Source organism: Agrobacterium sp. FDAARGOS_525 (assembly GCF_003938925.1).
GTDB lineage: Bacteria > Pseudomonadota > Alphaproteobacteria > Rhizobiales > Rhizobiaceae > Agrobacterium > Agrobacterium pusense.
The window spans coordinates 630449-687500 of the sequence record NZ_RKIU01000004.1 but is presented as its reverse complement, the minus strand read 5'-3'; the positions used below and the strand labels follow the sequence as shown (position 1 = coordinate 687500).

Genomic DNA, 57052 nt, shown 5'->3' with positions numbered 1-57052 from the left:
CTATTTAGGTAGAGCGTCGACCGAATACCCTCGGGGGTAGAGCACTGGATGGGCTATGGGGACTCACCGTCTTACTGATCCTAACCAAACTCCGAATACCGAGGAGTACTAGTCGGCAGACACACGGCGGGTGCTAACGTCCGTCGTGAAAAGGGCAACAACCCTGACCTCCAGCTAAGGTCCCCAAGTCATGGCTAAGTGGGAAAGGATGTGAGGATCCCAAAACAACCAGGATGTTGGCTTAGAAGCAGCCATCATTTAAAGAAAGCGTAACAGCTCACTGGTCTAAATAAGGGTCTTTGCGCCGAAAATGTAACGGGGCTAAAGCCATGCACCGAAGCTGAGGATTTGCAGCAATGCAAGTGGTAGCGGAGCGTTCCGTAAGTCTGTGAAGGCGGACCCGTGAGGGCTGCTGGAGATATCGGAAGTGCGAATGTTGACATGAGTAACGATAAAGGGAGTGAGAGACTCCCTCGCCGAAAGACCAAGGGTTCCTGCTTAAAGTTAATCTGAGCAGGGTTAGCCGGCCCCTAAGACGAGGCGGACACGCGTAGTCGATGGGAACCACGTTAATATTCGTGGGCCTGGTGGTAGTGACGGATCTCGTGTGTTGTTCAACCTTATTGGATTGGTTGGGCGGCGAAGAGGTTCCAGGAAATAGCTCCACCGTATAGACCGTACCCGAAACCGACACAGGTGGTCAGGTAGAGTATACCAAGGCGCTTGAGAGAACTATGTTGAAGGAACTCGGCAAATTGCACGCGTAACTTCGGAAGAAGCGTGACCCTTTTGTACGCAAGTATGATGGGGTGGCACAGACCAGGGGGTAGCGACTGTTTATCAAAAACACAGGGCTCTGCGAAGTAGCAATACGACGTATAGGGTCTGACGCCTGCCCGGTGCTGGAAGGTTAAAGGGAGGGGTGCAAGCTCTGAACTGAAGCCCCAGTAAACGGCGGCCGTAACTATAACGGTCCTAAGGTAGCGAAATTCCTTGTCGGGTAAGTTCCGACCTGCACGAATGGCGTAACGACTTCCCCGCTGTCTCCAACATAGACTCAGTGAAATTGAATTCCCCGTGAAGATGCGGGGTTCCTGCGGTCAGACGGAAAGACCCCGTGCACCTTTACTATAGCTTTACACTGGCATTCGCCAAGGCATGTGTAGGATAGGTGGTAGGCTTTGAAGCAGGGACGCCAGTTTCTGTGGAGCCATCCTTGAAATACCACCCTTATCTTCGTGGATGTCTAACCGCGGTCCGTTATCCGGATCCGGGACAGTGTATGGTGGGTAGTTTGACTGGGGCGGTCGCCTCCGAAAGAGTAACGGAGGCGCGCGATGGTTAGCTCAGACCGGTCGGAAATCGGTCGTCGAGTGCAATGGCATAAGCTAGCCTGACTGCGAGACTGACAAGTCGAGCAGAGACGAAAGTCGGTCATAGTGATCCGGTGGTCCCGTGTGGAAGGGCCATCGCTCAACGGATAAAAGGTACGCCGGGGATAACAGGCTGATGACCCCCAAGAGTCCATATCGACGGGGTTGTTTGGCACCTCGATGTCGACTCATCGCATCCTGGGGCTGGAGCAGGTCCCAAGGGTATGGCTGTTCGCCATTTAAAGCGGTACGTGAGTTGGGTTCAGAACGTCGTGAGACAGTTCGGTCCCTATCTGCCGTGGGTGTAGGAATATTGACAGGATCTGTCCCTAGTACGAGAGGACCGGGATGGACGTATCTCTGGTGGATCTGTTGTCCTGCCAAGGGCATAGCAGAGTAGCTATATACGGAATGGATAACCGCTGAAGGCATCTAAGCGGGAAACCAACCTGAAAACGAGTGTTCCCTATCAGAGCCGTGGAAGACGACCACGTTGATAGGACGGGTGTGGAAGCACAGCAATGTGTGAAGCTTACCGTTACTAATAGCTCGATCGACTTCTTCGTTCCCATTGTTCATGCTCATCAAGCGGAGCTTGATGATCTGTTCTGTCTTCACGCTGACGTGGCCTTCGGCCACTACGCTGCAGACGGCGCGCCAAACGATTGGCGACGGACTAGCGTCCTGTATGGGCGCCACGCTCGACCTCGAGCAAGGCAACATACGGATAAGTCACAGAAACGACGTGTAAATTAAATAGAGCCTTGAGCTCTCCAGCTTCTCGAAAATAACGTTCATGTGAAAACATGAACAATGTTGCGTTTTGCCGACCTGGTGGTTATCGCGGGGCGGCTGCACCCGTTCCCATTCCGAACACGGCCGTGAAACGCCCCAGCGCCAATGGTACTTCGTCTCAAGACGCGGGAGAGTAGGTCGCTGCCAGGTCTGCAAAACGCATCAAAATCTTCTCATCACATCCCTCGGCCCAGCCGAAAAAAAAGGGCCGCCAAAAGCGGCCTTTTGCAGTTTAAGACAAAACTTAAGGAAAACGCCAAGTGCGTCCCTTACAGGAGATAAATTGCTCCGCAATTTACTCCGGCAAAGATCCGTCGTCGCTAAAGCAACGACGTAACCGCGACATTCGGCCTTGCCGAATGCGCTGGACGCGGGGTGGAGCAGCCCGGTAGCTCGTCAGGCTCATAACCTGAAGGCCGCAGGTTCAAATCCTGCCCCCGCAACCAAAACAACAATCCAAAACAAAACAGATAAACCACACCCAAAGCCACCCTTCACGCACAAGCACCCGCACTGAAACTTGCAAATTCGCCCATTCAAGTCGCTTCTCAAAAAGCTCCTCCGCGTAGCCGTCGAGGAGCTTTTTTTGTTTTTGCTGCGTGTCGATCTCCCCAGCTTCCATGACCTTTGACCTTGCCCCCCAAATTTTATCCAGTGTTGGGTTTGCTCCAACGTTTTTGGGTTGCTGTATTCTGGGAGGTAACGGCGGGTTGCGGTGCGGAGCCATTCCGGCTGCGCAGCACCGCATCACGTCACGTCGCGGGTTGATTGTCTGAGCGAAGAACTCGGCGGGTGTCAGCCACACGAGTCCAGAGTTTAGTCGATGATCGTTGTAATCGCTGCGCCAGTTTGAAGACCCAGATCGGGCCTGGATCAGTTACGAGAAGAGCGTTTCATTCAAGAACTCGTCTCGCAGCCGCCCATTGAAGCTCACGGATGAAGGCGTGCTGGATCGGTTTGCCTGGCGCGATATAGTGCCAGGCAGCCTTGGTCCGATCCGTCCATTGCAGGATCGCGTTGCCGGTGAACTCGCTGCCATTGTCGCTGACGATCATCTTCGGCTTGCCCCGTCCCTCGATTATCTGCTCCGCCTCACGAGCGACCCCCAAGCCGGAAAGAGAAGTATCGGCGACGAGTGTCAGGCACTCCCTGGTACGATCGTCGACGACGGTCAGCACCCGGGACCTGCGGCCATCGGTGAGTTGAGCCGAGACGAAGTCCAGCGACCAGCGATCATCGGCGGCAAGCGGGATCAGCATCGGTGCACCTGCACCGATCGCGCGCTCGCGGCCACCGCGCTTGCGCACGGTCAGCTTCTCCCCCCGATAAAGCCGGAAGAGCCGCTTGCGGTTGACAAGGTACCCCTCCCGCCTGAGCAGCACATGAAGGCGCCGATATCCAAAGCGGCGGCGTTCATTCGCCAGCGCCTTCGCTGCGCCTGGTTTCGAAACAGATCGTCATTCGGCAGAAGCCCACGGCTACACGTCCGCCGTTCGCTCATCTCGTGCGGGCGTCACCACTTCTTTGCTATAAGCTATTTTAAAGCCGCATTGTCGAGTATAGCATCCGCCAGAGGCCGCTTCAGCTTCGTGTTTTCGTCTTTCTGCGTCTTTAGCCTTGGCTTCGGATACATCCATGCGTTCCCTGTGTGCCCGGACAACGCTTTCGCTTTTCGCTCTTTCTGGGTCACTTCGTTGAAATCCGGGTGCTTTCCGGGTGATCGACCGACGGATGGATGGGAGAAAGTGGAACCCGATGGACCGCCTGAGCTGCATCACAGGCGTTTCATTGCGCGGCACGCCGCCATCCTGGGCCAGTCTCACCACGGTTAATTCAGTCTCAGGCCCGATCCGGGATCAAAGACGTGAATATCAGAAGAGGCGACTTCGACTCCGATTATTTCGCCAATTGCTGGTCGTATCTCGGCGGGCACGGAAATGTTGATCTCGTGGCGATCATTCTTGAGGCAGATAAGGCGTGTCTCGCCGTGGAACTCATTGCGCTCAACGGTTCCACGAAACGCCTTGGCATCGTGGTTCAAGCGGAATGATCCCGGCCTGATCCCGACGGTGACCTCACCGGAGCGTAGACCAGCAGGGGCTGCAAACTTCACGAGATCGTCGCCGACGCCCTCCGGCGTCATCTGCAATTGCAGGAAATTCATGTTCGGAGTGCCGATGAAGCCTGCGGCAAAGATGGTTCGGGGTGTCTGGTAAATCTCTTCAGGCGTGCCCATCTGCTCGATCCGTCCGTCTTTCATGAGGACGATACGATCGGCAAGCGTCATGGCTTCGAGCTGGTCATGAGTGACGTAGATGCTCGTCGTTTTCAGGTCCCTGTGGAGCCGTGCGATCTCAACACGCAGACTGCCCCGGAGCTTGGCGTCGAGGTTCGAAAGCGGCTCGTCGAAGAGAAAAACTTCCGGCGTCTTGATCATGGCGCGGGCAATCGCCACACGCTGTTGCTGTCCGCCCGACAGTTCCGTGGGTTTGCGCGCAAGGTAGACGCCAAGTCCCAGCGCATCGACCACGGGTGCAAGACGCTGATCGATTGCAGACTTTCCAATACCGGCCCTCTCGAGCCCGAAGGTGATGTTGTCCCGTACGCTCATATGAGGGTACAGCGCATAATTCTGAAACACCATGGCGATGCCCCGGTCGCCGGGGTCGCTGTCGTTCATCCGCTCGCCGCCGATGAGAAGATCTCCGCCGGAAATTTCCTCAAGCCCGGCAATCATTCGCAGCATGGTGGATTTCCCGCAGCCTGACGGTCCGAGAAAGACGACGAATTCGTGGTTATCGATCTTGAGGTCAAAATCCCGCATGACCTCCAGCGAACCATAGACTTTCCGGATTCCCCGGCATTCGACGGTGGCCATCAATGCGTCTCCCCATTCATCACGATCTGCAGCTTCACATCTTCCGGCCGGCCTTCGGCCGCCCTCTCGAAAGCGGCAATCGATTGATCGAAGGCATAGGTGCCGGAGACCAATGGTTTCAGGTCAACCTTGCCGGCGGCAATCAGCGCCAAAGCGCGATCGAATACGTTGGCGTAGCGGAAAACCGTCTCGATACGGCATTCGCGGAAGCAGGCTGCTGCAAGGTCCACGGCGACGGGTTCCGGCGGCAGGCCGACGATAACAACCGTTCCGCCTGGGCGGACGACCTTGAAGAGATCCCGGACCGCAGCCGGCGCGCCCGAGCATTCGAAGACTATGTCCGCTCCCCAACCTTCGGTTTCCTCATTGACCGTCTGAACGAGATCAACCTCCTTCAGGTTGACACCGGTTATGCCACCATAGCTTTCGGCAAGTTTGAGCTTGGTCGCGGAAATGTCCGAAATGAACACCCGAGAGCAGCCACCGGCCAGAGCGGCGAGCGCCACCATGATGCCGATCGTCCCGCAGCCGGTAACGACCGCGGTATCGCCAGGCGTGATGTTGGCCCGGGCGGCCGCCTGCATGCCCACGGCAAATGGTTCGACCATCGCCCCTTCGGCAAAGGAGACATTGTCCGGCAGCTTGTAGGTGAAACTCGCCGGATGAACCGTTTCGGGGCAAAGCACACCGTGCACCGGTGGCGTCGCCCAGAAGGTGACAGCGGGATCAACATTGTAGAGGCCGAGCCGCGACGCGCGAGATTTCGGATCGGGAATGCCGGGCTCCATGCAGACGCGGTCGCCGGGCTTCAAATGCGTTACATTGGCTCCGGTCTCGATGACAGTCCCCGCGGCCTCGTGGCCGAGCACCATTGGCTCATTGACGACGAAGTCACCGATGCGCCCGTGCGTATAATAATGCACGTCGCTGCCGCAGACACCGACGGTATGCAGACGAATGCGAACGTCATCCGGCCCCAATTGCTGCGGAATTTCGATGTCGCGCAGGGAGAGTTCGCCGACACGTTCGAGGACAAGTGCTTTCATGGGTCAGTCAACCTTGATCAGTTTTCTTGGAAAATGCGGCATTGAGGCCACCTGCAAGCACGCCGAGCAGGATCAGTGGCGGCAGCGACAAGAGGACGACGGCAGCGTTGAGGATACCCCACGGCACGTTCATGCCGAGCTGCGACATTTCGGACGCGATGATCGGCAGGGTTTTCGCCTTCGAGGTCGTGAGCATCATGGCAAGCAGGAACTCGTTCCATACAAGAACGAATGAGAAGGCGACCGCGCCAAAGACCTGGAAACGGGCAATTGGCAGGGCGATGCGGAAGAACGTCGCATAGGGACCAAGTCCATCCACCCGGGCAGCCTCTTCAACGTGAAGGCTGACGCGCTCAAAAGCCGGCACGGAAAGCCATATGGTTATTGAAGCGGTGACGATGAGATAGGTCACGATCAGCGACAGTCTCGTGTCGTAGAGATCAAGACCAAGCCAGATGACCAGCATGGGAATGGCGATTGCGACGGGCGGCAGGAAACGGAGCGACAGGACAAAAAACTGCGCCTCCGCCGTGATCCTGTTCTTGAATCGGGCAATCACATAGGCGGCGGGCACACCGAGTACTGCGCCGAGGACGACCGCACTCGAGCAGATGATCAACGAGTTGGTGAGCGCGCGCGCGACCGAACGGCGATTGAGCACATAGCTCATATTGTCGAGGACAGGCTGGAAGACGAGTTTGGGCGTCGATACCAGCAGGTCGGCATTGGTCTTGAAAGCGTTGAGCAGGGTCCAAAGCAGCGGCAGCACGACAAGTGCGGCGGCCAGAACCAGCAACACCCTGAGGAAGAAAGTGGAGACTTTCATCGGTTCAGCCTCTTCCACGTAAAGGTAAAGGTGACGATGGTCAGGACCATCATGATGACAGCCATGGAGGAGGCGTACGAAATCTTGCCGGCTTCGATGAAGCCCTGCGAATAGGCGTACATGTCCAGCGTCTCGGTAGAGATGCCGGGACCACCGCGCGTCATGACGTAGACGAGATCGAAGGAGCGCAGGCTCTCGATAGCCTTAACGAGGAGCAGGCTGATCAAGGGCGCTTTCAGCATCGGAAGCGTTACAAAACGATGGATTTCGAAGCGGCTCGCGCGATCGATACGTGCGGCTTCCAGCGGCTGCGGCGGCAGGGATTCCAGAAGCTTCAGGATGATGACTGCAAAGAACAAACCCCACTGCCAGACATCAACGAAGGCAACGGCAAGAAGGGCGCCGAGGGGTGTCGACAGAATATCGGGCGTAATGCCGGTGAGTTCCCTGACCGGCCAGGTCAAGGCGCCGTAGAGCGGATGAAAGGCGAATTTCCAGACGAAAGCGGCGCAAACCCGTGGCAAAAGAACGGGAATGATGAAAAGCACGCAGAGAACGTTTCGTACGCGAGGGCTTGCGGCCTCGAACATCGCAATCCCGAGAGCAAGCCCGGTCACCATGGTCATTGAGACGCTGATGACCTCCCACTTGAAGGACACCCAAAGCGCGTTCAGAAAACGTGCATCTGAAAACAGCGCGGCATAATTGGCAAACCAGACGTAGTCCGCGTCGGGCGCAGACAGCGTGCGGTTTTGCAGGGAGATGTTGATGGCGTAGACCGTCGGCACGAGCGCCAGAACGATCAGGATGCTGAGAGTGGGTCCAAGAAAGACGTAAGGCAGCGAGCGGCCGCGGCGCATGGCAGATCCTCGGGTGGGGAAAAGGGGGCGCGTCACTGGACGCGCCCTTCAGACGGCTTGGGAGGCGTCAGAGTTTGGCGGCGAAAGCTTCGAGTTCGTTGAGCGTCGCCTTGATATCGGTGCGGCTGCCGGTGATCAGCTCTTCGAGCATGATGCCCCACTGGTTGCCCAGTTCCTGCCAGCGCGCATCCTGCCAGAAGGTCACGGTGGTATTTTCACCGGTCGCAGCCATGGCGTCGGCAAGGTTCTGGCCGAAGGTCTTGGCATATTCCGGGCTCTGGTAGGTGCTGGTGCGCGTCAGTTCGCCCGGCTGGCCGGCGGCGAGGCGGCGTGCTTCCTGTTCCTTGGATGTCGCCCAGGCAACGAAGAGACCGGCGCAGGCCTTCTCCTCGTCAGTCTTGTTGGCCTTGGAAGCAATCGCAAAACCATGGGCGTAACCGGCGCCGGGCAGCGGCGACGGCGGAACCGAGAATGCCACCTTGTCCGCAACCTGGCTCTGGGCCTTATCGACGGACATGCCGCCAAGAGGTGCGGATTCGATGATGATCGCCACCTTGCCGGAGCGGAAAGCGCCGGTGGACTCGTCCCAGGAGCCGGTCTGCGTGCCCGGTGCGGAATATTTAAAGAGTTCGAGATAGGTCTCGGTCGCCTTTACGGCCGCATCGGAATTGAAGGCAGGCTTGCCATCCTTGAACCACTCGCCGCCATTTGCCTTGAAGAAGGGCATCCAGCGCCAGACATTGGCGCCTGAACCGCGCTGACCGCGCAGGGCAGTGCCGTAGACGCCATTGGCCGGGTCATGCAGCTTCTTCACGGCGGCAAAATATTCGTCCCATGTCTTTGGCGGGGCGATGCCCGCCTTTTCCAGAAGGTCGGTGCGATAGACCATCAGGTCGCCGCCGCCCTGTACCGGTGCAAACCACTCCTTGCCGTCGTAGGTCGCAGCGGCGCGCATGCCGGCGTCGAAGTCCTTGTAGTCGTATTCTGCCGGGTAAAAACCTTCGAGCGGAACGATCCACTTTGACGAGGCAAAAAGCGCCAGATTGGCTTCGTCAACGTAATAGACGTTGAAGCTACCGACTGTCGAGGCGTCTGCCTGCGACTTTGCGCGGCGATCATTCTCGTTGAGATAACTGATCTCGAAGCCTGCGCCGGATAGTTCTTCGAACTCATCGACATATTTTTCGAGAAGGGTCAGTCCGTCGCGCGGCTGTGCCAGAACACGCACGTCGCTCGTGCATTGTGCGGCGGCAAACGCGCTGGACGCGGCAAATAGGGCAACAACCGCGCAGCCTGCGCGGAGAGCATTGAGTGTCATGATGTCCTCCCTTGGTGGCAACTCCCGTGCCATCGACGCGTCCAGATTTGCGCAAGCGACGGGCGCAAACTAGTTGGCGTCAGTCACAGAACTGGTATTATCTTGACATTTGTGCGCCATAACATGAGCAGATGAATGCGTATTGCATCAGACTTTCCTCAATCAGTATCTGAGACCTTCACCGCTACGCGCGAGCAGATCGTCTTGCCCCGAGGCGCTTCCTATCTGATCCGCCGGGACGACTATCCCAACCCGATCTGCATCTGGAACTATCATCCCGAATGGGAAATTCACTTCATACCTGATGCTACCGGCTTCGCTTATGTGGGAGACTACATCGGTTCGTTCCGTCCGGGGCATCTGGTGCTCACGGGGACAAACCTTCCCCATAACTGGATTACACCGGGCGCGCCGGCCTTGCCCGGCCGTGACATGGTCCTGCAGTTCGACGCGGATGCCTTGATTGGCGTCCGCTCGGTCTGTCCGGAGTTTGACGTGCTCTACCGACTGAAACCCCTGGCGCAACGCGGGATCGAGGTTCTGGGGGAAGACGCGTTTACTATCGGGGCGAAGATCCTCAGGCTGCATTCGGCAGGACACCGCGGCGGACTGGGCCTTTTTCTGGAAATCCTCGAGGATATCGAAACAGCCGCCGAGAAGCGGCTGCTCGCCAGCGAACACTTCATATCCGTTTATAATCAGGTGTCTGACCGCAGACATCGCAGGATCGATCAGGCGATCCAGATACTGCAATCGAATCCTGCCGCGCAAATGCAGGAAGTGGCAGAACTGGTCGGCTTCGAGCCCTCCGCATTTTCGCGTGCCTTCCGGCGCCTGACCGGCATGAACTTCTCCGACTATAGCCGTTCGGTGCGTGTATGGCGGGCGAGAACCCTGCTTGCAGAGACCGAGACATCGATTACGGATGTCTGTTTCGAGGCGGGCTTCAACAACCTGTCGAACTTCAATCGTTACTTTCGGATGGAGATGGGGCTTACACCTCGAGCCTACAGAAAGGCCGCTCGTATCAGGGCGAAATCCGTTATCGCAGGACCATCAGAGAAATAGGGTTTGCCGATGGCCTGAACGGGCCTGCGTGTGCAACGCTTTCTGACTCGGATGCGTTCTATGCCGCCAGCGTTCGTCTTTCATCGCTGTGGGGTATGCCGCAAAGGCGGGCGGATACCTGAACCTATGGGCGCCATCAACAGGAGGAGTTCATGCACACAGGTATCAAGCAGCTGATCGGAGCGCTAACGCTTGCGGTTGCGCTATCGGCGCAATCCGCTTCCGCCGCCAGCCCGAAGCCGGTGCCGGTTGGGAGCGATCATTACCGCGGCAAGTGGCTTGAGATTGGCCGTATGCCGATGCTGCTCACGGACGGCTGCGTCGCCGGCTATTCGACATACCGGCAGGGTAGGGCTGCAAACGAGGTTCTGGTGGAAGACGGCTGCCGGATCGACACTCCGCAGGGCCGGCTGAAAACCATCAGGGGCGTCGGCAAGATAGAAGACTTCGGTTCTGCGAATGCAAAGATGCGGGTTCGCTATCCTCTCCTCATCACTTTCAACTATTGGGTCCTGTATAAATCCCCGGACAAATCGTGGTTCATCAGCGCCAATCCCTCCACGGATGACGTGTGGATCTACGCCAGAAGCGTGCCCTCCAAAAGCAAACTTCAAAGAATGATCGCAGAAACGCGCAAGCTGGGTTACGACGTCAACAAGCTTGAGTTTCCAGCTCAGCGCTAAAGGACCCTGACGATGCTGCATTCCCTCGCAAATGGTTACAGGGCGATCGTGATAGGGGCATCCGGCGGCATAGGAGGGGCTTTGCTGTCTCTCCTTCAGACAGATCCTCGCTGCGCGCTCGCCCTGCCACTCTCGCGCAGCGGAGGTGATCTTGATATCATCGACGAGGCGAGTGTCGCCGGGGCTGTCAGCCGCCTGTCAGATCAGCGCGGCTCGTTCGATCTGGTCTTTAATGCAACGGGTGCGCTGACGATCGATGGCGTCGGACCGGAAAAGACGATCAAGGCGATTGATCCTTCCCAAATGGCCAAACAGTTCGCTGTCAATTCGATCGGACCAGCCCTGCTGCTGAAGCATTTTGCGCCGCTTCTGAAACGGGAGGAACGGTGCGTTTTTGCCTCGCTGTCCGCACGCGTCGGATCGATAGGAGACAACAGACTGGGCGGCTGGATTTCCTACAGGGCATCGAAGGCCGCCCAGAACCAGATAATCCGAACCGCGGCGATCGAAATCGCGCGTACCCATCCGCAGTCCATCGTGGTGGCGCTCCATCCGGGCACGGTGGATACTGACCTCTCGCAGGCCTTTTCAAAGGGCCGGGAGCGCTTTTCACCAAAACACTCCGCAGCAAGTCTCCTGGCAACGATAGATGGACTTACGCCCGCCCAGACAGGGCAGTTCTTCGCCTATGACGGCCGCAGGATAGAGTGGTAGGGCCGTGAGAGCGGCGAAGGGAGGCGTCAAACACCTCCGTCAAGCGATTAAACTCTACCTTCCGGGGTCCGCTGCAGCCGATCATAGGAACTGGCAGGTCTCCGTTACCGCGACGCCAGGAGATCATCTGTTTCCCGGTACCTGTCCGTGTGAAAGCCCAGCTTGATCAAGCCACGGCTGATCTCCGCCGCATTCATGAATAAATCCCAGATCAGGCCGCTGCGATGGTTTTCCATCATAGCAACTACGGGCCCCTGATCGATGGCGAGATGGGTTTTTGAAACCCAGCCGGTTGACGGCTGGAAGGAATCCATCAGGCCGAAACGACCCCTTAGTGCGCCGCCACGCCATTGCAGAAAGCGCACAGCCGCCCGTATCGATCGAACCGGCAGGAACGGCATGCTGGAGAGCGCAGCCGTCGTGGCAATGATGCCATGGTCATCGGTTGGAGAATTGACGGCATACCCCTTCGGCCCGTCGCAGGCCGATAGACCCCATCCGTCTTCCGGCGCATAACGGGTGCTGCAATACCGATAGTTGATGAGGCTATGGGCATGGACCTGCTCGAGATAATCACTGCAATAGGCATCACCCAAACCGCGCGGATCGAGAGTGCAGAATGAATATTGCGACAGGAAGAGCGGACCTCCATACGGCTCGCCGAGCGGCAGCCTGACGCCAAGATATCTCGCGTCGTTTCTGATCTCGCCATCGCGCGCCCAGCCGGAGTGGTAGGAGACCGGGTTTATTGCATGCGCGGCCGATCCTGCCGCAAGAACGTAAGTGACCAGAGCCTCGTTCCATCCCGCAATCGGCAGGTTCTTCGCCCAGCCGAAGCGGGGGCTCCAATGCCAGTAGAGAGGGCCGGGCTTTCCCTGTGTAAACCAGTTCCACTCCACTGCCTCCACGATGTCGGTAACCGACCGGCGCAGATCCATTTCCGTCGATGTCGGCTCGTCAAAGAACTCGCGGGCGCAGATCAGTGCCTGAACCAGAAGTGCAGTCTCAACGAGATCGCCGCCGTCATCGAACTTCGCAAATGGAATTGTCTTTCCGCCGGAGCTGTGGACAAAATGCGGAAAAGCGCCGTGAAATCGCTTCACCGCCCCGAGAGATCGCAGCATAAGGTTCGCCCGATCGATCGCCTCCTGCCGCGTAATCCAGGACCGGTGAACGCCGACAATGAGCGCAAGAAATCCGAACCCCACCCCCGATATGGATGTGATTTCGTGAATCGGCTGACCATCTGATCCCATGCGGTCCCTGGGAAGTCCGCTCTCGCGATGGCTGCCGGACCAGAAGTAGTCGAAGGTAGTGCGATGCAAGTCATCAAGTTCAGCAGAAAATTCGTCCGTCACCTCAAACCTCGAATGATCCGCAGCAAATCGCAACCACATCCGCAAACAGGCTTATCCGACTTGGTATTGATTCCAAATACCCGTGGAAGTGGTGGACATCGTATTGGTAGACAAAATCGGGGCCGGCTTCTGTCTCGCGCCAAGGGAACATCGTCGGGTCAGCTTGGTTGAAATCTGTGACCACATCCGATCATATAAGATCAGTTAGAGACCAAAGCTCCCATGATCCTATCAATTTCCGGCCTCAGAAAGACCTATCAGACCGCCGAAGGGACGATACCGGTTCTCAATGGCGTTGATCTGAGCGTTGACGCGGGAGAGAGCCTTGCATTGACGGGAGAATCCGGCAGCGGGAAAAGCACGCTCCTGCATCTTGTTGGCGGCCTTGATCTGCCCGACAGCGGCACCATCATGGTGAACGGCCGTACGATCACCGATCTTAACGACAGAGACCGCGCAATATTTCGCCGGCATGACGTCGGTTTGATTTTTCAGCAGTTCAATCTGATTCCGAGCCTCGATGTCGGCTCCAATGTCTCTTTCCACGCAAAGCTCGCGGGCCGTTTTGATCGGACGTGGGAAAAGACACTGGTCGAAGCCCTGGGAATTGCGGCGCTCCTCGACCGTTATCCCGAGCAGCTCTCGGGAGGGCAACAGCAGCGGGTTGCGATCGCAAGGACGCTTGCGGCCCGGCCGCCGCTGATCCTTGCCGACGAACCGACCGGCAATCTCGACGAGAACACCGCAGATATCGTTATCGACATCATGCTGCGACTGACGACGTCAGCGAAAATCGCGCTTCTGCTCGTCACCCATTCCAGCCGGCTCGCCGCAAAACTCGATCGGCGCATTGCCCTCAGCGGCGGAAAGGTGTCGCAATGAACGCGACCGCCTTCAGTGCGCTGCTCTCGCACTGGCGCTACAGACCACTGCAATTCTTGATGCTCGTCATGGGCGTGGCGCTCGCGACAGCGCTATGGTCTGCCGTACAGGCCATCAATTCCGAAGCGCGTGCCAGCTATGACAGGGCGGCCTCGCTATTGTCTCAAAACCAGCTGGATCAGCTGGTCGCCAAAGACGGCGGCATGATAGCCTTGGAAACCTACGCCAGACTTCGCCGGGCCGGCTTGGATGTCTCTCCGGTCATCGAAGGTCAACACCGGTTCGGGACGACGCGTATCAGGCTGATCGGGATTGACCCGTTGACGATGCCCTCGGATGGATCGGTACTTCCCCCTTCGGACCGATCCGGCCTTATAGACTTCATGACGGCGCCCGGCGTTATGATCGTCTCACCGGCGACGGCCAGCGCCTTAAAGGATACGGCGGGTCTTGCCGTCAGACCGACGGCCAATATTCCCGACGGGGCGGCTTTCGTCGACATTTCCACTGCTGCCCGCATCCTCGAACCCAAAGGAGATCTCAGCCGGATCGTCATTTCACCCTCACAAGCAGTGGATCGTCAGGCAATCGCGGTTGCCGCACCGGACCTGACAATAAGAGAAGCGGGCGGGCGATCGGATGTTGCGCGGCTCACCGACAGTTTTCATCTCAACCTCACGGCATTAGGCTTCCTTGCTTTTGTCGTTGGTCTGTTTATCGCCTATTCCGCAACCGGTCTGTCATTCGAGCAGAGGCGAGGCACTTTCAGAACCTTGAGATCGCTCGGCATCTCGCTCAGCTCACTCACGGTGATGCTCGTTTTTGAAATTACGCTTTTTGCCCTCTTGTCCGGCGCCTTTGGCGTCGTTCTCGGCTATGTCATCGCTTCTGCACTTCTGCCAGGGGTTGCCGCGACGCTCAGTGGGCTTTACGGGGCGAGCGTTTCAGGCTCACTTTCCATCAGGCCTGAATGGTGGCTGGCTGGTCTAGGCATGGCGCTGATCGGGACGTGGCTTTCCTCGCTGCAACATCTATGGCGTGTCTGGCGGATGCCGATATTGTCCGCAGCGCATAGCCGGGCATGGACAATGGCATCGGTCAGGGGGCTGGTGCTACAGGCAACAATCGGCACATTTCTGATCGTGCTGTCCGGCCTGCTTGTCTGGACTGGCAGTGGGCTCCTATCCGGATTTGCGGTTCTGGCCGCGCTCCTGCTCGGCGCGGCGTTTATTCTTCCTCCATTTCTCTCCTTTGCCATGAAGACAGGCGAACACGTTTCCCGACACATACTGGTGCGATGGTTCTTTGCAGATACGCGTCAGCAATTGCCCGGGCTCTCCCTTGCTTTGATGGCATTGCTGCTTGCGCTATCGGCCAATATCGGCGTCGGCACGATGGTCTCGAGCTTTCGAGAGACATTTCTGGGTTGGCTCGATCAGCGACTTGCAGCAGAGGTTTACGTGACAGCGCGAGACGAGACGGAAGCCGAGAAGCTACGCCAGTGGTTTCCTCAACATACACGCGCGGTTCTGCCCATCTGGAGCAGCCGTGGTGACGTCTCAGGCGAACAGGTCCAGATTTTTGGTGTCGCCGATGATCCTACCTACAGGGATCATTGGCCGTTGATCCTTCGCTCGCCCACGACCTGGGATGAAATTGCGAGCGGCCGGGGCGCAATCGTCAATGAGCAGTTGTGGCGGACCGGCAAGGCTTCACCTGGCCAGAAAATCCAATTGCCAGGTGGCTGGAGCGCTACCGTCGTCGGCGTATTTTCGGATTACGGCAATCCGTCCGGACAGGTGATTGTCGGCATTGATGCTCTTGTTGAGCACTATCCGGATGTCGAAAAACTGCGATATGGCCTTCGCCTTGCGCCGGAGGAGGTGGCGGATTTCCGACGCAGCCTGATGGACGAATTCGGCCTGCCGGAAGCCAATATCGTTGACCAGGCATCTCTTAAGCGGCAATCCGCAGCCATTTTCGAGCAGACCTTTGCGGTGACGGGCGCCCTGAACGTCCTGACGCTCGGCGTTGCCGGTTTTGCGATGTTTTCAAGCCTCTTGACGCTCGCCTCACTCCGGTTGCCGCAACTGGCCCCCGTCTGGGCGCTCGGACTTCGCCGTCGTGATCTGGCGTGGCTGGAGTTTATCCGCACACTCGCTTTGTGGTTCATAACTTTCGTGGCCGCCATTCCCGTCGGGCTTGCTTTGGCCTGGGTTCTCCTCGTGATCATCAATGTGGAAGCGTTCGGATGGCGGCTGCCGATGATCCTCTTCCCGATGGAATGGCTGAAACTGGGCCTTGTCGCCCTCGTGGCCGCCATCATGTCGGTTTTGATCCCGGTTCGGCGATTGGCGAAAACGACACCCACGGACCTTCTCAGGATATTTGCCAATGAACGCTAGGCCCATCATTCGTCTTTTTTTCGTTTGTTGTCTTCTCGCGCCGGCGGCATCGGTAGCGCAGGGTTTCGCCGGACTGGGGTCGAATGCGGAAGGCTTCAGCGTTCCACGACGAGGGGTGCCGCTGGTTTTTCCACGGGAGCATGGGCCGCATCCGGACTTCAGGATCGAATGGTGGTACGTCACCGCAAATCTCCAGACCGCCGATGGCGAGCAGCTAGGGGCTCAATGGACGCTTTTTCGTTCGGCGCTCCAGCCCGGCGAGAGCGCAGGATGGGCGGATCCGCAGATCTGGCTGGGTCACGCCGCCGTGACAACCGCCAGCCGCCATTATGTTGCCGAAAGACTGGCGCGCGGCGGCATTGGACAGGGGGGTGTCGGGGTCGCTCCTTTTAAGGCGTGGATAGATAATTGGGAGATGAAGACGGCAGTGACCGGACATGCCGACCCTCTCGATAAAATTGATTTGAACGCCAGCGGCAAAGGCTTTCATTATCAGCTCAAACTTCAGGCGAACGGCCCGTTGGTTCTTCAGGGGGACAGGGGCTTTTCGGTCAAATCAGCCGCCGGGCAGGCCAGCTATTATTATTCCCAGCCCTTCTACGAGGTCAGCGGCAACGTCGTTCTTGAGGGCCGGGTCCTGCAGGTGACAGGCAAAGCCTGGCTCGATCGTGAGTGGTCATCCCAGCCCCTCGCTTCCAATCAGACGGGATGGGACTGGTTTTCCCTCCACCTCGCATCCGGCGAAAAGATGATGGCGTTCAGGCTGAGAGATGACGAAGGAGGTTATACGTCTGCCAACTGGATTTCGGCCGATGGCACGACCTCGCCGGTCGATCCCCGGGAGATACAGATTTCGCCCTTGCGGACCGCAACGGTGAACGGCAAGGCGGTTCCGGTGGAATGGAACCTGAAGATTCCAAGCCGGGGTCTCGACATCAAAACGACGGCGCTGAACGAGCAGGCATGGATGGCGACCTCGACCCCTTACTGGGAGGGACCAGTCGAATTTACGGGAACGGCCTCGGGACGAGGCTACCTGGAAATGACCGGTTATTGAACTCGGCTCTAAAGCGTCCGGGGTCTCACCCGGGGGGAAAGGGCACTTATCTCTCTTCAGACTATTAATCAGGCGGTCCTTGCAAGCCGCCTGATGGTTTGCGGCGGTTGTCCATACTGCCGCATGAAGGCATCGCGCATGCGCCGAAGATCGACGAAACCACTTTCGCGCGCGATCTGATCCATCGGGTGCCGGGTCTCCTCGATCATCAGGCGAGCTGCCTCAAGGCGGATTTGCTCCACGGCCTTGGCGGGTGTCTGGCCGGTTGCGGCATGAAACGCACGGCTGAACTGGCGGGGCGAGAGTGCCGCGACCTCAGCCAGTTCCTCGACGGTCAAAGGGTTGGCAAGATGTGTCTTTGCATGGATCAGCGTCTTCTGGATGCGGTCACTGCTGGGTGCAAGTTGGAGCAATTCAGAATGTTGCGACTGACCGCCGGCCCGGCGATGATGCATTACAAGTCTTCGGGCTATCGCGCCTGCCACATCGCGTCCCAGATCTTTTTCAATCAGTGCCACTGCGAGATCCAGGCCGGCGGTCAGGCCGGCCGATGTCCAGACCGGTCCCTCGTTGATGAAGATGCGATCGTCTTCAACGCGCACCTTTGGGAAGGACCTGCGCATCTCCTGCGCATAGGACCAGTGGGTGGTTGCGCGCCGTCCGTCGAGAAATCCCATTTGCCCAAGCAGAAACGATCCGGTGCAGAGCCCTGCGACCCGCCGCGATGCCCTGGCCATTGCGCGCAAGGTGGCAAGTGTTGCTTCATCCTGCTGCGGAGGCGGAATGAGGCCTGCCAGAAGAAGCAGTGTATCCACCTGTCCCACCTCATCGAGTTTTGTGGTCGGTACGGAAAAACCGCTAGACGACATGACAGGGCCACCTTCGACCGAGGTGATCGAGAGCGTATAATAGGTTTCATCCTTCAACACATTGGCCAACTCGAAAGCAGCCTGGACGCCCAGCGCGAGAAACTGGAAACCCGGCGTTAGCACCATGGAAATATGAGGCACCCGTTCCTCCTATTCTGTGTCTTAAAAACGTAGTTTATACGTCATATCGGACAAATGTCATTTGGTCCATAACGTCCGTGTCGAAAGCGATGGCGCTTTCCCCCGAACAAGGAACAGATCAATGACCACAAAGGGAACTGCACTCATCACCGGCGCCTCAACCGGCATCGGCGCAATCTACGCTGACCGTCTAGCCGCGCGCGGTTATGACCTGATCCTTGTAGCCCGAAACGGGGACAAGCTGCAGTCGCTCGCCTCTGAGATATCGAACAAGACGGGTCGTGTGGTTGAAGTGCTTGCCGCCGATCTGGGCGATACGGCCGATCTTGCCCGCGTTGAAAAAGTGCTGCGTGAAGACGCCAACATCACGGCGCTGGTCAACAACGCCGGTATCGGCACCCACACGACGCTGCTGGAAAGCGATGTCGATCGCATGGAAGCCATGATCCGGCTCAACGTGACCGCTTTGATGCGCCTGACATACGCGGCAGTGCCAGGCCTGGTGGCGCGCGGCGGCGGCACGGTGATCAATATCGCTTCGATCGTTGCGGTTGCGCCAGAACTGCTCAACGGCGTTTACGGTGGTACCAAGGCTTTTGTGCAGGCGTTTACCACATCGCTCAATCACGAACTCGCGGACCGTGGCATCCGGGCGCAGGCCGTCCTGCCCGGTGCCACCCGCACCGACTTCTGGGCAATCGGAGGCCTGCCGGTCGAACATCTTCCCAACGAGATCGTCATGCAGGCCGAGGATATGGTCGATGCCGCGTTGGCCGGGCTCGATCAGGGGGAAACCAGCACCATTCCCGCGCTCAGGGATATCGAGCTATGGCACGCCTATGAGGCGGCACGTCTCGCGCTCGGCCCTCAGCTTTCCGCCACCCGGCCGGCAACGCGTCTGATCGCGGCAGCCTGAAACGTCCGCGCCCTTTGTGGTTTGAGACAATCGGAAATCTTCGTCGCAGCGTATCAATCGGTGAACGGCACGGTGGCCTCGCTTGCCCAAGGACCACCGAGATATCTCCACAGGTCAAGCTGTGATTAGGCATGGAATAAGGACCCCGCACATGGGGTGATCGGCGTCCAAACGGGACCCCCATTTGCAATGGGGTTACAACAGCCTCCGGTTTCATCGGAGGCTTTTTGTTCGGATGCTTATTGTGGAAACAATTCTGAAGATACGGCGGCTAGCCCATGTTCAGGGCAAGTCGATCAAGGCGATCTGCCGGGAGTTGGGCATATCGCGGAAAGTGGTGCGGAAGGTTTTGCGCACCGATGAGACGGAGTTCAAATACGAACGGACCCGTCAACCTCAGCCGAAGCTCGGCCCCTGGCGCGGTCAGCTCGATGGAATGCTCCTCGCCAATGAGGCCAAATCTTCTCGCGAACGGCTGACACTGATCCGGATATTCGAGGACTTGCGCGACCTCGGCTACGAGGGCGGTTACGACACAGTCCGGCGTTACGCCCGAACATGGGCGAAGGAGCGCGGGTCCGTGACGGCGCAAGCCTATGTGCCGCTCTATTACGCGCCGGGCGAGGCCTACCAGTTCGACTGGAGCCACGAGATTGTCGTGCTGAACGGCGTGACGACGACGGTGAAGGTTGCGCATATCCGGCTCTGCCACAGCCGGATGATGTATGTGAGAGCCTATCCGCGCGAGACGCAAGAGATGGTCTTCGACGCCCATGACAGGGCGTTCGCTTTCTTCGGCGGGGCCTGCACGCGCGGCATCTATGATAATATGAAGACCGCGGTGGAGACGGTCTTCGTCGGCAAGGAACGGCAATACAATCGCCGCTTCCTACAGATGTGCAGCCATTACCTGATCGAACCGGTGGCCTGCACGCCGGCGTCGGGGTGGGAGAAAGGCCAGGTCGAGAACCAGGTCAATCTGGTGCGCGAACGCTTCTTCACGCCGCGACTGCGCTTCAAATCCTACGATGAACTGAATGGCTGGTTGCTGGACAAGTGCATCAGTTACGCCCGCGCTCATAAGCACGTCGATCAGACGGAGCGCACGATCTGGGAGGTGTTCGATGCGGAGCGGCCGCACCTGGTCGGCTATCCCGGCAAATTCGACGGCTTCCACGCTGTGCAGGCCTCGATCGGCAAGACCTGCCTCGTGCGTTTCGACAACAACAAATACTCGGTACTGTCTACGGCAGTCGGCCGCCCTGCCGAGATACATGCCTATGCAGATCGCATCGTCATCCGGCAGGATGGCGTGGAAATCGGCCAACACGATCGCTGCTTCGGCCGTGGCGAGACGATCTATAATCCCTGGCATTACGTGCCGGTCCTGACCCGCAAACCGGGAGCACTGCGCAACGGTGCGCCGTTCCACGACTGGGTTTTGCCCGCCGCCATGGAGAAGGTGCGCCGCCGGCTGAAGGCAATGCATGACGGCGACCGGCAGATGGTGTCGATCCTCGAATGCGTGGGCCTGGACGGGCTCCCCGCCGTCGAAGCGGCCTGCCAGGAGGCGATCGATCAGGGCGTGTTCTCGGCCGCCGTCATCATCAACATTCTGGCCCGCAAGCGTGATCCGCAGCCGGCCGCCATCCTTTCCATCCCCGATGCGCTTCGCCTGACCCATGAGCCTCTGGCCGACTGCGCCCGTTACGACAGCCTGAGGAGGGCAAGCTGATATGGAACGATCCCAAATCCTCGACATGATGGGCACGCTGAAGCTGTTCGGCATGCGTAGCGCCTATGACGAGATCATGGCCTCCGGCATCAAGCGACAGCACGAACCGCCGCGCATCGTCGGTGACCTGCTTCAGTCGGAGATCGCCGAGAAGCAAGCGCGCTCCATCAAATACCAGATCACCGTCGCCAAGCTGCCGCTGGCCAAGGACATCGACGACTTCGACTTCACCGACACGCCGGTCAACGAAGGCCTGGTGCGCCAACTCGCAACCGGGGCCTTCCTCGCCGAGCAGCACAATATCGTTCTGGTCGGCGGAACCGGCACGGGAAAGTCTCACCTGTCCATCGCCCTTGCTCGTGCTCTGATCCGCAATGGCGCACGCGGCCGCTTCTTCAACGTCGTCGACCTCGTCAATCGGCTCGAGACGGAGGCACGTAGCGGCAAACAGGGACGGCTGGCCGACTTCATCACCAGGCTCGACTTCGTCATCATGGACGAACTGGGCTATCTCCCATTTGCCCAGGCGGGCGGCCAGCTCCTCTTCCACCTCATCAGCAGGCTCTACGAGCGGACGTCCATCATCGTCACGACGAACCTGGCCTTCGGCGAGTGGCCGGCCGTATTCGGCGACGCCAAGATGACCGCCGCTCTGCTCGACAGGCTCACCCACCATTGCGAGATCGTGGAAACCGGGAACGAATCCTGGCGCTTTAAAAACCGCTCTCAAAGCTAAAGCCGAAAAGACAAACAACCCGCGCCCGCAGGCCCTTGCGCTAAATGGAGAGCCCCGGGCCTACGCGCGCTGACCCGATGCAACTAGAGGCAGGGGTCCCTTTTGGGAGCCGATAAGGGGTCCCGTTACGACGCCGATTGACAATATAGGCGTCACCAATGGCCGCATTGCCGCTATTGGTCAGATCGCGACGGGAGCAGGCCGGAAGGATGAGGCAGTCGGTGGGAGGCTGGTGCTGCCGGGTTTCGTCGATACCCATGTTCATCTCGACAAGTCGTGCCTCTTGTGCCGTTGCAGCGATGCAGGAGGCGGGCTGAAGGGCGCGATTGCCGCGGTTGCCCGTCTGAAGCGGGACTATACGGTCGAGGACGTCTATGCCCGCGGAGCCCGGACGATAGAGATGGCAATTGGCAAGGGTACGATGCACATGCGCACCCATGTGGAGGTTGATCCGCGGGCGGGCTTGCGCAGTTTCGAGGCGATGAAGCGGTTGAGACAGGATTATGCTTTTGCACTCGATCTTTCCATCTGCGTGTTTCCGCAGGAAGGGCTGACCAATGATCCGGGCACGGAGGAATTGCTCGAACAGGCGCTTGTCGAAGGTGCGGACCTTCTCGGCGGCTGCCCCTATACCGACAGCGATCCGTCCGGCCAGATGGAACGGCTTTTCGCCTTGGCCGCGCGACATGACGTGGACCTGGATTTCCATCTGGACTTTGACCTCGATCCAAGCTGGGGGCATCTTGAGGAGATTTGCGATCGGACGGAAAAGGCCGGTTGGGGCGGGCGGGTGGCTGTCGGCCACGTGACCAAGCTTGCAACCATGAACGAAGCAATATTTGAACGTCGGGTCGCGCGGTTGTCCCAAGCGGGCGTCGCGGTAACGGCGCTGCCTTCGACCGATCTCTATCTGAACGGTCGGGAAGCCGGTTTTCGCGCCGTGCGAGGCATAGCACCCGTGCATATCCTCAAGGATCGGGGTGTCACGGCATCGATCGCCAGCAACAACATACTCAACCCGTTCACGCCCTTTGGCGACTGTTCACTTCTGCGCATGGCCAATCTCTACGCCAATGTGATGCATCTCGGGCCGGAGGATTTCGCGGCCTGCCTGGATCTCGTCTCGGAGGATGCAGCCCGGCTGATGCGGATCGACGGTTACGGGCTGGTTGTCGGCGCGATGGCCGACATCCTCGTAATGGAAGGCGAAGACGAGACCGAGGTCTTCGGCGGGTTGGGCGAGCCGGTCATGGGTTTCAAGCGGGGGCGCAAGAGTTTTGTCAGGCCAGCCGCTACGGTGCTCCGGCCTTGACATTTTTGGAGCACCGCTGCGTCGTTCTGGTTCTCCTCCGACCTGCGGTCCCGGTGGGCCGGCGCGGCCCCGAACAGGATACTATCCTGCGAAGCGCTCTTATTCCGCTTTAAGGTTGTTTTCCCGCACGCAATAGCACGAGGCTACGGTCGATCAGGACATATTCGGCGGCTTCGATTTTTCGGTCAGTCGCTTCGGGATCGACTGTCGTGAGGACTTCCACCCATCCTCCGCTCACCTCCGGAAGAGCGAATGGAACGGACCCGTCATGGGGATTGAACAGGATGAGGATATCATCCCAACCTTCTTCCTCATCGTGATCGCGGCCAACACGCAGCCCGATGGTGGTGGCGCCGGGATCATCCCATTGCTCCCGGGTCTGCTCGCTGGCCGCCGGGTTGTACCACGTTATGACCATTCCGTCGCGCCAGTCGTCGCGCCTCAAAATCGAATGTTCGTGACGCAGCGAAATCAATCTGCAGGCGAAATCGCGCAGTTGTGCGGCGCTTGCGGGTAGATCCTCCCAATGCACCCAGCTCAGTTCGTTATCCTGGCAGTAGGCATTGTTGTTGCCCATCTGGCTGCGGCCAAACTCGTCGCCAGCCAGAAGCATCGGTGTTCCATGAGAAAGAAAAAGCGTCGCAAGAAAATTTCGCTTCTGACGGTCGCGGAGAGTAATCACTCCCTCGTCATCGGATGGCCCTTCCACGCCAAAATTAAAGCTTCGGTTGTCGCCATGACCGTCCTTGTTATCCTCGCCGTTCGCCTCATTGTGCTTGTCGTTGTATGAAACGAGGTCGTTGAGCGTGAAGCCGTCATGCGCTGTCAGGAAATTTACGCCGGACCAGGGACGACGGCCGCGCAAGTCATAAACATCGCCGGAGCCGAGGATACGGGCCGCGAAATCCCTGGTCGTGCCATCCCTGTTTCTCCAGTAATCCCGCACGGTATCGCGGTACTTGTCGTTCCACTCTGCCCAGCCTGGCGGAAACCCACCGACTTGATAGCCGCCCGGCCCAATGTCCCATGGTTCTCCAACAAGCTTCAGACGTGACAGCACGGGATCCTGCCCGACGGCATCGAAGAACCCGCCGCGCTGGTCGAACCCTTCCGGCTCGCGTCCCAGGATCGTGCCGAGATCAAATCGGAACCCGTCGATCTCCATCTCCTGCGCCCAGTAGCGCAACGAGTCCGTAACCATCTGCAAAACGCGCGGGTGGGAAGTGTTTACCGTGTTTCCGGTGCCGGTGTCGTTGATGTAGTAGCGCGGCTCGTCCGGCATTGTGCGATAATAGGAGAAGTTGTCGATGCCTCTGAAAGAGAGGGTTGGTCCCATCTCATTGCCTTCGGCGGTGTGATTGTAGACGACGTCCAGGATGACCTCGATCCCGGCACCATGAAAAGCGCGAACCATGTCCCGAAAGCCCTGGATGCCCCGCGGACCCATGTAGCGGTTCGCCGGAGCAAAGAAGGCAAGCGTATTATATCCCCAATAGTTTTTCAGACCTTTTTCCAGCAAATGGGCGTCGTCCGGAAACCAGTGTACCGGAAGCAGTTCAATGGAGGTCACCCCCAGACTCTTGACGTAGTCGACAATCTCTTTCTCCCCAAGGCCCTCAAATGTGCCTCGGAGAGCTTCCGGAACAGCGGGGTGAAGCTGCGTGAAACCCTTGACGTGGGTCTCATAAAATATTGTCTTCGACCAGGGAACGTCGGGGCGCTGTTGACCCCTTGGCGCGTCGGACCTGGCGACCACGCGAGCCTTTGGCACAAACGGCGCGCTGTCAGTGTCGTCGAAGGACAAGTCCTTGTCCGGACTGTCTGTCACGTAAGCAAATTGCGGCTGCCCCCACTCTATGTCGCCCACGACTTCGCGCGCATAGGGATCGAGCAGAAGCTTGTTAGGGTTGAACCGGTGCCCGCTTTCGGGTTCGAACGGGCCGTAAACGCGGTAACCGTAAAGTGCGCCTTCTTTCAGGCCCGGTACATAGCCGTGCCAGACCTCGTTGGTGTATTCCGGAAGCTCGAGGCGTTCGATCTCCGCGGTCCCATCGCTTGAAAACAGGCAGAGTTCCACCCGCTCCGCATGGGCGCTGAACAGCGCGAAATTCACGCCATCTCGGTCCACAGTCGCGCCGAGTTGACGGTGGTCACCGGCGAGAATACGGGAGTTTCTGCTGATCATGGATGCCTCTGGAAAACGGGTGGGATCTTGCGGGTGAGTGGAGACGCGGTGTTTTCGTCGCATGAGAAACACAAATGCGTCAGGAACGTTCCCTCCCGTATGGCGACAATCTTGCAGCCAGAGGCATGGGCCATTCGGTTTCGCGAGTGAGTTATCCGATGTCGGCCGGAACAGACAAAGACCGGCGGGCGCTGGTATTATCGCCCCGGAGATTAGCGACTGTTCAGGACGTTGCGCCGCTCCTAAACAGTCTGGCAGTTTTGTGGTGAAATCGAGCTTCTGTTACGTTTGCGGTGACAGGTTTTCCTCCGCTGCGCCGTCCGGAACCGGGGCGTCGACCGGACCGAATTCACTTTCCCACTCGGCACTTGCGGTATGCCACTGCTCTTCGTCCTGTCCTTCCGGACGACCGGCCTGCTCCCACAGTTCGTAAGCGCGCTTCGAAATCCATTCCTCGCGATCGGTGCCCATTTCATTCTCCCTTTGAGGTGTGAAGCAATATTGTCCTGCCCCAACCTTCGCCACCAACGAAAGTTCCGGTCGCGCCGCGTGGGCATCAGGCAACCGTCACCATTGTTGTCCGCGAACATGGCGATCTCACTGAGGCGGATGACGCGCCCGGTATTGTGGGAACAGGAAGAGCCCCGGAACGGCGGAAGCAGCCGGAGTGTGTGAGGATGACCCCAAAGGCGGGCATAGCGTGAACGACGCGGCGGCTCAGTCCGGATTTAGATGGCGTTGCAGGCCTTGTGTCGGATGATTTCTGGACGGCGGATGCCGAGGGCTCGCTTCACGAAACTTCGAGCGTTCTGACGAAGTCGGCAGTCTGGTGCGCGTGAACACGCGTGAAGCGGATCAACTCATCGAAGTGCCGCTGCATCTTTCGGATGGATTCAGCATTGTTCAGCACGAGATACATGCCGCCGACGAAAATCGCGGCGCGTTGCGATCCGAAAATCGTATAGGGCACGGAAAACCGTTCTTTCTCATTGAACAGGAACAATCTGAACGACGGATAGAGTTCAATGATCAGGTTTGACATGTACTGAAGCTGCTCGGCACGTATCTCCCTTTTCAGTCCCCGCCACATGCCGCTCCCCTGGGCAAAGGCCTCAAGTGTCTCGCGTGGCATACACACTTCCATGTCCGTGCCCGGTTGACGATTGTAATCGAGCCTGAATGCCGTTTCGCTTGCTTGCGCCTTGACGCTTTGATGCGCGGATCTCGCCTCGAATGCGATGATCTGTGGCGTGCGGAGCAGGTCGGGAATACGGGCCGGCACGTAGCGTATCTTGGAGCCCGCGGCCTCTGCATGCCACTTCATCAGGAGGGTGTCGGTGTAGTCTTCGCCACCTTCCTCTATCTCGAAGCTCGGGCGCAGTTCGCCCATCAGCCCCGGATCGTGCGAAATGCCAAGCAGCCAGTCCAGTGAAACGGAATGACGTTCGGCAATATTCAGAAGCGTTTCAACGCGCGGCAGCCGCGCCGAATCGCTTGATAGAAGTTGCGAGAGAGCCGATCGGTCGATCCCGATCTCGGCTGCAAAGGCCGAATGACTTAATCCGGAGCGGGAAACCAGCTCCGTCAGCCTGATGCGAAACAGGTTGGAAAGCGCGCGCTTGTCCACTTTTCACCTCGTTGTTTACAATTATCACCATATTCTACTTTTTGTGATCAAAATCAACGGTTGGTAACCATAATCCCGTTGTGTACCGCGCCCTGGGGTGAAAATCTCTCATTACATTCTAATCGAGGGATATTATGAGTGACATTGCCAGTGAATCCAACGCAGTAAGCCGGCCTCGCCCGAAGTCGCTCAGGATCGAGTGGCCGACGATAGGATTGCTGATCGTCTGTTATGGTCTCTGGGCCGGCGCTGGTTACGCCCTCTATCCGCTTTATCCGTTTGCAGCGCTTGTCTTGATGGGCATCGCTGTCGCGTTGCATTCATCACTTCAGCACGAGGTGCTGCATGGGCATCCGACCCGCAACGCAAGGCTCAATGAAGCGCTGGTGTTTGCCCCGCTCGGGATTTTCTATCCCTACCGCAGCTACAAGCGGACACATCTGCAGCACCATGCGGATGAGCGGCTGACGGACCCGTTCGATGACCCGGAAAGCTATTACCGCGCCATGGGCGACTGGGAGACTTTGCCTGGATTTTTAAAGACATTGCTCGGATGGAACAACACGCTGATTGGACGCCTTCTGATCGGTCCGCCGCTGATGGTCGTCGGATTCACGATATCGGAGTGGCGAAAGATCGCCAAAGGTGACCGGCGGGTCATCTATGCCTGGCTTCTGCATATGGCTGGTCTCATTCCCACGTTGCTGGCCATATCCCTGCTGTTCGGTATTCCGCTCTGGCAATATATCGGTGTCGCTGCCTATCTCGGCATTTCCATCATCGCCATCCGCTCCTATTGTGAGCACCAGTGGGCCGAGCGGCCGGACGGGCGGACGATCATCGTCGAGAACTCCGTTCTGGCCCCCCTGTTTCTCTACAACAACCTGCATTTCGTGCATCACAAGCTGCCGACTGCGGCGTGGTATAAGCTGCCATCGCTTTATAAAGCCAGACGCGCCGAATGGCAGACGATGAACGAGGGCTATGTTTTTGCCAATTACTTCGAGGTTTTCCGCGCTTTTGCATTCCGTGCGAAAGAGCCGGTAGTGCATCCCGTATTGGGACGGCCCGAATTAGTTCCCGCAACAACGGCCGTGACCTATGTGCCAACTGATTTCGTAGCCTACGTGATGCCCGATAATTCCTTGAGATCGGACGCCTCGACGTGACCTTGATAGCGGCGCTGCCGATGTATGACTGGCCGGAATTGCGTGCTGAGACCGATGCCGTGTGGGCGGGAATGCGCGTAAGATTTCTTGCGCAAGGCATCGATGCTCCCGAGCGCCTTGTCCGGCGCAACTCAGATATGCCGCCCGTTCCCGGTGGCATTCGTGATGAGGCAGGATCCGTCATCGCTCCGGATCCTGCCACGCTTGATCCTTTCTCCCTCGATCTCGCAGTCTTGTGGCGCCATCCAAACCTTCTCGTTTCCCAGACATGCTGGGGTCCTATGGAGCTTGGCCTCGAAGAACACGTCGAGGTCATCGGTCAGGGCAATTATGACGGGATCACAGGCGGCGCGGGTGCATTTTACTCAAGTGCCCTCATCGCCCGCATTGGTGACGGCGGCGACGATGTCGCCCCGTCCGAGGAAGGCGAGGCATTTCTGCCGCTCGGATTTTTCAGTGAGAAAAGGCTGGCGTTTAATGAGCACCGGTCCCTGTCCGGTTATCTCAGCCTCAAACGCGATTTACAGGCGGCCGGTCAAGGCCTCGATCTGTTCCAAGAACTGGTTGAGACTGGCTCGCACCGCGCTTCGGTGATTGCCGTTGCCCACGGTGATGCCGATATTGCCGCGATTGATTGCAAATCCTGGATGATTGCCCAACGATATGAGCCGGCAGCAGCAGGCCTTCACGTTGTCGGCTGGACCGCGCGGCGCAGAGGCCTGCCCTTCATCCGCGCTAAGGGTATGGATATTAAACTCGCGATGTGACGGAGTAGCTGGAAACAGTGTGGCCGTCAATCGGTTTTGCATGTGTCTGTAGCGCCGCCTGATATCAGTTTGGCGGCGTGTTTTGCGACATAAGGGATCGGATAGCCTCGATGTCCGCCGAGGGCGGCCGGTCATCTGAGTAAGGGGCGACATGGGTGCGGAGCAGGCCGTAGAGCGCGTCGGTACCGGGCGCCCTTGCCGCAACGGATTGAATGAAATCATGCGCCTGTGTCGCCGCCATCCATTCTATCGACAGGATATATTCGGCATTTTCGATAATTGCGAGGAGCTTGTTGGCGGCGGCGGTTGGATGGGCCAGGAAGTCTTCTTGCAGAGCGGAGGTCAGCCCGCCATCGGTGGAAGCGGGCGCCGCAAGGCGCCGGTTTTCGTTGGACAGCGCAGCTGCGGTATATTGCGCGATCATGAAACCGGAATGGCTGCCGGGATCGGAAGCGAGAAATGGAGGAAGCCCGCTCACCAGAGGGTTGACGAGCCTGTCAATCCGCCGTTCGCTCATCGCCGCGATCTGGGAGAGTGCGATGGCAAGACTATCGGCTGCCTGTCCAAGGGCCGGGGCCACCGCGTGAGCCTGCGACCATACGATGGGCTCTTCCGGTGACCCGGCGAGCGCCGGATTGTCTGTCACGGAGGCCAGTTCTCGGTCGATGATGGTCGCGCAGCTATCGAACACATCGCGTGCCGCGCCATGCGCGTGGGGAATGGCGCGCAGGCTGAGGGCATCCTGTGTACGCTTGCCAAGCGACGCTTCGATGAGACCGCTGCCTTCAAGACGCGTCCTGAGGGCTTTTCCCACCGTTGCCATGCCCGGTGAGGAGCGTAGCGAGAGCACGGCTTCTTCGAAGGCCGACATCTGGCAACCGACCGCTTCCAGCGTCAGCGCGGCAATAGCATCCGCCCAATCAAGCAGCCGTGCTGCGCGTGCCAGAGCGACACTGGAGAGGCCCGTCGCACATGACGTGCCATTGACAAGGCTCAAACCTTCCTTGGCGCCAAGAACGAGCGGTTGAAGGCCCATTTCCGCCAAAGCGTCCCGACCGCTGAATGATTTGCCACCGAGCTTTGCCCTGCCTTCGCCAATCAACACGAGCGCAATATGGGCATTATGTATCAAATATCCGGCTGACCCTTTTGAGGGCACATCAGGGATACAGTCGCATTCCAGGAACCTCGTCAGATGGGCAACGATCTCCCTGCGGACACCGGAGTAACCATGGGCGAAGTTGGCTATTTGTGAGGCAATGATTGCGCGTACCTCGTGACGGCCAAGCAATGGGCCGACGCCGCAGGCGTGACTGAGAACGATACTGCGGGAAAGCTTTCCCTGGGCAGCGCGATCGACCACCGTGTCAGCCAGAGCGCCAACACCTGTGTTGACGCCATAGGCACGGATACCGTTTTCAACGATGCCGTCGACAATTCGGCTTGCCCTTTCGATCCGCCGGTAGGCTTCGTCCGAAAGGACGAGATGATCGCCTTGGCTCACAAGGGCGACATCGTGCCAGCTCAGGGCCTTGTCCAGCATGACCGTCATGAGGTTCTCCTCGAGGAACGCCGTCTAGACGGAAGACGACGACATTGTGTTGCCATTGACTGATCCGGTTTGTACGCCTGCCTGTGTATCAGGTGCTGTACAGGCGGTAGCGGCTTCCGGGATAGAGCAGGCGCACCGACGAGATGACGCCAACGTCAGACCATGTCCGGCGTCGCACCAGAAGGCAGGGCTCTGCTTTGGAGATCGCCAAAAGCTTGCATTCCCAAGGCTGCGCCGTCACGGCCTCGATATGTTGTTCAGCCCTGATGATCGGTGCCACGGCGGTGAGATAGCCGTTCGGCGTTCTGGTGCTGAAGTCCTGATTGACGTAATCCGGGACGATCCCGTGGTTTACGAAACGATCTTCGATCTGCATCGGGACGGAATCTTCCGCGTGGACGATAATCGAATGAGCAACCGTCGCGCCCACATCGACAGAGAGCGCTTCGGCGAGTTCGGCATCGCATGTCTCCATGCGAAGCAGAACGATCTTTGCCGTATGAATGCCGCCATTCTGGTTGATCTCGTCGGCAATATTGGGAACACTTTGGAATTGGGACGTTCGCTTTTTACTTGCAACGAACGAGCCTTTGCCTCGGACACGAACCAGAAATCCTTCGTCCGCGAGTTCGCGCAGCGCCCGGTTGGCGGTCATGCGGCTGACACCGAGCATGTCCACCAGTTCATTCTCCGATGGTACACGCTGGCCGATCGACCATTCGCCCGTTTCGACGCGGCTGCGAACGTAGTCCTTGAGTTTGACGTAAAGCGGCGGGGAAATTGCCGCTTCATCCTGCCGATTTTCGACCTGTTTCTTTACCGTGTGCATGGGTTCCAAGTCGCTTGGTCGTCACAGCCCGAAATCTCGGCGTCTGACATAGGGAAATGCATGTATGCGGGTATGGGTGTGCCATACCCGCAAATGATGGTCAGTTCAACTTGTGGGCCGTGAGCCACTCTTCGGCGACGACGTCGAAGCTGTCATGATTGGCCAGTCGACCGTTCATGACGATGAGATCCTTGGTGGTCAAGGCTGCGGATACGGCGTTGAGCGTCGTTGTTACGACATCGCTGACTTTTGGCGTCGCGATAACCGGGACGATGTTCTGTGCCGGGAAGAGGTTCTTCACATCTTCAAGAATGATGAGATCATTGGCGGCAATGGCGGGATCCGTCGAGAAAAGGTTTGCCGCCTGTACCTGATCGTTCACCAGCGCAGACAGCGTCAAGGGACCGCCGACATCGAGCGACTTGAAGGACTTGAACTCCAGGCCGTAAATGTCCTTGAGGCCGATGATGCCTTCTTTACGGGTTTTCCATTCCGGCGGACCGCCGAGCACCAATTCTGAGGCGACCGGTGCCAGATCGGCAATTGTCTTCAGCTTGTATTTCTCGGCGGTTGCGCGTGTCACGGCGACGCCGTCCGAGTCCTGTGCTTCAGATGGCGTCAGCATCGACACGCCCTTTGGCAGAGCGGCCTTGAGCGCAGCCGCCACGTCCGCCGGTGCATGCGCCGTGGCGTTTTTGTCGAGATAGCTCAGCGTCGCACCCGCATATTCGGGCAGGAGATCGATCGAGCCGTCGAGCAGGGCGGGGATGTAGACCTCACGGCTGCCGATGCTGAGTTTCGTCTCCACCTTGATGCCCTTTGCAGCAAGCGCCTTGGCGTAGATGGTCGCCAGAAGCTGGCTTTCGGGGAAGTCGGCAGAGCCGACGATGATGGTCGAGGTGTCCGTTCGCGCCGCCGGGGCCGCGCCCAGCGGGTCGGTCTGGCCGAACGATGTGGTCGCCGAAAGCGCCATGAAGGCCAATGCGCCAGCGGCTTTTAAAATCCTGAATGCCATGCAGCTGCTCCTCTTGTTTTTTACCTGGGTGAAAATGCGTCGGTCTTTCAGGCATGTCGCGCCTAATGGCGGCGCGACAGTCCGGGTGAGATCGTCAGCTTCGAGATGATGCCTATCGTCAGGTCGACGGCCAGCGCCAGAGCGCCAACAAGCACGGCGCCCGCTGCCATCTGATAATAGTCGTTTTGCGCCCGCCCATCGATGATCAAGCGGCCCAGTCCGCCGAGTGACACGTAAGCGGCGATCGTTGCGGTTGAAATGATTTGCAATGTCGCGCTACGCAGACCGGAAAAGATCAGCGGCAGTGCGCATGGCAGTTCCACGTCGAAGAGAATGTCGAGCGGGCGTTTGCCCATGCCGCGCGCCGCATCAACCGCGGCCGGCTCAACCGCCGCCACGCCGGCATATGTGCCGTTCATGATGGGCGGCACCGCCAGAAGCACCAGAACGACGATGCTGGGGAGAATAAAGGCCATGTCTGACGCAAAGACGGGTCCGAACAGGATTACCAGCAGAACGATCAGGCCAAGGCTCGGAAGTGCACGTAAGGCATTGGCGAGACCGGCAATCAGGAAAACGCCACGGCCGGTGTGGCCGACATAGAGGCCGACCGGCAGGCCGATCAGGCACGCAAAAAAGAGGGCGATGGAACTATACACCAGGTGCTGCACAATAAGCGCGAAGACACCGTCATTGCCGGTCCAGTGTGCCGGGTTTGAAAACCAGTCGATCATCTTTCAGCACCTCCAGCCTGCCACGGTGTGAGACGACGCGCGATGAAAAGCACAATGCCATCCAGAAGGACCGCCAGAACAATACACAGGATAATGCCTGCAATGATCGGTGTCAGAAAGCGCAGTTGCAGTCCCTGTGTGAAAAGCAGGCCGAGCTGGGGTGTCCCCACGAGCGCCGCGACCGAGACGATGCTGACATTCGAAACCACGGCTACGCGCAGGCCCGCTGCAATCACGGGAACGGCGAGGGGAAGCTCGACGAGGAGCAGACGATGCATGGGGCGATACCCCATGGCATTTGCGGCCTGGACAACATCCGGCGACACCGACTCCAGTCCGTCGCTGACGGTTCGCACCAGAAGAGCCAGCGCATAGATCGTCAGTGCGACGACGACGTTCAGAGGATCGAGGATGCGTGTACCCAACACGAGCGGCAGAAGGACGAACAGCGCCAGCGAAGGAATGGTGTAAAGCAGCCCGGCTGCGCCGAGCATTGCGGAGCGAAAAAGACCTGCCCGCTGCGCGAGCCATCCGAGGGGCAGCGCCAGGATAAGTCCGATCACAACGGGGATGACGGAAAGCCATACGTGCCAGGCGAACAGTTCGGCGATGCGGCCGGATTCGCGGTATAACCAGTCGAACCTCATGACCTCGTCCCCTGACGGCCGTTGCGCGCGGCCTCAATCGCGGCCACAACATCAGGCAAGGTCACAGTGCCAACGAGTTCGCCGGACGGCCTCACAATAACGCCCCGGCCTGAAGGTGAGCTGAGCGCCGCGTCGAGGACGTGGCGCAGGCTGCTTCCCTCGACAGCAAGGGTCCCGCTGAGATTAAGGTCGCCTTCGCGCACGGTATTTCCGGTGCTTTCAACGTCCACCCAGCCGAGCGGACGATTTGCGGCGTCGGTTATCAGGACCCAACGGTCTGTGGCAATCTGACGGAGTGACTCGGGACTGGTGCCGAGGGGCGCCGTCGGCTCCTTGCCGAGAGAAATGCCTTCCTTGAACTCGGCGAAACCGAGGATCCGGTAGCCGCGATCGCGGCCGATGAAGTCTGCGACGAATTCATCCGCCGGCCGCGCAAGCAACTCCTGTGGCGTGGCAATTTGCGCCAGCGTACCGCCGGTGCGCAGCACCGCCACCTGGTCCCCAAGTTTCAGTGCCTCGTCGATATCATGTGTCACCATGATGATGGTTTTGCCGATTTCGCGCTGAAGACGCAGGAATTCATCCTGTAACTGCGCGCGAACGACCGGATCGACCGCACTGAAGGGCTCGTCCATCAACATGAATTTCGGATCCGACGCCAAAGCCCGGGCAACGCCAACACGCTGTTGCTGTCCACCGGATAGCTGCCACGGATACCGATCGGCAAAGGCAGCCGACAGTCCTACGCGCTCCAGCAAATCGTGCGCGGTGCGAAGCGCCTGCTGCTTGGGGGTGCCGTTCAGGCGCGCTGTCGTCGCTATGTTCTGCACCACCGTTCGATGGGGAAAGAGACCAGCGTTCTGGATGACGTAGCCTATCCGACGCCGCAGCAGCGCTACGTCCATCTTGTCCGTGGGTTCGCCGTCAAGAAGGATCGACCCGGACGAAGGCGTGATCAGCTGGTTGATCATGCGCAGCGATGTGGTCTTGCCGCAGCCTGAGGGGCCAACGAAAATGGTCAATTTTCCTGTCGGCGCGGTGAGCGACAACCTGTCTACAGCCGTTGTCGCGCCACGATAATGCTTGCTGACCTGATCGAACGTTATCACGCACACAATCCTCTGTAGCCGGGGTTTTTGACCACCCTCTATTGCTGCCCTCAAGTTGTCTATACAATCACGAAGTTTTCGATTTCGCAAGCGGGTGTGCCTAAAGATTTCGCGTGTCGCGATTTTGATAATTCTTTGGGCGATTTACGTGGGGTGTGAGGAACGTGACCGTTTGAAATTGAAAGAGAAATCGCCCCGCACTGTCTTTCGCCCAAGTCGGCGGAAAGGGGGGCTGCCCCAGTTAGCAATCACGATGTCAAGAAAAAATTCTGCGCGGCCTGAGCGCGGGGCGACGGTTAACGCTGGCTTCGTTTCGGAAACTCAGCGGCAGACATGTGTGTTGCCGGTGAATCATGCCGCTCGCATCGTTCCCGTAGATAAGCCGCTGGAAGCTCGCGCCCGGGTCGTGGCCCGTTGGCTGGAACGGCGAGGCTTTGAAATTGCTCTTCATCTGCATGGTTCCGAAGCCGCTGCCGCATAAGCTCTTCTCTTGCACTCGGGTCTGCGTCCGGCGAGCTCTCTGGCTAGCCTGTACGGCGCTCCCGCCCGGGGGGGCGAGTGGCGCGAAGTGAACGGTGAAAACTTGGCGTTGCAAGGCACCCCCCACCATCCGTTAGTGTGAAAATGATCCGTGGAAGCGAGGGGTGATGGTCGAATACAATCCGGGCGCGTCTTCGATATCGTTTCAGGTTTGCGTTATTGGGGCGGGGCCGGTCGGGCTCGCGCTTGCCTTTGCCCTCGAAAGGCAGGGCGTAAGTGTTCTGCTGGTGGAGGCGGGCCGAAATGGCCATGATGGACGGCTTGCCAGCATTACAAACCACCACCATGCGCCTCTGGCTTCTTCGACGGCAGGAGGGCTCGGAGGAACCACGTCACTGTGGGGCGGGCGTTGTGTGCCGTTCGATGACATTGATTTTCTCGAGCGTGCGCATGTTCCCAATTCCGGGTGGCCGATCGGTCATGGGAGTATAAGCCGCTATTATGCCGATGCCCTGCACTTTCTGAATGTCAGGGCTTCGGCTCTGTCGCCGGGCGTCGGTGCTTCACCGGCAGGAGATGTCCATCTTGACTCTATCGAGTGGTGGAGCAGCCAGCCGGACCTTGGCGTGACATGCCGGGAGCGAATTGAAAAATCCCGTTTGATACATTTTCTTTCGGATACATCCGCAACGACAATCGATGTCGACGCCACGGGGGCGGTTACGGATGTCCGGCTCAGCAACGGGCATGGCGACATGCGTGTTCCGGTAACGACGCTTGTGCTGGCCTGCGGCGGCGTGGGCAATGTCCGCTTGCTTCACGAACTACGCACGAAACAGCCCGAGCGTATTTCTCCGACGCTCGGGCATTATTATCAAGGCCATCTTACCGGTTATATTGCCGTGATCGAGCTTGAGAATGACGCCACGGTGGAACAGCTGTCTTTTCAAAGAGCGCCTTCCGGCGGAATTTTCCGTCGAAGGTTCCAGCTTTCCGGGGATGTCCAGCAGCGTCTGGGTCTGCTCAATTCCGTCTTCTGGCTCGATACCATCTCCATATCGAACGCGATTCACCATTCTGCCGGTCTTTCCGCCCTCTTTCTCGCCCTGCAATTAACCGGACTTTATGGTCTGCTGGCCAAGGGTAAGGCCGCAGGGTCCCGCCTGAGCACAGGCGTTCGTTATCGCGAGCATTTCCGGAATCTGGTCCCTACGTTGACGGCTTTTCGCGATCTGCAGGCCACAGTCGGCCAGCTCCTCCGCCGCCGCGATCGCAATAAACCGCTCGTGAATCCGGCACGGCGCTATCTCCTGCGTTATCACGCAGAGCAGATACCTGATCACGCCAGCACGGTTCTGCCGGCTCCCGCCGGCGTGGAGGATCGGCCCGCCGCTGTTGCGATAGACTACCGGGTCAGCGAGGAAGATCTGGAGTCGATCGAAAAATCCCATGCTTTTCTGGATCAGTGGCTGCGGGAAAATGGGGTAGGGAAGCTCGACTTTCTACACCCCTCTTCAGAGCGGAGGCAGGCTCTTCGTGTTCAGGCCTATGACGGGTTCCATCAGATCGGCTTGACCCGGATGGCCGCAACAGCCGATGCGGGCGTGGTCGACAGTGACTGCAAGGTCCACGGTGTCACCAATCTCTATGTCGCAGGGAGCTGCGTGTTCCCGACGGGCGGGCACGCCAATCCCACCTTGCCGGCCGTGGCGCTTGCCATGCGGCTTGCCGACCATCTGGGCCAAAAGCTCAAGGGCCGCGAGCCAGCGTTCCACGCCGGTCCCTGAAATACGTCCTCACGAAATGTTAAATCTCGGAACTCCTTTCGGGCCGCGCAGTTCGACTGGTGCGGGCCATGAGGCGCGCGAGTGATAAATCACCAACATGAGGAGACATACCATGGCAAATCAGGGTGGTACGCACGAACAGCACGTGAAAGCAGGCCAGCAGAGCCATAAAGGCAGCGATAAGCGTTCGCAGTCTGCATCGGCCTCCGGCGGCGGTGACAACGGCAAAACCCGCGGCGGCACGCATGAGCAGCATGTAAAGGCCGGCCAGCAGAGCCATAAAAACTCCTAGTGACTACCGATAGCCGAAAGATCCCCGCGCGCGCCGCGGGGATTTCTTTGTTTATTTTGTGAAAGACAGGAAAGCTCCATGACCGGTTACCCGCAGCCCCCTTTTCCAGAACAGCAACAGAAAATCCCAGGCCGTACCAATGAGATGTCACCTGTTCCTGATCACGGTGAAAAGACATATGTAGGGTCTGGCCGACTGGAGGGAAAAAAGGCGATCATTACCGGTGGCGATAGCGGTATCGGGCGGGCAGTCGCCATCGCTTATGCGCGCGAGGGCGCCGATATATTGATAGCGTATCTCGACGAACACGATGACGCTGAAGAAACGAGGCGTCTGGTAGAGGAAGCCGGACGCAGGGCGGTTCTGGTGGCGGGCGACATCCAGTCATCCTCCCATTGCCGCCAGATTGTCGAAAAGGCCCGTACGGAACTGGGCGGCATCGACATCCTCGTCAACAACGCGGCCCATCAGAACACCTTCACCGAAATAGAAGACATCAGTGACGACGAGTGGGAGATGACTTTTGCCGTCAATATCCACGCAATGTTCTATCTGACGAAGGCAGCCGTTCCACACATGAAGGCCGGGGCGGCAATCATCAACACCGCCTCCGTCAATTCCGACAGTCCCAATCCGACTCTCCTTGCTTATGCGACCACGAAGGGCGCGATCCAGAATTTTACGGCTGGCCTGGCGCAGCTGCTGGCGGAAAAAGGCATCCGGGCGAATGCGGTCGCGCCCGGTCCGATCTGGACACCCCTTATACCTTCCACCATGCCCGCGGAAAAAGTAGCCGAGTTTGGCAAGCAGGTGCCGATGAAGCGCCCAGGACAGCCAGCCGAATTGGCGACAACCTATGTCATGCTGGCTGATCCTCTTTCGAGCTATGTGTCCGGCGCAACCATAGCCGTGACCGGCGGCAAGCCGATCATCTGAACCCGGTGGGCAAGCCGTGTGGAGGGGCGCGTGCCTGGGTGACGGGTTTGCTGCCTTGGGGCTCGCTTCGGCCGCGGCGATGACCCCGACAGCGTCGTATCGTGGAGCCGAATACGACTCTCTTGAAAAATGAGCATCCCGGCGGCAATCGGAGGGGTGCGACAGGAGCGAGGAACGGACAATGACCACAGCAGCCGATATTCTGGTGGAGACATTGATCGAATGGAACGTCGATACCGTCTTCGGTCTTCCGGGCGATGGTATCAATGGCGTGATGGAAGCACTGCGCAAGCGTCAGGACGCCGTAAGGTTTATCCAGACCCGGCATGAGCAGTCTGCGGCCTTCATGGCGACGGCCTACGCCAAATGGACGGGAAAGCTGGGGGTCTGTCTCGCGACCTCGGGACCCGGCGGCACCAATCTGCTGACAGGCCTCTATGATGCCAAACTCGATCAGGTTCCTGTCCTTGCGATCACCGGGATGCAATATCATGACCTAGTCGAAACCTTTACGCAGCAGGATGTTGACCTGACACGGGTCTTTGAAGATGTCAGCGTCTACAATACTGTTGTCAGCGACGCGGCACATATGGAAAATGTCGCCAGCCTTGCCTGCCGGACCGCTCTCGCCCGCCGCGGTGTGGCGCATCTTTCGGTCGCCAACGACACGCAGGAAAAGCCGGCAGAAGAGGAAGGCCGATCCCGGCGAAACCTGCCGAGGCACGTTCCGAATGAATGGTTCTCTTACCGCCACGAACCCGCTGACAATCTTGTCCGAGAGGCCGCCGGCTTGCTCAACGACGGAAAAAGGGTGGCTATCCTGGCCGGGCGCGGTGCTATCGAAGCGCGCGACCAGCTGAAGCAAAGCGCGGAACTGCTGGGCGCACCGGTGGCGAAGGCGCTTCTCGGCAAGGCGGCCTTGGATGATGACGACCCATACACCACCGGCGGTATCGGTATCCTGGGCACTGCACCATCCCAGGAAATCATGAAAAAATTGCGACACGTTGCTGATTGTCGGATCGACTTTTCCCTATATCGAATTTTACCCTGATCCCCGGGCAGTCAAGGCAGTCCAGATCGATCTCGACCCGCAACGCATTGGGCTTCGTCATCCCGTGCAGTGTGGCCTTGTGGGCGATGCGTGCGACATATTGCGCCGCCTGAACGCCATGCTGGACAAAAAGGGCGACCGGTCTTTTCTTGAAGCCGCACAGGACCAGATGCGCGGGTGGCGTGAGCAGATGGCGCTTCTCACCTCGGACCGCTCGCACCCATTGAAGCCACAGCCGGTGGCTCACGCCTTCGGGCGACGCATGGGTTCGGACGCAATGCTCGTGACCGACTCAGGCCAGAATACCGAGTTGGCGGCGCGCCACATCGATCTTAGGACCACAAACGCCTTTTCCGTTTCGGGTGCACTCGCCTCGATGGCCTCCGGTTTGCCCTATGCCATTGCCGCAGGACTGGCGTGTCCCGGCCGGCATGTGCATGCGGTTGTGGGCGACGGCGGCCTTGCAATGCAACTGGGCGAATTTTCCACCGCCGTGCGGCATCGCCTGCCGCTCAGGATTCTGGTCATATGCAATGGAATGTTGAACCAGATCGCCTGGGAGCAGATGATGTTCCTCGGCCACCCGCAATTCGCCTGCGAACTCGCGCCGATCAACTTTGCCGCGGCGGCAGATGCAATGGGGGGAAGAGGTTTCACGATCTCCACATTTGATGAGATCGAGCGGGTTCTTGACGAGGCGTTCGCGGTGGAAGGACCGGTCATTATCCAGGCCAATGTTGATAGATACGAACCGATGATGCCACCGAAAATGCCGAAGGATTACGCAGCAAACTTCAAGAAGGCTCTACCGGAAACCTCTGGCCATCAGCGGATCGAAGAAAACATCGCGCGCGAACCGCTGCTGACGATGATGCGGGACGGAGAGAACGCTGAAACCGACGGGGACTGATCGGTGCCGGTTGGGAAGGCAGGTGACCGCCCTTGGCTGATTGTTCAGCTACGCAGGCCTCCAACGGTTCCCCCGGCATTCATGTTGCACGCATCGGATGTCATGACGTCATGGACGTCATCAGCGCCTCTGGTTGGCGAACACACGATCGGTTTACGGTTCAATGCTGTGCATGCTGTTCATTGCGCTTGCGGGTGGCCGCAGCCTTCTTGGCGGAGGCGGACCGTTCGGCCTTGGGTCTCGCAGCCGCGGCCTCGCCGCCCTTGCGGCCACCCTTTTTCGATGGCGCGTGGTTTTCCGCGTGTCCGCGGCCGGCGCCGGATTTCTTGCCACCGCCGCTCTCCTTGTTCACCGTGGCCCAGGCCCTGCGTTCGGCCTCTTTTTCGGGTACGCCACGATCCTCATATCCTTCTTCGATATGTTCGGCCTTGCGCTTCTGCTTGTCCGTGTAGGACGATTTGTCGCCGCGGGGCATCGCGTTTCTCCTGTTGTTGAACCGCCCCTAACTCGCCTCGCCAGATGATGTTCCCGCCGGCTGAGGTTCGCGCTTTTCTCTCAGGGGTATCAATTGCTGCCCCTGGGATGCGCATGAAGTCAAAAAACGCCTGTCAGGGAACAATTGCCGCAGTGCCCGGTTCGAGAGCGGCCCGTCCGATGGGCTGTGTGGCCAAGCGCTCCGAAACTGCCCCTGGCTTGGTCACCGTGGACGACCTCCCCAACTGGCCTCCTCCAAGATGCTTTTGGGGAGGTCTCTTTTTGAGATATTGCAGTTTCAACCTGTGTTGCCTGCCAGCCCGGGATTCGACCTCGCACACGACCATGTCCTATTTGCCCGCCGCCTTGATGATTTCGGGAGAGACGCCGTATTTCTGCTTCGTGTGACGGTGGTAGGCAAGGAATTCGCTGGCGGGAAGCGCTTTCGCAAACAGCCATCCTTGACCGAAATCCACACCCTGACCTTCCAGATAGTCCCGCTGGTCTTCCGCCTCGATACCTTCTGCCACGGTGAACAGGCCAAGCGCTTTCGCCATGCCGATGATGTGTGATGTGACCGAACTCGTTGCGGTATCTTTGCCCACCGTGTCGACAAAGGATTTGTCTATCTTCAACGCGTCCAGGGGAAGGCCCTGCAAATATTGAAGGCTGGAGTAGCCGGTTCCGAAATCGTCGATCGCCACCGAATGGCCGCGCTGGCGCGCCTCGGCAAGGGTGACCTTTGCCGCGTTGATGTCGATGAAGCCACGCTCGGTGGCCTCAAGCCAGATCTGCTCGGGCCGGATGTCCGTATGCTGAAGCTTGCTGGCGATGACCGCGAGAACACGCCCAGACTTGATGTCGTCGGCGCAGAGATTAATGGCGATGTGCAGGGTTCGGTCCTCGACAAGCACCTTGCGAAGATCGGCAATGACGGCGTCGATGACCTGATCGGTGATCGGCATGATCAGGCCGCTTTCTTCCGCCAGGGGGATAAACAGGTCGGGGCGGACAAGCGTACCGTCCGGCCGCCTCCATCGCACCAGCGCTTCCGCCCCCACGCAGATGCCCGTCTTCAATTCTACGATCGGCTGGTAATGAACGATGAATTCCCGTTTGCGAACGGCTATCTCGAGCTCCGCGAGTGGCGACAGGCGCCTCTTCGACAACCATGCCACGATGCCGACCACAAAGGCCGCGACAATTGCCCCGGCGGGAAGAAACAAGATCCGTTCACGCCGCACCTGCTCTGCGACGTTGGAACGTGGCTCCATCGCAATCGCCACCAGATCGTCATGGCGGCTGACAGCATAGATGGTGTCTTCCGTCATGCCCTTTTCGGGCTTGCCGAGCGGTGCCGGCACCAGGGCGCGGTCAGGTGCATTCAGTTCATTTATCAAAATGCCCCGGTCGTTCGTAAGAGCGAGGGACATGCTGTCGTCCATGAGGATGTCGACAAAACGCGAGGGTTTGACAAGTGCGCCGTGCGCGCCGTGGTGAAGGGCGATCATCCGTGTGCCGCGACTGGCGCTTGGCTCCACGCGAATAGCCACCTCTAATCCCTGACCGGTCGTAAAATCGATCGGCGATTGGCGTATCGTTTCCTGGGTGGCTCCCCAGGAGGTGCATTTCAGGACGCCGTTTTCGAAATATCCGATTTCTTCCACTGAGGGTGCATTTATCGTCAGTCTGCGCATCAGTTCTATGTGGTCGTTGGAACAGGAAGGCAAGCGGGCAGCTTCCACCTCATCGAGCGCATTCTCTGCGTCCCGGAACGTGTCCGACGCCCGTTGAATAGCCTGATCGGCAAGCGTCTTCAAAATGTTCTGGTCCTTCCTGACCGCGATGATCCATGATGCGTAGGCCATGGTGGCGATCGGTATCATCGCGCCGAGAAGCCCCAGAATTATTCCAGTCGTGATGACGCGGTTTCGTCTTGTTTCCATCACCGGTCCCTCGGCATGTCCAATGCTGGCCCCATAGCCATCAACCCCATGAGATATTTCTGCCGCAGATGGTCGCCTGCCCATGTGCACCCGGAAGGGGCGTCCGAAGGTTTGACCAAATGGCTGCCCTGATCGCTGGATACACGTTTTCGTTGAGCGGGTCTTGATCCGATCTGATCCCTCGACGCAATTTCCAAGCTCTGTCGGAATTATCTCAACGATCCGGCCTGCCGTTACGCCGGATTCTTACGGGTGGTTTCTCGGGCTTTGTTAAGGGTCGCTGTTCATCTGAGGTTCATGTGCAGGAGGCGAATTTGTCTCCGGTCGCTCCGCCCAGCGGCACGATAGAGGCTCGTTGTTTGAAAAGAACAACGGGCCTCTTTTGGTTCTGGGGCAAAACTGCATTGCGTTCATCCAAAAGCCGCGCGAATGCGGTGGCCTTGGGTGGAATGTTTCAAGGGGTCAACCTTGGAAGAACAGCACGGATGTGGTCACCCAAAGCCCTGGCCGCCGGGGAGCTCTGCGGGCCGGAGCATTCGATTGCTATGCCGATTGTCGGCAGCGGAGGCAGCCAGCTTTTAACGACGTGCAGATCGGGTGGGACAGCGGTTCTCGTGAGCACGCTGATGGCATGGCCGGATCGCGCAATTGCGATGAGACCCGCTAGGCTGTTGCTGGCAAAGGCGATCCTGTAGCGGCGATTGGCGGTTTCCATGGCGTTGCACGCCGCGCGATGATCCAGCGTCGCTGGCGCCGAAAGAGCGAGCGGCAGCACATCCTTGGCAAGAAGTTGCGTGTCCGGCCTGTCGGTCACCCAGACGAAGCTTTCCCTTCGAAGAACCTCGGAGTGATCCGGTTCCGAGCGCGAAACCAGCGCCATGTCGATCTGACGGCGCTGAAGGAGAGGGCGCAGCTCTATCGTCGGCGCGCAGACCATACGCAAATCGACTTCCGGATAGGTGGCGCAGAAGCCCCTGAGCAATTCGGGAAGAAAGGCGATGGAATAATCTTCGGGACATCCGAGGCTAACCGTGCCCTGAACCGTGGCGCCGTTCATGTCGGCGAGGATTTCGTCATGACGGGCCAGCAGGGTGCTGGCATGGGCCAGCAGTTTTTCGCCCGCCGCCGTCACCCGTACCCCCGCACCGGTTCGTTGCAGCAACGGTTGCCCCACCTGTTCTTCCAGCCGCTGCATCTGTGTGCTGAGCGCCGATTGCGTGCGCCCCACCTGCGTCGCTGCGGTGCTGATGGAGCCTGCGCGCGCAACGGTGACAAAGTTCTTCAGAAGTGTGAGATCAAGCATGGCGATATCAAAATTATCTATATCCGCTTGAAATACTATCAATTGGACTGCCGCTGCAAGAGCCTGTTATCGTCCGGCAAAATCAAACACAGGGAACCTCGGCATGGACGATCTTTCGAAGAACTTCACATCGTTGAATGAGGAGCCGGCCTTCTGGGCGGCGGCCAACAGACATCTCACCCGTTATGGGCCTGCCTTTGAGGAGATCATTGTTGAGCGGGCCGAGGGGAGTTTCGTTTATGATGCGGATGGCCGTGCCATCCTCGATTTCACCTCCGGCCAGATGAGCGCCCTGCTCGGGCATACCCATCCCGACATCGTCGCCACCGTCAACCGGCAGATGGCGTCGGTTGCGCATCTGTTTTCCGGGATGTTGTCCCGTCCCGTGGTCGAGCTCGCGGCGAGGCTGGCAGCTCTTGCGCCGGGTCTCGACCGGGTACAATTGCTGACCACGGGCGCCGAATCCAACGAGGCGGCCATCCGTATGGCGAAGCTCGTCACCGGTGGTCACGAGATCGTCGCTTTCGCGCAGAGCTGGCACGGAATGACCGGCGCAGCGGCTTCCGCGACCTATAGCGCCGGCCGCAGGGGCTATGGCCCTGCAACGGCTGGCTCGCTCGTCATCCCCGCACCGAACGCCTATCGTCCGCGATTCACGAATTCTGATGGATCGAATGACTGGAAGGCGGAGCTTGATGACGCCTTCGAACTGATAGACCGCCAGTCCACCGGCAACCTTGCCGCCTTCATTGCCGAACCAATTCTGTCGAGCGGTGGCATCCTCGAATTGCCCGTCGGCTATCTTGCTGCGCTCAAGAAGAAGTGTGTCGAGCGCGGCATGCTGCTCATCCTCGATGAAGCCCAGACCGGGGTCGGAAGGACCGGGCACATGTTCGCCTTTCAGCGGGATGGCGTTACACCCGACATCATGACGCTGTCAAAAACGCTGGGGGCCGGCCTCCCGCTCGCCGCGGTAATGACCAGCGAGGAGGTGGAGCAGAAAGCCTTTGAGAGAGGTTTTCTCTTCTATACGACCCACGTGTCGGATCCGTTGCCTGCGGCTGTCGGCGTTACGGTTCTCGACGTGGTGGCCCGCGATGGCCTTGTCGAGCAGGCAATCGCCCGTGGCAACCGCCTGAAGGAAGGCCTTCTGTCACTTCAACAGCGGTTCGAGTGTGTCGGCGACGTGCGCGGCCGCGGGCTTCTGCTGGGGCTAGAGGTCGTGGCCGACAGGCATACGAAAGCGCCCGGTTTCGAGCTCGGCGCCCGCATCATGCAGGAGGCGATGCTGCGAGGGCTCAGCATGAACATCGTCAAACTGCCCGGCATGGGCGGTGTTTTCCGCATTGCGCCGGCGCTCACCGTATCCGATGCCGAGATCGACCTCGGGCTGGAAATACTGGCGGACTCAATCGAATCCGCCCAGGCGATGCGGTAGCATGTCGATGCCGGGCTTCTTTCCTGAAAATCAGGCGAGAAGCGCCGGCGTCTTCCGAAGTGCTTCCGCCCAGACCGCGTAACCTGCGGTATTAAGGTGAACCAGGTCGGGAAGATAATAGCGGAACATCGGCAGGCCGTTTTCCCCCATAAGGCCGGCATTCGGGTCCAGCCAGACGGCGTCGTTGGAGTTTTCGCACCAGTCCTGCGCCATGCGGTTGAAAAGGTCGAATTCGCCACGATAAATCCAGCGCGCGGGGCTGTGCTTGATGGCCAGAACAAAAACCTGCGTCTGCGGCAGCGCCTGCAGGATGCGATGCCTGAGCCCCTGCAGATGTTGCAGCGCCGTGGCCGCCTTTAAGCCATCGCTGGCTATGTCGTTCTCGCCGAAATAGAGCGCCACTCTCCGGGGTCCCAGCGGCAGCAGGAGTTTTTCCATGTAGTGAACGGCCGAGAGGCAGGTGCCGCCGCCAAAGCCGAGATTGACGATGTCGAGCGTGCCCAGATCCTCGGCGATGGAGTTCCATATCCGGAAAGATGAGGAGCCATAAAAGGCAATCGGGTCCTCCGGCAGCCCGAGTCGCTGAAGGCGCGTCAGGATGGTGAGGATATCGTTTTCGTGACGGCTGGTGCCGATGCTGGCCGGGTAATCGTACATGTTGGTCCCTGGTATTGTGAAGGCCGGACACCAGGTGTCCAGCCGGCGTTTCCATTCAGGAAAGCGTCTTCTGCAGAACCGCCAGGGCTCCCTTCGTCAACGCGTCGTCATCGCCCATTGATATTCTGAGGCCGAATTCGCCAGCGGCAATCAGATAGAGATCGTTGAGCCCATCATTGCCCACAATCGCCGCATCGTCTCCTTCTGCGTACCATCCCGCATCGCGGGCCTGCCGAAATTCCTGTCCGATGACCAGCCCACGGACATAAGACCGCAGCTGCTGTGCCGACAGTTTGCCGGCGAGCCCGCCTGTGCGTGCGGAAAACAACAGCGACAGCATGGCTGCGGATTTTTTGGCCTCTTTCAAACCCCACAGGTATGCCTCCGGATCGTCGACCGGCGGCTGTGCGGAACCGCGCGCGATGAAGGAGTGATTGATGAGTAGGTTGAAGATTTCACCGGTCACGAATGTCTGGAAACCATCGATCCGCCCTGTCTTCACCCGTGCCCATTTGCTGTGTGTTCCGGGGATGATGAGGGTGACGTCTTCCGTAAGGCCGTGGCCGACGATCTGGGTTTCCTCGCCGCGCATGACATCCGGAAACGGCTGGCGGCCGGGGTCGTTCAGGCCTGGCAGGAATACAAGGTCGGACCCATTGGGCAACGTCCTGCGCACCGTGCCGGCGGCAAGTTCCGCCGGTCCCGCCGGGCAGGGCACATAGGCCACCTCGACCCAGCCGTTGCGGCTGGTGATCATGCCGAGCGCGGCCACGGGCAGAGCGCCGTGTTTTGAAAACCAGGGGGCGAGTGCGTTCATGAGGGCAGGCTCATGTTGCCCTTCGGCAAGGCTCGAAATGCCGTCGGCGGTTTCCAGATGTTCAAGTTCCGACCCGTCGTTACCGACAAGCGCCGCTCGCAATGATGTCGTTCCCCAATCGACGATGATCGATGTCGCCCGTGCTGCCATTTCCCTGAACCTCCTCGTTCATTTCATCTGGGGGCTTGTCATAGGGCTCAAGTCTATGTAGTGTCAATTAGTGAATTCAAGGTATCAATATATGATACTTAATTGGGAGGAGTAAGATGGTGGCTGGCCTGAAGGGGATTTTGCCCGTTTTGCCAACGCCTTTTCTGGCGGATGGCGGCATTGACCAAGCGGGTATGGAGCGACTGGTGATCTTCGCGCTCGAAAAAGGCGTGGATGGTGTGGTGTTCCCGGGTTTTGCCAGTGAGGTTGAGACTTTGGATGCTGCAGAGCGTGCGTCGCTGCTGAAGATCGTTGTTGATGCTGTTGCTGGCCGGGTGCCGGTCGTGGCGGGCGCGAGCGCGGCAGACTGGAGAGACGTGGTTGAACATGGCCGCGCCGCATCTGATCTCGGTATTCGCCACCTGATGGTTCAGCCGCCAAAATCGGTCGGGACTGATGCGCCGGCGCTGATCGAGTTTCTGGGTAAGGTTGTCGAGGCGCTGCCCGGGGTTGAAATCATCCTGCAGAACGCGCCTGCGCCGCGCGGGTCTGATCTGTCGCCGGAGGCGATTGTCGAGATCGTCCGGTCTCTGCCGCAGGTCACCTACGTCAAGGAAGAAACGCTGCCGGCCGGTCCCGCCATCAGCCATATCATCGCCCATGCGCCCTCAACATTGAAGGGTATCATCGGCGGCGGCGGCGCCCGTTACATTCTGGATGAATATGCGCGTGGCGCCACCGCTGCCATGCCGGCGCTGGAGATCGTCGAGGAACACGTGGCAATAGATCGCGCTCTCCGCGCGGGCCGTCAGGATGAGGCCCGGAAAATCTATGTCCGCACTCTTCCGCTTCTGGTTCTGCAGGCGGTTTATCGCATGCGGCTGACCAAGTACGTGCTGGCCCGCCGTGGGGTGATCGAGGGTCTCGGTGTCCGCGCGCCCACCCCGGAACTCGACAAGGCGGCGATTGCCGATATCGACGCCAACCTCGTCGAGCTCGGCCTTGTCGCCCCGGAGGCCGCATGAACAGCCCCGTTGCAACCATCGAAGTCTTCACGCTGACCCAGCCACGCAAAGTTCCCTATCTCGGAGCGCTGCGGGAAGGTGAAGTGGTCAACCCCAATGGATACATCGTCAGAAAGGGCAACCGCACGGTCTATCCAACCTTCGACCGCAGCGTGCTTCTGCGAATGACGACGGAAGCCGGCACCGTCGGCTGGGGTGAGACCTATGGCATCGTAGCACCCGGTGCGGTGGCGGCTCTCATCAACGACCTGCTGGCCGGTTTCGTGATCGGCCGCGATGCATCCGATCCATCGGCGATCTACGACGATCTTTACGATATGATGCGCGTGCGCGGTTATACCGGTGGCTTTTACGTGGATGCGCTTGCTGCAATCGATATCGCCCTCTGGGATATTGCCGGACAGGAAGCCGGAAAATCCATTCGAGACCTGCTGGGTGGCGGCGTGGACAATTTTTCGGCCTATGTTTCCGGCCTGCCGGAGAAGACGCTGAAGGCGCGCGGAGAGCTGGCGAAATACTGGCAGGATCGTGGCTTCGACGCCTTTAAATTCGCCACGCCCGTTGCCGATGATGGGCCGGCGGCGGAACTTGCCAATCTTCGGCAGGTGCTCGGCCCGCAGGCGAAGATCGCCGCCGATATGCACTGGAACCAGACACCGGAGCGAGCGCTGGAGCTCATCGCAGAAATGCAGCCATTCGATCCATGGTTCGCCGAGGCGCCCGTCTGGACGGAGGACATTGCCGGGCTGGAAAAGGTTTCGAAAAATACCGACGTGCCGGTCGCGGTGGGCGAGGAATGGCGCACCCATTGGGATATGCGCGCCCGCATCGAACGCTGCCGTATTGCGATCGTGCAGCCGGAAATGGGCCATAAGGGTATCACCAATTTCATCCGTATCGGCGCTCTCGCAGCCGAACACGGCATCGACGTCATACCGCACGCTACCATTGGCGCCGGCATATTCCTTGCCGCCAGCCTGCAGGCATCGTCGACGTTGCCGACGCTGAAGGGGCACGAATTCCAGCATTCGATCTTCGAGCCGAACCGCCGCCTGCTGGAGGGCGACATGGATTGCCGCGAAGGCAGGTATCACCTGCCGTCGGGTCCGGGACTGGGCGTAAGACCGTCGGAGGCGGCGCTCGCCCTTATTGAACGTATCTGATTTGGTTCTTTGGAGGAGGAAACCATGACCAAAAGAATGAAGAAGCTGGCGCTGGGTACGGCGACCGCCGTTTTGATGACGATGAGCGCCGTTGCCCCTGCCATGGCCGATACCGTCCTGAAATTCATTTCCTGGCAAACGGATGACGCGGGAACGGGTGAATGGTGGCGTTCGGCAATCGCCGCCTTCGAGAAGCAGCATCCCGGCGTGAAGATCGAGTTCACCAAGGCGGAACGCAGCTCCTACGCGGATACGATGACCACGCTTTTCGCTGCCAACCAGCCGCCGCAGATCGTGCATCTCGCATCCTTCGAGTTCCAGATGTTCGCCGACAGCGGCTGGCTGGAGCCGCTCGACCCGTGGCTTAAGAAGGACGGCATCGACATGACCGGCTGGGCCGGTCAGCAGAAATGCGAATGGAACGGTGAGACCGTGTGTATTATGACGAACTACTTCGGCTTCGTCATGGCTTATAACAAGAAGATCCTGGATGAGGCGGGCGTCGCGGTTCCGAAGACCTATGACGAGTTTCTGGCGGCCGCAAAAGCCACCACCAAGGATTTGAACGGTGACGGTATCATCGACCAGTTCGGGACCGGCCACGAGACCAAGGGCGGTCCCGGGCAATATCTGACGGAGATGCTGAACTATGTCCTCGATGCCGGCGCATACTGGACCGACAAGGATGGCAACATAACCATCGACACGCCACAGATGGTGGAGGGGTTGACCCGGTGGAAAACCGTGATGAAGAGCGGTATCAGCCCGGTCGACATGAGCGCCAGCGACGTGCGCAAGCTTTTTGCCGATGGCAAGATGGCGATGCGTCTCGACGGGCCTTGGCTTTACGGCACCACCGAGAAGGGTTCAGCCAAGGCTGACATCGTTTACGCGGCACCCCCGCTTCATCCGCCGCTGGGAGGATCGTCCAACGTGCTCGCCATGCCGGCCGATATTCCCGATGACCAGAAGGCGCTCGTCTCGGATTTCATCAAGCTGACGATGTCGCCGGAGTTCCAGCGCAGCTATGCCACCCTTGGCGGCAACACCCCGCCAAGCCCCAAGGCCGACGTGTCGGGTGTCGAAAAGACCATCCCGCATTTTCCGGTACTGATCGAGACGATGAAGGCCGCATCCGAGGCGGGTATCGACCGCATTCCGACCGGACTTGAGCTCTTCTACAATGAATTCAGCAAGATGGTGATGGAAGAAAGCCAGCGGATGATCATTCAGGACCTCGATCCCGCGGAGGTGGCAAAGACCATGCAGGCGAAGGCCGAGGCCATCAAGGGCTGATCCCGTTTTGCCATGGCCCGCCTGGCGGGCCGTGGTTACCATCCGCATCCGGCAGGAGGACCATCCATGACCGCACCCGCTCGGGCCGGGCGCCGCAAGTTCTTTGATCTTGCGCGTCCCAGCCGGCAACATCTCCTCGGCTATATTCTGATCGCACCCGCGGTCCTGATGGTTGCCGCCATCATCGTCTGGCCGCTTGTGCTGGCCATCGACCTGTCTTTCCAGCAGGTCAAGATACCGCGGCTCGGTGGCGCAAGCCGGCCGTTTTCACTGAGCAATTACACCTGGCTTTTCTCATCGCCGGAATTCTGGCTCGCCTGCTGGGTGACGCTGAAGCTGGTTGTCGTCGTCACCGCGGGCAGCGTGGCCGTTGGCCTCAGCACGGCGCTTCTGGCCAATAACCGCTTCAAGGGCCGAACCGTTGCGCGGCTGGGAATGGCGCTGCCCTGGGCAGTGCCGGAAATCATCGCGGTCGTCATCTTCGCATGGATGTTCGATACGTCCTTCGGGCTGTTCGGATGGCTGGCGATAAAGCTCGGTTTCACCGACCAGATGATCCCGTGGGTGAGCAGTTCGACAGCCGCCTTCTGGGCTGTCGCTATCACCATGGTCTGGAAGGGTTTTCCTTTCGTGTCGATCATGTGCCTCGCCGGCCTTCAGTCCATTCCCGCCGATTATTACGCGGCGGCAAAGGTGGATGGCGCGAGCGTCTGGCAGCGTTTCCGCTGGATCACCATGCCGCTTTTGATGCCGGTGCTGGGCGTGACGCTGGTGCTGACGCTTCTGTGGGTGTTCCGCGACTTTTCCATCATCAAGGTTCTGACCGGTGGCGGACCGCTGAGGTCGACCCAGACCCTGTCGATCATGACCTATGACCAGGCCTTCCAGTATCACAATTTCGGCCGCGCCGCCGCCGTCGGCGTGCTGACACTGGTGATCTGTATCGTCGCGAGCCTTCTGATGCTCGGCCGGCGTTCGAAATCGATCTATTGAGGAGGCTTTGATGAAACGGACATTTTTACAGAGCCTTGCCCTTTACGCGACTGTCATCTTCACGCTGGTGATGATCCTGTTCCCGGTCTACTGGCTTCTGGTCACGGCGCTCTCCACCACCGATGAACTGTACCGCCTTCCGCCGACCTTCTGGCCGGATGATGCGCAATGGGACATTTTCGCCAGGGTCTGGGCCGCGAAGCCGATCCTGCTATGGCTGTGGAACTCGATGCTTGCGGCCGTCGGCTCGGTGGCGCTGTCGATGCTCGTCTCCGTCAGCGCCGGTTATGCCCTTTCGCGTTATTCCATGCGGGGCGGCGCGACCATGGGTCTCTTCGTCCTGACAGCGAAGATGCTTCCTGCAACGCTGCTCGTCATTCCGCTGTTTTCGATCTTTTCCAGCTTCGGTCTGATCGGCAGCCTCTGGACACTGGTGCTGGCGCATTCGACCATGATCATTCCTTTCGCCACATGGATGCTGAAAGGCTATTTCGACACCATTCCGAAGGAACTGGAGCAGGCCGCGATGGTCGACGGTTGCTCGCCGATCGGTGCAATGGTCCGGGTCGTGCTTCCGATCGCCACACCCGGTCTTGCTGCCACGGCACTTTATGCCTTCGTGCTCAGCTGGGCGGATTACGCCTATGCCCGCACCTTCCTCGTCAACTCGCCGGACAACTGGACGGCCAATCTCGGCATCACCACGATGCAGGGCGAATACGTCACCTACTGGAACGACATTTCCGCTGCATCCGTGTTCATCGCGCTGCCGATCATCGCAATCTATCTGTTTCTGGAACGTTATTTGGTCGGCGGACTCACCGCTGGCGCGGAGAAGTAAGCATGGCCAATATTTCCATTCGCAATGTCAGCAAGTCATATGGCGCCCTCAACGTGCTCAGGCCCTTTTCGCTCGAGATCGAAAACGGCGAGTTCGTGGTGCTGGTCGGGCCTTCCGGCTGCGGCAAGTCGACGATGCTGAAGATCCTTGCGGGCCTTGAACCGGCAAGCGAAGGGCAGATCTTCATCGGCGAAAACGAAGTCACGGATCTGGCGCCGGGTGACCGCGACATCGCCATGGTGTTTCAGAATTACGCGCTTTATCCGCACCTGACGGTCCGGCAGAACATCGGCTTCGGCCTGAAGATGCGCGGCACGGACAAGACGGAGATTGATCGCCGGGTGGATGACGCGGCGCGCATTCTTGAGGTAACGCCCTATCTCGATCGCAAGCCAAAGGATCTTTCGGGCGGACAGCGGCAGCGCGTGGCGCTCGGCCGAGCCATCGTGCGTCAGCCGCAGGCCTTTCTGATGGACGAACCGCTGTCCAACCTCGATGCCAAGCTGCGCGTCCACATGCGTGCCGAAATCGGCGCCCTGCACAAGCGTATCGGTGTCACCACCGTTTATGTGACGCATGACCAGGTGGAAGCCATGACCATGGCGGACCGGGTGGTTATCATGCAGGGCGGCATTATCCAGCAGATCGCGGCGCCCGATGAGCTTTTCAACAATCCGGCCAACCTCTTTGTCGCCGGTTTTATCGGATCGCCCGGCATGAATTTCCTCAACGCGGAACTGCGTGACGGCGCGCTGACTGTTTTCGGCCAGAGGGTAAACCTGCCGGCGGCATCTGCCAGGCAGGGTAGCGTGATCGTGGGCTTGCGGCCAGAGCATCTCGTTCTGGCCGATGGGCCGGTGACCTTCAGCGTTCGTCCGACGCTGGTGGAAAGTCTGGGATCGGAAAAATACGTCTATTTCGATGCGGAAGGCGCAAGGGTCGCAGATGGCGAGGAGGGCAGATCCAAGGGGCTGATCGCCCGCGTCTCGCATAGCGGCAACCTTCGGGCTGACGAAGCGCTTCAGCTCGGCTTTGATCCGGCACAGCTTTATCTCTTCGACGCAAAGACCGGAGCACGGCTATGATCCTCGTCACCGGATCGGCAGGCCGTGTGGGTCGTGCTGTCGCCGCTGCCTTGCGTATGGACGCTCGGGCGGTCCGCGGCTTTGACCTTCGTCCGTCGGGTACGGGCGGTGAGGAGGTCGTCGGATCGCTGGAGGACGGGCAGGCGCTGTCCAAAGCCATGGAAGGTGTGAGCGCCGTTCTGCATCTCGGGGCCTTTATGTCATGGGCGCCGGAGGACCGGGACCGCATGTTTGCGGTCAATGTCGAAGGCACGCGCCGTCTTCTGGATGCGGCCGCAGCCGCAGGCGTGCAGCGGTTCGTCTTCGCCTCGTCAGGAGAAGTCTATCCGGAAAACCGCCCCGAATTCCTGCCGGTCACCGAGGATCATCCGCTTCGCCCCAATTCGCCCTATGGCCTGACCAAGCTTCTGGGCGAGGAACTGGTTCGCTTTCACCAGCGGACTGGCAGCATGGAAACCGTGATCCTGCGCTTTTCTCATACGCAGGATGCGGCTGAGCTGCTGGATGAAGACAGCTTCTTCTCCGGCCCGCGTTTTTTCCTGCGGCCGCGCATTCGACAGCAGCGGAATTTCGGGAACGTTGCGATTGCCGAACTGCTACAGTCCCGGGATATCGGCGAAGCGTCGCATATACTGGCGCGCAATGAAAACGGCCGGCCATACCGCATGCACATAACCGCTACACGCGATATGGTGGCGGGGATCCTGCTCGCCCTCGATCACCCTGATGCGGCGGGCTGCATCTTCAATCTCGGCGCGGATGAGCCGTCCGATTTCGCCGAGCTTCTGCCGAAAATGGCCGCGGTGACCAGCCTCCCCATCGTGACTGTCGATTTTCCCGGCGACGGCGTTTATTACCATACGTCCAACGAGCGGATCAAAAACACCCTGGGGTTTGAGGCACAATGGACGATGGACCGGATGCTGGAAGAGGCGGCCGCCGCAAGGCGGCAGCGTCTCGCGAAGGAGACGCGATGAAACCCGAGACACCGGGCGGCACCGCTGCGCTGGCGAAGGGGTTGACCCTGCTGGACATGGTGGCCGATGCGCCGGAGCCGCCGCGTTTTGCTGAACTGTTGCGCGCCTCCGGCCTGCCCAAGCCGACTTTCGCCCGCATCCTGCGCACCCTCATAGCCTATGGGCTCGTCCGTCAGGATGAGGCGCGTGGAACCTATGTTCTGGGCCAGCGCTTTCTCGAAATGTCCCACAAAGTCTGGGAGAGCTTCGATCTGGTATCGGCCGCGACACCCGAACTCGAGAGGTTGGCTGCCGAACTGGGCGAGACCGTAGCGCTCTGCCGGCTGGACGGTATCATGACGCAATATCTCGCGGAACGTTCTCCAAACGGTCTCTCCGTGCGGGTAGAGGTGGGACGCCGGGTTCCTTTGCATTGTACCGCGCCGGGCAAGGCGCTGCTTGCCTTTCAAGACCCTGCTGTCGGCCGTTCCCTGCTCGATCGGCTGACGCTCGATGCGCAGACGCCGCGGACGATTACCACGCTCGATGCACTTCAGGCCGATCTGACGCTGACGCGGGCGAGGGGTTACTCGATCTCCTATGAGGAGCACCTGCCAGGGGTGAATTCCGTTGCCGCACCCGTCATGGGCCGTGACAATACGCCGATGGGTGTGCTTGTCGCGCTCGGGCCGTCGTCGCGGCTCGATGCGTCCAACATTCATCCTGCCGGGCGTGAACTGATTGCCGCTGCACGCCGGATTACCGGCGCCGCCGGGGCTGTCGCCATCAGCTCGCGGCCACGACCGCGTTCGGCAACAGGACGCCCCAGCGCCGAACTCAGCTGCATTCTTCCCTGGGGGGCGCAGCTTGGGGAAAGCCCGGTCTGGCATGAAGGCGAAAACGCGCTCTACTGGGTGGATATTCTGCACCCCGCCGTCCATCGTTTCGATCCCGCCACCGGCCGTAACGAAACCTGCGAGACAGGTAAGCTGGTCAGTGCCGTCATTCCAGTCTCCGGAGGGCGATTGCTGGTGGCGTCGCAGGATGGCGTCGAATGGCTGGACTTCACTTCGGGCCGGCTGACACCCTTCGTCAGCCCGGAGGCTGGCATTGGCGATAACCGCTTGAACGATGCCAAATGCGGGCCGGACGGCGCCATCTGGGTCGGGTCGATGCGCATCGATGCCTCCAAGCCCACCGGCGCGCTTTATCGGATCAATGCCGATGGGGCATTCGAACGCAAGGAAGGCGGCATCGTCGTCTCCAACGGTCTCGGCTGGAGCCCCGATGGCAGGACCTTCTATTTCGTCGATACGGTGCCCGGCCTTATCCATGCCTATGATTGTGACCCGACGACCGGCGCCCTGTCGCAGCGCCGTGAATTTGCCCGTATTCCCGTGGCCGACGGCCGTCCGGACGGCCTCGCCGTGGATGCGGAAGGCGGGGTGTGGTGTGCGATCTGGGACGGCTGGTGCGTGCGCCGCTATCTTCCGAACGGCAAGCTGGATCAGGTGATCGAGATGCCGGTGCCGCGCCCGTCGAGTGTGGCCTTCGGCGGGCCGGACCTGTCGACGCTCTTCATCACCAGTGCCCGCACGCGCCTGCCGGCATCCACGCTCGCCGACGCCCCGCTGTCTGGTGGCCTGTTCTCCTGCCGCCCCGGAATTGCCGGCGCGCGCATTTCACTGTTCGAAGGATAAATTATGCGTCTTGAAAGCGTCTTTGGTTTGAAAGGCCGCACGGCGCTCGTCACCGGTTCCAGCCGCGGCATAGGGGCAGCCATAGCGGAAGGGCTGGCGGGGGCCGGCGCGCATGTCATCCTGCATGGCGTGAAGCCGGGTGCGACAACCGCCGTGCGGCAACGCATCGCGGACGGCGGCGGCTTGGTCCAAGAGCTGGCGGGTGATCTCTCCGAACCGGGCGCCGGGCGCGATCTTGTAGAGCGCGCCGAGACGGTCGCACCGGTTGATATTCTCGTCATCAATGCGAGCGCCCAGATCAATGCGGTACTGTCGGAGCTGAAGCCCGATGATCTGGCGTTTCAGCTGGCTGTCAATCTCGGGTCGACAGTGGACATGCTGCAGACGATCCTGCCGCGCATGGCGTCGCGAAAATGGGGAAGGGTGGTTTCCATCGGCTCGGTCAACCAGTTGCGGCCGAAGGGCATCGTCACCGCCTATGCCGCCACCAAGGCTGCGCAGCATAATCTGATCCAGAGTCAGGCGCGCGACTACGCGAAGGACAATGTTCTCCTCAACACTCTAGCGCCCGGTCTGGTCGATACGGATCGCAATGCCCATCGCCGGGACGAAGACCCCGAAGGCTGGGCTGAATATGTCCGGACCCTGAACTGGATGGGACGAGCCGGTCAGCCGGAGGAAATGGTGGGCGCCGCCATCTTCCTGTCTTCGCAGGCCTGCAGCTTTATGACCGGCGAGAGTATTTTCCTGACGGGCGGTTATTGACTTCTCCGCATATCCTGCGCGGAGAAGCGTTTTTGAAGCGTCTACTCATGAGAAGCGGTGCGGTCCGTCCGTTTCAGTGTCCGCCAGCCCGGATCATTCGGCGGGCTGCGCTGCCGGAGACCCACCCGGATGCCTTCGCTCCGCCGAGAGGCTGCGCTGACCAAGCCCAATGATCGTCACCGTTGAAAGGCTTGCGGCGACCGACACCCAGAAGCCATTGTCCGGGCCGAAATTGTCGATCACCCATCCCGAGACGAAAGCGCCCAGCGCCATGCCGATACCGATACCGGTCATGACCCAGGTCACGCCTTCCGTCAGCATCGATTCCGGCACCCGGCGTTCAATCAGGCCGAAAGCGGTGATGAAAATGGGAGAGAT

Annotated in this window: 48 protein-coding genes, 1 tRNA gene, 2 rRNA genes and 2 pseudogenes (2 of these 53 cut by a window edge); 29 read left to right on the top strand and 24 right to left on the bottom strand. The window is 59.3% G+C overall.

The features are described 5' to 3' along the window. From EGT36_RS19525 to EGT36_RS19515, 3 genes are all read left to right on the top strand, one after another. Positions 1 to 1939: ribosomal RNA gene (locus tag EGT36_RS19525) — 23S ribosomal RNA — on the top strand (it extends 860 nt beyond the left edge of the window). Between the two features lie 264 nt (positions 1940 to 2203). Beyond that, positions 2204 to 2318: ribosomal RNA gene (gene rrf / locus EGT36_RS19520) — 5S ribosomal RNA — on the top strand. A 219-nt stretch (positions 2319 to 2537) separates the two neighbouring features. Further along, positions 2538 to 2614: transfer RNA gene (locus EGT36_RS19515), tRNA-Met, on the top strand. Here EGT36_RS19515 and EGT36_RS30570 read toward each other — a convergent pair. From EGT36_RS30570 to EGT36_RS19480, 7 genes and pseudogenes are all read right to left on the bottom strand, one after another. Continuing rightward, positions 2593 to 2790: a hypothetical protein gene (locus EGT36_RS30570; RefSeq protein WP_169692080.1), complete on the bottom strand. Its 198-nt coding sequence runs from the start codon at positions 2788 to 2790 to the stop codon at positions 2593 to 2595. The genes EGT36_RS19515 and EGT36_RS30570 overlap by 22 nt on opposite strands. Positions 2791 to 2916: 126 nt before the next feature. Further along, positions 2917 to 3805 (bottom strand): annotated as a pseudogene (locus EGT36_RS19505) (IS3 family transposase); the annotation flags it as partial. Between the two features lie 191 nt (positions 3806 to 3996). Continuing rightward, positions 3997 to 5046 (bottom strand): ABC transporter ATP-binding protein, encoded by a 1050-nt coding sequence (locus tag EGT36_RS19500; protein ID WP_125270878.1) that lies wholly within the window; start codon positions 5044 to 5046, stop codon positions 3997 to 3999. After that, complete coding sequence (locus EGT36_RS19495; RefSeq protein ID WP_004438046.1) at positions 5046 to 6092, bottom strand: NAD(P)-dependent alcohol dehydrogenase; 1047 nt, start codon at positions 6090 to 6092, stop codon at positions 5046 to 5048. Before EGT36_RS19495 ends, EGT36_RS19500 begins: the two co-directional genes overlap by 1 nt. Positions 6093 to 6099: 7 nt before the next feature. Beyond that, on the bottom strand, positions 6100 to 6918 hold the full coding sequence (locus EGT36_RS19490) for a carbohydrate ABC transporter permease (RefSeq protein WP_006698723.1): 819 nt from the start codon (positions 6916 to 6918) through the stop codon (positions 6100 to 6102). Next, a complete protein-coding gene (locus tag EGT36_RS19485; protein ID WP_004438055.1) occupies positions 6915 to 7778 on the bottom strand; it encodes a carbohydrate ABC transporter permease in 864 nt (287 codons plus the stop codon). The genes EGT36_RS19490 and EGT36_RS19485 overlap by 4 nt, the downstream gene beginning before the upstream one ends. 67 nt (positions 7779 to 7845) lie before the next feature. Continuing rightward, on the bottom strand, positions 7846 to 9096 hold the full coding sequence (locus EGT36_RS19480; RefSeq protein WP_112636630.1) for an ABC transporter substrate-binding protein: 1251 nt from the start codon (positions 9094 to 9096) through the stop codon (positions 7846 to 7848). Positions 9097 to 9231: 135 nt separating this feature from the next. Here EGT36_RS19480 and EGT36_RS19475 point away from each other — a divergent pair, with 135 nt between their 5' ends. From EGT36_RS19475 to EGT36_RS19465, 3 genes are all read left to right on the top strand, one after another. Next, entirely contained in the window at positions 9232 to 10164 is a 933-nt protein-coding gene (locus EGT36_RS19475) for an AraC family transcriptional regulator (RefSeq protein WP_112636632.1), read from the top strand. A 152-nt stretch (positions 10165 to 10316) separates the two neighbouring features. Continuing rightward, on the top strand, positions 10317 to 10847 hold the full coding sequence (locus EGT36_RS19470) for a lipocalin family protein (RefSeq protein ID WP_112636634.1): 531 nt from the start codon (positions 10317 to 10319) through the stop codon (positions 10845 to 10847). 12 nt (positions 10848 to 10859) lie between these two features. Then, complete coding sequence (locus EGT36_RS19465; protein WP_172965677.1) at positions 10860 to 11561, top strand: SDR family NAD(P)-dependent oxidoreductase; 702 nt, start codon at positions 10860 to 10862, stop codon at positions 11559 to 11561. A gap of 104 nt (positions 11562 to 11665) precedes the next feature. On the opposite strand, the gene EGT36_RS19460 is transcribed toward EGT36_RS19465, so the two are convergent. Continuing rightward, positions 11666 to 12817 carry a glucoamylase family protein gene (locus EGT36_RS19460; RefSeq protein ID WP_052114219.1) on the bottom strand — a complete coding sequence of 384 codons (1152 nt, stop codon included), beginning with the start codon at positions 12815 to 12817 and terminating at the stop codon, positions 11666 to 11668. 324 nt (positions 12818 to 13141) lie between these two features. Here EGT36_RS19460 and EGT36_RS19455 point away from each other — a divergent pair, with 324 nt between their 5' ends. From EGT36_RS19455 to EGT36_RS19445, 3 genes are read left to right on the top strand one after another with little or no spacing between them, the layout of a single operon-like run. After that, positions 13142 to 13801 carry an ABC transporter ATP-binding protein gene (locus EGT36_RS19455; protein WP_037090959.1) on the top strand — a complete coding sequence of 220 codons (660 nt, stop codon included), beginning with the start codon at positions 13142 to 13144 and terminating at the stop codon, positions 13799 to 13801. Beyond that, positions 13798 to 16206: an ABC transporter permease gene (locus EGT36_RS19450; protein WP_125270877.1), complete on the top strand. Its 2409-nt coding sequence runs from the start codon at positions 13798 to 13800 to the stop codon at positions 16204 to 16206. The genes EGT36_RS19455 and EGT36_RS19450 overlap by 4 nt, the downstream gene beginning before the upstream one ends. Beyond that, positions 16196 to 17263 (top strand): lipocalin-like domain-containing protein, encoded by a 1068-nt coding sequence (locus EGT36_RS19445; protein ID WP_112636636.1) that lies wholly within the window; start codon positions 16196 to 16198, stop codon positions 17261 to 17263. The genes EGT36_RS19450 and EGT36_RS19445 overlap by 11 nt, the downstream gene beginning before the upstream one ends. Positions 17264 to 17331: 68 nt before the next feature. Here the strand turns inward: EGT36_RS19445 and EGT36_RS19440 are convergent, their stop codons facing one another. Beyond that, on the bottom strand, positions 17332 to 18273 hold the full coding sequence (locus EGT36_RS19440; protein WP_234882088.1) for a GlxA family transcriptional regulator: 942 nt from the start codon (positions 18271 to 18273) through the stop codon (positions 17332 to 17334). 121 nt (positions 18274 to 18394) lie between these two features. Here EGT36_RS19440 and EGT36_RS19435 point away from each other — a divergent pair, with 121 nt between their 5' ends. The 4 genes from EGT36_RS19435 to EGT36_RS19420 all read left to right on the top strand — a co-directional run bounded on the left by EGT36_RS19435 (position 18395) and on the right by EGT36_RS19420 (position 22972). After that, positions 18395 to 19189, top strand: coding sequence for an SDR family NAD(P)-dependent oxidoreductase (locus tag EGT36_RS19435; RefSeq protein ID WP_112636638.1), 795 nt, complete (start codon positions 18395 to 18397; stop codon positions 19187 to 19189). Positions 19190 to 19424: 235 nt separating this feature from the next. Next, positions 19425 to 20924: an IS21 family transposase gene (gene istA, locus EGT36_RS19430; protein ID WP_052821263.1), complete on the top strand. Its 1500-nt coding sequence runs from the start codon at positions 19425 to 19427 to the stop codon at positions 20922 to 20924. Position 20925: 1 nt separating this feature from the next. Continuing rightward, the gene (istB, locus tag EGT36_RS19425) at positions 20926 to 21660 is read left to right on the top strand and encodes an IS21-like element helper ATPase IstB (RefSeq protein ID WP_003501246.1); all 735 of its coding nucleotides are present in this window, start codon (positions 20926 to 20928) and stop codon (positions 21658 to 21660) included. Positions 21661 to 21892: 232 nt separating this feature from the next. Beyond that, a complete protein-coding gene (locus EGT36_RS19420) occupies positions 21893 to 22972 on the top strand; it encodes an amidohydrolase family protein (RefSeq protein WP_286084187.1) in 1080 nt (359 codons plus the stop codon). Positions 22973 to 23081: 109 nt separating this feature from the next. On the opposite strand, the gene glgX is transcribed toward EGT36_RS19420, so the two are convergent. The 3 genes from glgX to EGT36_RS19405 all read right to left on the bottom strand — a co-directional run bounded on the left by glgX (position 23082) and on the right by EGT36_RS19405 (position 26784). Beyond that, the gene (glgX, locus tag EGT36_RS19415; protein ID WP_125270875.1) at positions 23082 to 25157 is read right to left on the bottom strand and encodes a glycogen debranching protein GlgX; all 2076 of its coding nucleotides are present in this window, start codon (positions 25155 to 25157) and stop codon (positions 23082 to 23084) included. A gap of 282 nt (positions 25158 to 25439) precedes the next feature. Further along, positions 25440 to 25628: a DUF2934 domain-containing protein gene (locus tag EGT36_RS19410; protein ID WP_125270874.1), complete on the bottom strand. Its 189-nt coding sequence runs from the start codon at positions 25626 to 25628 to the stop codon at positions 25440 to 25442. A gap of 319 nt (positions 25629 to 25947) precedes the next feature. Continuing rightward, complete coding sequence (locus EGT36_RS19405; protein WP_125270873.1) at positions 25948 to 26784, bottom strand: helix-turn-helix domain-containing protein; 837 nt, start codon at positions 26782 to 26784, stop codon at positions 25948 to 25950. 134 nt (positions 26785 to 26918) lie between these two features. On the opposite strand from EGT36_RS19405, the gene EGT36_RS19400 reads away from it, so the two are divergent. Together EGT36_RS19400 and EGT36_RS19395 are read left to right on the top strand one after the other, a co-directional pair. Continuing rightward, positions 26919 to 27953, top strand: coding sequence for a fatty acid desaturase (locus tag EGT36_RS19400; RefSeq protein ID WP_111813489.1), 1035 nt, complete (start codon positions 26919 to 26921; stop codon positions 27951 to 27953). A gap of 20 nt (positions 27954 to 27973) precedes the next feature. Then, a complete protein-coding gene (locus tag EGT36_RS19395; RefSeq protein WP_125271424.1) occupies positions 27974 to 28720 on the top strand; it encodes a phosphate/phosphite/phosphonate ABC transporter substrate-binding protein in 747 nt (248 codons plus the stop codon). A 64-nt stretch (positions 28721 to 28784) separates the two neighbouring features. Here the strand turns inward: EGT36_RS19395 and EGT36_RS19390 are convergent, their stop codons facing one another. From EGT36_RS19390 to EGT36_RS19365, 6 genes are all read right to left on the bottom strand, one after another. Then, positions 28785 to 30272: an HAL/PAL/TAL family ammonia-lyase gene (locus tag EGT36_RS19390; RefSeq protein ID WP_004438133.1), complete on the bottom strand. Its 1488-nt coding sequence runs from the start codon at positions 30270 to 30272 to the stop codon at positions 28785 to 28787. Positions 30273 to 30360: 88 nt separating this feature from the next. Beyond that, positions 30361 to 31101 carry a histidine utilization transcriptional repressor HutC gene (gene hutC / locus EGT36_RS19385; RefSeq protein WP_034498429.1) on the bottom strand — a complete coding sequence of 247 codons (741 nt, stop codon included), beginning with the start codon at positions 31099 to 31101 and terminating at the stop codon, positions 30361 to 30363. A gap of 100 nt (positions 31102 to 31201) precedes the next feature. Further along, the gene (locus tag EGT36_RS19380) at positions 31202 to 32116 is read right to left on the bottom strand and encodes an ABC transporter substrate-binding protein (RefSeq protein ID WP_022563532.1); all 915 of its coding nucleotides are present in this window, start codon (positions 32114 to 32116) and stop codon (positions 31202 to 31204) included. A 62-nt stretch (positions 32117 to 32178) separates the two neighbouring features. Beyond that, entirely contained in the window at positions 32179 to 32850 is a 672-nt protein-coding gene (locus EGT36_RS19375) for an ABC transporter permease (protein WP_125270872.1), read from the bottom strand. After that, on the bottom strand, positions 32847 to 33497 hold the full coding sequence (locus EGT36_RS19370; protein ID WP_004438137.1) for an ABC transporter permease: 651 nt from the start codon (positions 33495 to 33497) through the stop codon (positions 32847 to 32849). The genes EGT36_RS19375 and EGT36_RS19370 overlap by 4 nt, the downstream gene beginning before the upstream one ends. Further along, positions 33494 to 34546, bottom strand: coding sequence for an ABC transporter ATP-binding protein (locus EGT36_RS19365; protein WP_223215425.1), 1053 nt, complete (start codon positions 34544 to 34546; stop codon positions 33494 to 33496). The genes EGT36_RS19370 and EGT36_RS19365 overlap by 4 nt, the downstream gene beginning before the upstream one ends. A gap of 707 nt (positions 34547 to 35253) precedes the next feature. Between EGT36_RS19365 and EGT36_RS19355 the strand changes: the two genes are divergently transcribed. The 4 genes and pseudogenes from EGT36_RS19355 to EGT36_RS19340 all read left to right on the top strand — a co-directional run bounded on the left by EGT36_RS19355 (position 35254) and on the right by EGT36_RS19340 (position 40065). Continuing rightward, positions 35254 to 36873, top strand: coding sequence for a GMC oxidoreductase (locus tag EGT36_RS19355; RefSeq protein WP_125270871.1), 1620 nt, complete (start codon positions 35254 to 35256; stop codon positions 36871 to 36873). Between the two features lie 112 nt (positions 36874 to 36985). Beyond that, positions 36986 to 37165 carry a hypothetical protein gene (locus EGT36_RS19350; protein WP_004438143.1) on the top strand — a complete coding sequence of 60 codons (180 nt, stop codon included), beginning with the start codon at positions 36986 to 36988 and terminating at the stop codon, positions 37163 to 37165. Positions 37166 to 37243: 78 nt separating this feature from the next. Next, positions 37244 to 38101: an SDR family oxidoreductase gene (locus EGT36_RS19345; protein WP_034498416.1), complete on the top strand. Its 858-nt coding sequence runs from the start codon at positions 37244 to 37246 to the stop codon at positions 38099 to 38101. 181 nt (positions 38102 to 38282) lie between these two features. Then, a pseudogene (locus EGT36_RS19340) lies at positions 38283 to 40065 on the top strand (thiamine pyrophosphate-binding protein). Between the two features lie 160 nt (positions 40066 to 40225). Here EGT36_RS19340 and EGT36_RS19335 read toward each other — a convergent pair. The 3 genes from EGT36_RS19335 to EGT36_RS19325 all read right to left on the bottom strand — a co-directional run bounded on the left by EGT36_RS19335 (position 40226) and on the right by EGT36_RS19325 (position 43788). After that, positions 40226 to 40540, bottom strand: a complete 315-nt coding sequence (locus EGT36_RS19335; protein ID WP_006698691.1) for a hypothetical protein — start codon at positions 40538 to 40540, stop codon at positions 40226 to 40228. A 349-nt stretch (positions 40541 to 40889) separates the two neighbouring features. Next, positions 40890 to 42485 (bottom strand): EAL domain-containing protein, encoded by a 1596-nt coding sequence (locus EGT36_RS19330; RefSeq protein ID WP_125270870.1) that lies wholly within the window; start codon positions 42483 to 42485, stop codon positions 40890 to 40892. A 454-nt stretch (positions 42486 to 42939) separates the two neighbouring features. Beyond that, positions 42940 to 43788, bottom strand: coding sequence for a LysR family transcriptional regulator (locus EGT36_RS19325; protein ID WP_172965676.1), 849 nt, complete (start codon positions 43786 to 43788; stop codon positions 42940 to 42942). Positions 43789 to 43891: 103 nt separating this feature from the next. On the opposite strand from EGT36_RS19325, the gene EGT36_RS19320 reads away from it, so the two are divergent. Then, positions 43892 to 45226 (top strand): aspartate aminotransferase family protein, encoded by a 1335-nt coding sequence (locus EGT36_RS19320; protein WP_125270868.1) that lies wholly within the window; start codon positions 43892 to 43894, stop codon positions 45224 to 45226. Between the two features lie 30 nt (positions 45227 to 45256). On the opposite strand, the gene EGT36_RS19315 is transcribed toward EGT36_RS19320, so the two are convergent. Continuing rightward, the gene (locus EGT36_RS19315) at positions 45257 to 45883 is read right to left on the bottom strand and encodes a GDSL-type esterase/lipase family protein (RefSeq protein WP_125270867.1); all 627 of its coding nucleotides are present in this window, start codon (positions 45881 to 45883) and stop codon (positions 45257 to 45259) included. A 55-nt stretch (positions 45884 to 45938) separates the two neighbouring features. Further along, positions 45939 to 46850 carry a 2-dehydro-3-deoxygalactonokinase gene (locus EGT36_RS19310; RefSeq protein ID WP_125270866.1) on the bottom strand — a complete coding sequence of 304 codons (912 nt, stop codon included), beginning with the start codon at positions 46848 to 46850 and terminating at the stop codon, positions 45939 to 45941. Positions 46851 to 46966: 116 nt separating this feature from the next. On the opposite strand from EGT36_RS19310, the gene EGT36_RS19305 reads away from it, so the two are divergent. The 9 genes from EGT36_RS19305 to EGT36_RS19265 all read left to right on the top strand — a co-directional run bounded on the left by EGT36_RS19305 (position 46967) and on the right by EGT36_RS19265 (position 56674). After that, positions 46967 to 47875, top strand: a complete 909-nt coding sequence (locus EGT36_RS19305) for a dihydrodipicolinate synthase family protein (RefSeq protein WP_004438166.1) — start codon at positions 46967 to 46969, stop codon at positions 47873 to 47875. Beyond that, positions 47872 to 49038, top strand: a complete 1167-nt coding sequence (locus EGT36_RS19300; protein WP_044459757.1) for a mandelate racemase/muconate lactonizing enzyme family protein — start codon at positions 47872 to 47874, stop codon at positions 49036 to 49038. The genes EGT36_RS19305 and EGT36_RS19300 overlap by 4 nt, the downstream gene beginning before the upstream one ends. A 24-nt stretch (positions 49039 to 49062) precedes the next feature. Beyond that, positions 49063 to 50334, top strand: a complete 1272-nt coding sequence (locus tag EGT36_RS19295; RefSeq protein ID WP_125270865.1) for an ABC transporter substrate-binding protein — start codon at positions 49063 to 49065, stop codon at positions 50332 to 50334. A 66-nt stretch (positions 50335 to 50400) separates the two neighbouring features. Then, positions 50401 to 51327: a carbohydrate ABC transporter permease gene (locus tag EGT36_RS19290; protein ID WP_006698684.1), complete on the top strand. Its 927-nt coding sequence runs from the start codon at positions 50401 to 50403 to the stop codon at positions 51325 to 51327. A gap of 10 nt (positions 51328 to 51337) precedes the next feature. Further along, the gene (locus tag EGT36_RS19285) at positions 51338 to 52168 is read left to right on the top strand and encodes a carbohydrate ABC transporter permease (protein ID WP_004438176.1); all 831 of its coding nucleotides are present in this window, start codon (positions 51338 to 51340) and stop codon (positions 52166 to 52168) included. A 2-nt stretch (positions 52169 to 52170) separates the two neighbouring features. Continuing rightward, complete coding sequence (locus EGT36_RS19280) at positions 52171 to 53253, top strand: ABC transporter ATP-binding protein (protein WP_125270864.1); 1083 nt, start codon at positions 52171 to 52173, stop codon at positions 53251 to 53253. After that, positions 53250 to 54230, top strand: a complete 981-nt coding sequence (locus tag EGT36_RS19275) for an NAD-dependent epimerase/dehydratase family protein (RefSeq protein ID WP_125270863.1) — start codon at positions 53250 to 53252, stop codon at positions 54228 to 54230. The genes EGT36_RS19280 and EGT36_RS19275 overlap by 4 nt, the downstream gene beginning before the upstream one ends. Beyond that, entirely contained in the window at positions 54158 to 55909 is a 1752-nt protein-coding gene (locus EGT36_RS19270; RefSeq protein ID WP_172965675.1) for an SMP-30/gluconolactonase/LRE family protein, read from the top strand. The genes EGT36_RS19275 and EGT36_RS19270 overlap by 73 nt, the downstream gene beginning before the upstream one ends. A 3-nt stretch (positions 55910 to 55912) precedes the next feature. After that, positions 55913 to 56674, top strand: coding sequence for an SDR family NAD(P)-dependent oxidoreductase (locus EGT36_RS19265; protein ID WP_037090995.1), 762 nt, complete (start codon positions 55913 to 55915; stop codon positions 56672 to 56674). A 93-nt stretch (positions 56675 to 56767) separates the two neighbouring features. Here the strand turns inward: EGT36_RS19265 and EGT36_RS19260 are convergent, their stop codons facing one another. Next, a protein-coding gene (locus EGT36_RS19260) for an MFS transporter (RefSeq protein ID WP_125270862.1) crosses the window boundary here: on the bottom strand, positions 56768 to 57052 show its final stretch. 942 nt of this gene lie beyond the right edge of the window; 285 of the gene's 1227 nt are visible here — the last part of the coding sequence; its start codon lies off the right edge, out of view — the gene reads right to left on this strand; it ends in the stop codon at positions 56768 to 56770.

Bases quoted from the DNA above. Each gene is read 5' to 3' on its own strand.
- istB (WP_003501246.1), top strand. From the start codon at position 20,926: ATGGAACGATCCCAAATCCTCGACATGATGGGCACGCTGAAGCTGTTC.
- EGT36_RS19320 (WP_125270868.1), top strand. From the start codon at position 43,892: ATGGACGATCTTTCGAAGAACTTCACATCGTTGAATGAGGAGCCGGCC.
- EGT36_RS19490 (WP_006698723.1), bottom strand. From the start codon at position 6,918: ATGAAAGTCTCCACTTTCTTCCTCAGGGTGTTGCTGGTTCTGGCCGCC.
- EGT36_RS30570 (WP_169692080.1), bottom strand. From the start codon at position 2,790: ATGGAAGCTGGGGAGATCGACACGCAGCAAAAACAAAAAAAGCTCCTC.
- EGT36_RS19305 (WP_004438166.1), top strand. From the start codon at position 46,967: ATGGTGGCTGGCCTGAAGGGGATTTTGCCCGTTTTGCCAACGCCTTTT.
- EGT36_RS19290 (WP_006698684.1), top strand. From the start codon at position 50,401: ATGACCGCACCCGCTCGGGCCGGGCGCCGCAAGTTCTTTGATCTTGCG.
- EGT36_RS19410 (WP_125270874.1), bottom strand. From the start codon at position 25,628: ATGGGCACCGATCGCGAGGAATGGATTTCGAAGCGCGCTTACGAACTG.
- EGT36_RS19370 (WP_004438137.1), bottom strand. From the start codon at position 33,497: ATGAGGTTCGACTGGTTATACCGCGAATCCGGCCGCATCGCCGAACTG.
- EGT36_RS19285 (WP_004438176.1), top strand. From the start codon at position 51,338: ATGAAACGGACATTTTTACAGAGCCTTGCCCTTTACGCGACTGTCATC.
- EGT36_RS19355 (WP_125270871.1), top strand. From the start codon at position 35,254: ATGGTCGAATACAATCCGGGCGCGTCTTCGATATCGTTTCAGGTTTGC.
- EGT36_RS19445 (WP_112636636.1), top strand. From the start codon at position 16,196: ATGAACGCTAGGCCCATCATTCGTCTTTTTTTCGTTTGTTGTCTTCTC.
- EGT36_RS19310 (WP_125270866.1), bottom strand. From the start codon at position 46,850: ATGGCAGCACGGGCGACATCGATCATCGTCGATTGGGGAACGACATCA.
- glgX (WP_125270875.1), bottom strand. From the start codon at position 25,157: ATGATCAGCAGAAACTCCCGTATTCTCGCCGGTGACCACCGTCAACTC.
- EGT36_RS19380 (WP_022563532.1), bottom strand. From the start codon at position 32,116: ATGGCATTCAGGATTTTAAAAGCCGCTGGCGCATTGGCCTTCATGGCG.
- EGT36_RS19400 (WP_111813489.1), top strand. From the start codon at position 26,919: ATGAGTGACATTGCCAGTGAATCCAACGCAGTAAGCCGGCCTCGCCCG.
- EGT36_RS19325 (WP_172965676.1), bottom strand. From the start codon at position 43,788: ATGCTTGATCTCACACTTCTGAAGAACTTTGTCACCGTTGCGCGCGCA.
- EGT36_RS19475 (WP_112636632.1), top strand. From the start codon at position 9,232: ATGCGTATTGCATCAGACTTTCCTCAATCAGTATCTGAGACCTTCACC.
- EGT36_RS19375 (WP_125270872.1), bottom strand. From the start codon at position 32,850: ATGATCGACTGGTTTTCAAACCCGGCACACTGGACCGGCAATGACGGT.
- EGT36_RS19435 (WP_112636638.1), top strand. From the start codon at position 18,395: ATGACCACAAAGGGAACTGCACTCATCACCGGCGCCTCAACCGGCATC.
- EGT36_RS19450 (WP_125270877.1), top strand. From the start codon at position 13,798: ATGAACGCGACCGCCTTCAGTGCGCTGCTCTCGCACTGGCGCTACAGA.
- EGT36_RS19500 (WP_125270878.1), bottom strand. From the start codon at position 5,046: ATGGCCACCGTCGAATGCCGGGGAATCCGGAAAGTCTATGGTTCGCTG.
- EGT36_RS19485 (WP_004438055.1), bottom strand. From the start codon at position 7,778: ATGCGCCGCGGCCGCTCGCTGCCTTACGTCTTTCTTGGACCCACTCTC.
- EGT36_RS19480 (WP_112636630.1), bottom strand. From the start codon at position 9,096: ATGACACTCAATGCTCTCCGCGCAGGCTGCGCGGTTGTTGCCCTATTT.
- EGT36_RS19495 (WP_004438046.1), bottom strand. From the start codon at position 6,092: ATGAAAGCACTTGTCCTCGAACGTGTCGGCGAACTCTCCCTGCGCGAC.
- EGT36_RS19330 (WP_125270870.1), bottom strand. From the start codon at position 42,485: ATGGAAACAAGACGAAACCGCGTCATCACGACTGGAATAATTCTGGGG.
- istA (WP_052821263.1), top strand. From the start codon at position 19,425: ATGCTTATTGTGGAAACAATTCTGAAGATACGGCGGCTAGCCCATGTT.
- EGT36_RS19300 (WP_044459757.1), top strand. From the start codon at position 47,872: ATGAACAGCCCCGTTGCAACCATCGAAGTCTTCACGCTGACCCAGCCA.
- EGT36_RS19280 (WP_125270864.1), top strand. From the start codon at position 52,171: ATGGCCAATATTTCCATTCGCAATGTCAGCAAGTCATATGGCGCCCTC.
- EGT36_RS19265 (WP_037090995.1), top strand. From the start codon at position 55,913: ATGCGTCTTGAAAGCGTCTTTGGTTTGAAAGGCCGCACGGCGCTCGTC.
- hutC (WP_034498429.1), bottom strand. From the start codon at position 31,101: ATGCACACGGTAAAGAAACAGGTCGAAAATCGGCAGGATGAAGCGGCA.
- EGT36_RS19345 (WP_034498416.1), top strand. From the start codon at position 37,244: ATGACCGGTTACCCGCAGCCCCCTTTTCCAGAACAGCAACAGAAAATC.
- EGT36_RS19335 (WP_006698691.1), bottom strand. From the start codon at position 40,540: ATGCCCCGCGGCGACAAATCGTCCTACACGGACAAGCAGAAGCGCAAG.
- EGT36_RS19275 (WP_125270863.1), top strand. From the start codon at position 53,250: ATGATCCTCGTCACCGGATCGGCAGGCCGTGTGGGTCGTGCTGTCGCC.
- EGT36_RS19315 (WP_125270867.1), bottom strand. From the start codon at position 45,883: ATGTACGATTACCCGGCCAGCATCGGCACCAGCCGTCACGAAAACGAT.
- EGT36_RS19295 (WP_125270865.1), top strand. From the start codon at position 49,063: ATGACCAAAAGAATGAAGAAGCTGGCGCTGGGTACGGCGACCGCCGTT.
- EGT36_RS19395 (WP_125271424.1), top strand. From the start codon at position 27,974: ATGTATGACTGGCCGGAATTGCGTGCTGAGACCGATGCCGTGTGGGCG.
- EGT36_RS19350 (WP_004438143.1), top strand. From the start codon at position 36,986: ATGGCAAATCAGGGTGGTACGCACGAACAGCACGTGAAAGCAGGCCAG.
- EGT36_RS19390 (WP_004438133.1), bottom strand. From the start codon at position 30,272: ATGACGGTCATGCTGGACAAGGCCCTGAGCTGGCACGATGTCGCCCTT.
- EGT36_RS19270 (WP_172965675.1), top strand. From the start codon at position 54,158: ATGGACGATGGACCGGATGCTGGAAGAGGCGGCCGCCGCAAGGCGGCA.
- EGT36_RS19460 (WP_052114219.1), bottom strand. From the start codon at position 12,817: ATGGGATCAGATGGTCAGCCGATTCACGAAATCACATCCATATCGGGG.
- EGT36_RS19465 (WP_172965677.1), top strand. From the start codon at position 10,860: ATGCTGCATTCCCTCGCAAATGGTTACAGGGCGATCGTGATAGGGGCA.
- EGT36_RS19470 (WP_112636634.1), top strand. From the start codon at position 10,317: ATGCACACAGGTATCAAGCAGCTGATCGGAGCGCTAACGCTTGCGGTT.
- EGT36_RS19455 (WP_037090959.1), top strand. From the start codon at position 13,142: ATGATCCTATCAATTTCCGGCCTCAGAAAGACCTATCAGACCGCCGAA.